The organism is Neorhizobium huautlense (assembly GCF_030811685.1).
Classification (GTDB): domain Bacteria; phylum Pseudomonadota; class Alphaproteobacteria; order Rhizobiales; family Rhizobiaceae; genus Neorhizobium; species Neorhizobium huautlense_A.
The window spans coordinates 57,672-108,201 of the sequence record NZ_JAUSRF010000016.1 but is presented as its reverse complement, the minus strand read 5'-3'; the positions used below and the strand labels follow the sequence as shown (position 1 = coordinate 108,201).

53 protein-coding genes (1 of these 53 running past the window's edge) are annotated in these 50,530 nt (G+C 60.3%); 31 read left to right on the top strand and 22 right to left on the bottom strand.

From position 1 onward, the window contains the following. Window positions 1-221: 221 nt before the first annotated feature. Window positions 222-1,265, top strand: coding sequence for an IS30 family transposase (locus J2T09_RS21100; RefSeq protein ID WP_306838144.1), 1,044 nt, complete (start codon window positions 222-224; stop codon window positions 1,263-1,265). 82 nt (window positions 1,266-1,347) lie between these two features. Here J2T09_RS21100 and J2T09_RS21095 read toward each other — a convergent pair whose 3' ends face one another. Then, window positions 1,348-1,713, bottom strand: a complete 366-nt coding sequence (locus J2T09_RS21095; RefSeq protein WP_306838142.1) for a hypothetical protein — start codon at window positions 1,711-1,713, stop codon at window positions 1,348-1,350. Window positions 1,714-2,142: 429 nt separating this feature from the next. Here J2T09_RS21095 and J2T09_RS21090 point away from each other — a divergent pair, with 429 nt between their 5' ends. The 6 genes from J2T09_RS21090 (at window position 2,143) to J2T09_RS21065 (ending at window position 9,121) form a co-directional block, all read left to right on the top strand. After that, a complete protein-coding gene (locus J2T09_RS21090) occupies window positions 2,143-4,038 on the top strand; it encodes a peptidylprolyl isomerase (protein WP_306838140.1) in 1,896 nt (631 codons plus the stop codon). Window positions 4,039-4,063: 25 nt separating this feature from the next. Next, window positions 4,064-5,101: an anthranilate phosphoribosyltransferase gene (gene trpD / locus J2T09_RS21085; protein WP_306838138.1), complete on the top strand. Its 1,038-nt coding sequence runs from the start codon at window positions 4,064-4,066 to the stop codon at window positions 5,099-5,101. Further along, window positions 5,098-5,913: an indole-3-glycerol phosphate synthase TrpC gene (gene trpC / locus J2T09_RS21080; RefSeq protein WP_306838136.1), complete on the top strand. Its 816-nt coding sequence runs from the start codon at window positions 5,098-5,100 to the stop codon at window positions 5,911-5,913. The genes trpD and trpC overlap by 4 nt, the downstream gene beginning before the upstream one ends. Beyond that, window positions 5,913-6,401, top strand: a complete 489-nt coding sequence (gene moaC, locus J2T09_RS21075; protein ID WP_373458550.1) for a cyclic pyranopterin monophosphate synthase MoaC — start codon at window positions 5,913-5,915, stop codon at window positions 6,399-6,401. Before trpC ends, moaC begins: the two co-directional genes overlap by 1 nt. Continuing rightward, window positions 6,398-7,621: a molybdopterin molybdotransferase MoeA gene (locus J2T09_RS21070; protein ID WP_306838131.1), complete on the top strand. Its 1,224-nt coding sequence runs from the start codon at window positions 6,398-6,400 to the stop codon at window positions 7,619-7,621. Before moaC ends, J2T09_RS21070 begins: the two co-directional genes overlap by 4 nt. 66 nt (window positions 7,622-7,687) lie before the next feature. Beyond that, window positions 7,688-9,121 (top strand): cryptochrome/photolyase family protein, encoded by a 1,434-nt coding sequence (locus J2T09_RS21065; protein WP_306838129.1) that lies wholly within the window; start codon window positions 7,688-7,690, stop codon window positions 9,119-9,121. 47 nt (window positions 9,122-9,168) lie between these two features. Here J2T09_RS21065 and J2T09_RS21060 read toward each other — a convergent pair whose 3' ends face one another. From J2T09_RS21060 to J2T09_RS21040, 5 genes are all read right to left on the bottom strand, one after another. After that, window positions 9,169-10,569: a hypothetical protein gene (locus J2T09_RS21060; RefSeq protein ID WP_306838127.1), complete on the bottom strand. Its 1,401-nt coding sequence runs from the start codon at window positions 10,567-10,569 to the stop codon at window positions 9,169-9,171. 169 nt (window positions 10,570-10,738) lie between these two features. Further along, a complete protein-coding gene (locus J2T09_RS21055; RefSeq protein WP_373458549.1) occupies window positions 10,739-12,376 on the bottom strand; it encodes a CTP synthase in 1,638 nt (545 codons plus the stop codon). A 132-nt stretch (window positions 12,377-12,508) separates the two neighbouring features. Then, on the bottom strand, window positions 12,509-12,943 hold the full coding sequence (secG, locus tag J2T09_RS21050) for a preprotein translocase subunit SecG (RefSeq protein ID WP_306838122.1): 435 nt from the start codon (window positions 12,941-12,943) through the stop codon (window positions 12,509-12,511). A 108-nt stretch (window positions 12,944-13,051) separates the two neighbouring features. Further along, window positions 13,052-13,831 (bottom strand): triose-phosphate isomerase, encoded by a 780-nt coding sequence (gene tpiA / locus J2T09_RS21045; RefSeq protein WP_306838121.1) that lies wholly within the window; start codon window positions 13,829-13,831, stop codon window positions 13,052-13,054. Window positions 13,832-13,961: 130 nt separating this feature from the next. Next, entirely contained in the window at window positions 13,962-14,852 is an 891-nt protein-coding gene (locus tag J2T09_RS21040; RefSeq protein ID WP_306838119.1) for an alpha/beta hydrolase family protein, read from the bottom strand. Window positions 14,853-15,097: 245 nt separating this feature from the next. Between J2T09_RS21040 and parE the strand changes: the two genes are divergently transcribed. Continuing rightward, window positions 15,098-17,143 carry a DNA topoisomerase IV subunit B gene (gene parE, locus J2T09_RS21035; RefSeq protein ID WP_306838117.1) on the top strand — a complete coding sequence of 682 codons (2,046 nt, stop codon included), beginning with the start codon at window positions 15,098-15,100 and terminating at the stop codon, window positions 17,141-17,143. A gap of 33 nt (window positions 17,144-17,176) precedes the next feature. On the opposite strand, the gene J2T09_RS21030 is transcribed toward parE, so the two are convergent. Beyond that, window positions 17,177-19,741 carry an HWE histidine kinase domain-containing protein gene (locus tag J2T09_RS21030; protein WP_306838116.1) on the bottom strand — a complete coding sequence of 855 codons (2,565 nt, stop codon included), beginning with the start codon at window positions 19,739-19,741 and terminating at the stop codon, window positions 17,177-17,179. A 444-nt stretch (window positions 19,742-20,185) separates the two neighbouring features. Between J2T09_RS21030 and J2T09_RS21025 the strand changes: the two genes are divergently transcribed. Together J2T09_RS21025 and J2T09_RS21020 are read left to right on the top strand one after the other, a co-directional pair. After that, on the top strand, window positions 20,186-21,382 hold the full coding sequence (locus tag J2T09_RS21025) for an AI-2E family transporter (RefSeq protein WP_306838114.1): 1,197 nt from the start codon (window positions 20,186-20,188) through the stop codon (window positions 21,380-21,382). Between the two features lie 83 nt (window positions 21,383-21,465). Beyond that, a complete protein-coding gene (locus J2T09_RS21020; RefSeq protein ID WP_306838112.1) occupies window positions 21,466-21,894 on the top strand; it encodes a hypothetical protein in 429 nt (142 codons plus the stop codon). Window positions 21,895-21,897: 3 nt separating this feature from the next. On the opposite strand, the gene J2T09_RS21015 is transcribed toward J2T09_RS21020, so the two are convergent. Then, a complete protein-coding gene (locus J2T09_RS21015; protein WP_306838110.1) occupies window positions 21,898-23,070 on the bottom strand; it encodes a DUF2336 domain-containing protein in 1,173 nt (390 codons plus the stop codon). A gap of 113 nt (window positions 23,071-23,183) precedes the next feature. Here J2T09_RS21015 and J2T09_RS21010 point away from each other — a divergent pair, with 113 nt between their 5' ends. Next, a complete protein-coding gene (locus J2T09_RS21010; protein WP_306838107.1) occupies window positions 23,184-23,828 on the top strand; it encodes an aldolase/citrate lyase family protein in 645 nt (214 codons plus the stop codon). Between the two features lie 4 nt (window positions 23,829-23,832). Here the strand turns inward: J2T09_RS21010 and J2T09_RS21005 are convergent, their stop codons facing one another. Beyond that, on the bottom strand, window positions 23,833-24,447 hold the full coding sequence (locus tag J2T09_RS21005; RefSeq protein WP_306838105.1) for a flavin reductase family protein: 615 nt from the start codon (window positions 24,445-24,447) through the stop codon (window positions 23,833-23,835). Between the two features lie 2 nt (window positions 24,448-24,449). Then, complete coding sequence (locus J2T09_RS21000) at window positions 24,450-25,025, bottom strand: nitroreductase family protein (protein WP_306838103.1); 576 nt, start codon at window positions 25,023-25,025, stop codon at window positions 24,450-24,452. A 165-nt stretch (window positions 25,026-25,190) separates the two neighbouring features. On the opposite strand from J2T09_RS21000, the gene J2T09_RS20995 reads away from it, so the two are divergent. Further along, window positions 25,191-26,135 (top strand): hypothetical protein, encoded by a 945-nt coding sequence (locus J2T09_RS20995; RefSeq protein WP_306838159.1) that lies wholly within the window; start codon window positions 25,191-25,193, stop codon window positions 26,133-26,135. Here J2T09_RS20995 and J2T09_RS20990 read toward each other — a convergent pair whose 3' ends face one another. The 4 genes from J2T09_RS20990 to J2T09_RS20975 form a co-directional block, all read right to left on the bottom strand. Continuing rightward, window positions 26,136-26,993 (bottom strand): lysophospholipid acyltransferase family protein, encoded by an 858-nt coding sequence (locus J2T09_RS20990; protein WP_306838157.1) that lies wholly within the window; start codon window positions 26,991-26,993, stop codon window positions 26,136-26,138. Between the two features lie 112 nt (window positions 26,994-27,105). Then, window positions 27,106-29,130, bottom strand: a complete 2,025-nt coding sequence (gene thrS, locus J2T09_RS20985; RefSeq protein ID WP_306838101.1) for a threonine--tRNA ligase — start codon at window positions 29,128-29,130, stop codon at window positions 27,106-27,108. Window positions 29,131-29,249: 119 nt separating this feature from the next. Further along, on the bottom strand, window positions 29,250-29,627 hold the full coding sequence (gene yidD / locus J2T09_RS20980) for a membrane protein insertion efficiency factor YidD (protein ID WP_306838099.1): 378 nt from the start codon (window positions 29,625-29,627) through the stop codon (window positions 29,250-29,252). A 3-nt stretch (window positions 29,628-29,630) separates the two neighbouring features. Then, window positions 29,631-30,080, bottom strand: coding sequence for an iron-sulfur cluster assembly scaffold protein (locus J2T09_RS20975; RefSeq protein ID WP_306838097.1), 450 nt, complete (start codon window positions 30,078-30,080; stop codon window positions 29,631-29,633). On the opposite strand from J2T09_RS20975, the gene J2T09_RS20970 reads away from it, so the two are divergent. From J2T09_RS20970 to J2T09_RS20950, 5 genes are all read left to right on the top strand, one after another. Next, window positions 30,079-30,294 carry a hypothetical protein gene (locus J2T09_RS20970; RefSeq protein ID WP_306838095.1) on the top strand — a complete coding sequence of 72 codons (216 nt, stop codon included), beginning with the start codon at window positions 30,079-30,081 and terminating at the stop codon, window positions 30,292-30,294. The two genes, J2T09_RS20975 and J2T09_RS20970, sit on opposite strands and share 2 nt — an antisense overlap. 80 nt (window positions 30,295-30,374) lie before the next feature. After that, window positions 30,375-30,986 carry a GTP cyclohydrolase I FolE gene (gene folE, locus J2T09_RS20965; protein WP_306838093.1) on the top strand — a complete coding sequence of 204 codons (612 nt, stop codon included), beginning with the start codon at window positions 30,375-30,377 and terminating at the stop codon, window positions 30,984-30,986. Window positions 30,987-31,010: 24 nt separating this feature from the next. Further along, entirely contained in the window at window positions 31,011-31,460 is a 450-nt protein-coding gene (hisI, locus tag J2T09_RS20960) for a phosphoribosyl-AMP cyclohydrolase (RefSeq protein ID WP_306838090.1), read from the top strand. 92 nt (window positions 31,461-31,552) lie between these two features. Next, entirely contained in the window at window positions 31,553-32,083 is a 531-nt protein-coding gene (locus J2T09_RS20955; protein WP_306838088.1) for a DUF4262 domain-containing protein, read from the top strand. 172 nt (window positions 32,084-32,255) lie between these two features. Beyond that, complete coding sequence (locus tag J2T09_RS20950; RefSeq protein WP_306838086.1) at window positions 32,256-33,233, top strand: patatin-like phospholipase family protein; 978 nt, start codon at window positions 32,256-32,258, stop codon at window positions 33,231-33,233. On the opposite strand, the gene J2T09_RS20945 is transcribed toward J2T09_RS20950, so the two are convergent. Together J2T09_RS20945 and J2T09_RS20940 are read right to left on the bottom strand one after the other, a co-directional pair. Further along, window positions 33,234-33,668, bottom strand: coding sequence for a CBS domain-containing protein (locus J2T09_RS20945; protein WP_306838084.1), 435 nt, complete (start codon window positions 33,666-33,668; stop codon window positions 33,234-33,236). Window positions 33,669-33,802: 134 nt separating this feature from the next. After that, window positions 33,803-34,495 carry a rhomboid family intramembrane serine protease gene (locus J2T09_RS20940; RefSeq protein WP_373458552.1) on the bottom strand — a complete coding sequence of 231 codons (693 nt, stop codon included), beginning with the start codon at window positions 34,493-34,495 and terminating at the stop codon, window positions 33,803-33,805. A 220-nt stretch (window positions 34,496-34,715) separates the two neighbouring features. Between J2T09_RS20940 and J2T09_RS20935 the strand changes: the two genes are divergently transcribed. The 6 genes from J2T09_RS20935 (at window position 34,716) to J2T09_RS20910 (ending at window position 40,065) form a co-directional block, all read left to right on the top strand. Beyond that, window positions 34,716-35,303, top strand: a complete 588-nt coding sequence (locus J2T09_RS20935; protein WP_306838081.1) for a PAS domain-containing protein — start codon at window positions 34,716-34,718, stop codon at window positions 35,301-35,303. A 123-nt stretch (window positions 35,304-35,426) separates the two neighbouring features. Then, window positions 35,427-36,038 carry a PilZ domain-containing protein gene (locus J2T09_RS20930; protein ID WP_306838079.1) on the top strand — a complete coding sequence of 204 codons (612 nt, stop codon included), beginning with the start codon at window positions 35,427-35,429 and terminating at the stop codon, window positions 36,036-36,038. A gap of 516 nt (window positions 36,039-36,554) precedes the next feature. Next, entirely contained in the window at window positions 36,555-37,163 is a 609-nt protein-coding gene (locus J2T09_RS20925) for a transglutaminase-like cysteine peptidase (RefSeq protein WP_306838077.1), read from the top strand. A 127-nt stretch (window positions 37,164-37,290) separates the two neighbouring features. After that, on the top strand, window positions 37,291-38,061 hold the full coding sequence (locus J2T09_RS20920; protein WP_306838075.1) for a hypothetical protein: 771 nt from the start codon (window positions 37,291-37,293) through the stop codon (window positions 38,059-38,061). A gap of 220 nt (window positions 38,062-38,281) precedes the next feature. Next, window positions 38,282-39,688 (top strand): D-alanyl-D-alanine carboxypeptidase, encoded by a 1,407-nt coding sequence (locus J2T09_RS20915; protein ID WP_306838073.1) that lies wholly within the window; start codon window positions 38,282-38,284, stop codon window positions 39,686-39,688. Window positions 39,689-39,795: 107 nt separating this feature from the next. Continuing rightward, on the top strand, window positions 39,796-40,065 hold the full coding sequence (locus J2T09_RS20910; RefSeq protein ID WP_306838071.1) for a hypothetical protein: 270 nt from the start codon (window positions 39,796-39,798) through the stop codon (window positions 40,063-40,065). Window positions 40,066-40,123: 58 nt separating this feature from the next. Here J2T09_RS20910 and J2T09_RS20905 read toward each other — a convergent pair whose 3' ends face one another. Together J2T09_RS20905 and J2T09_RS20900 are read right to left on the bottom strand one after the other, a co-directional pair. Then, window positions 40,124-40,561, bottom strand: coding sequence for a DUF1489 family protein (locus tag J2T09_RS20905; RefSeq protein ID WP_306838068.1), 438 nt, complete (start codon window positions 40,559-40,561; stop codon window positions 40,124-40,126). An 86-nt stretch (window positions 40,562-40,647) separates the two neighbouring features. Beyond that, window positions 40,648-42,045, bottom strand: a complete 1,398-nt coding sequence (locus J2T09_RS20900; protein ID WP_306838066.1) for an L-serine ammonia-lyase — start codon at window positions 42,043-42,045, stop codon at window positions 40,648-40,650. Between the two features lie 227 nt (window positions 42,046-42,272). On the opposite strand from J2T09_RS20900, the gene J2T09_RS20895 reads away from it, so the two are divergent. Further along, complete coding sequence (locus tag J2T09_RS20895; protein WP_306838065.1) at window positions 42,273-42,968, top strand: DUF599 domain-containing protein; 696 nt, start codon at window positions 42,273-42,275, stop codon at window positions 42,966-42,968. A gap of 48 nt (window positions 42,969-43,016) precedes the next feature. Continuing rightward, window positions 43,017-44,006, top strand: coding sequence for a heparan-alpha-glucosaminide N-acetyltransferase (locus tag J2T09_RS20890; RefSeq protein WP_306838064.1), 990 nt, complete (start codon window positions 43,017-43,019; stop codon window positions 44,004-44,006). 15 nt (window positions 44,007-44,021) lie between these two features. Here the strand turns inward: J2T09_RS20890 and J2T09_RS20885 are convergent, their stop codons facing one another. Then, the gene (locus tag J2T09_RS20885) at window positions 44,022-44,408 is read right to left on the bottom strand and encodes a MerR family transcriptional regulator (protein ID WP_306838062.1); all 387 of its coding nucleotides are present in this window, start codon (window positions 44,406-44,408) and stop codon (window positions 44,022-44,024) included. Window positions 44,409-44,471: 63 nt separating this feature from the next. Continuing rightward, window positions 44,472-45,887 carry a magnesium transporter gene (gene mgtE, locus J2T09_RS20880; RefSeq protein ID WP_306838058.1) on the bottom strand — a complete coding sequence of 472 codons (1,416 nt, stop codon included), beginning with the start codon at window positions 45,885-45,887 and terminating at the stop codon, window positions 44,472-44,474. 207 nt (window positions 45,888-46,094) lie between these two features. On the opposite strand from mgtE, the gene J2T09_RS20875 reads away from it, so the two are divergent. Then, the gene (locus J2T09_RS20875) at window positions 46,095-46,592 is read left to right on the top strand and encodes a peptide deformylase (RefSeq protein ID WP_306838056.1); all 498 of its coding nucleotides are present in this window, start codon (window positions 46,095-46,097) and stop codon (window positions 46,590-46,592) included. Window positions 46,593-46,657: 65 nt separating this feature from the next. Next, window positions 46,658-47,155, top strand: a complete 498-nt coding sequence (locus J2T09_RS20870) for a BON domain-containing protein (RefSeq protein WP_306838054.1) — start codon at window positions 46,658-46,660, stop codon at window positions 47,153-47,155. Between the two features lie 3 nt (window positions 47,156-47,158). Here the strand turns inward: J2T09_RS20870 and J2T09_RS20865 are convergent, their stop codons facing one another. Together J2T09_RS20865 and J2T09_RS20860 are read right to left on the bottom strand one after the other, a co-directional pair. Continuing rightward, window positions 47,159-47,575, bottom strand: coding sequence for an OsmC family protein (locus tag J2T09_RS20865; protein WP_306838052.1), 417 nt, complete (start codon window positions 47,573-47,575; stop codon window positions 47,159-47,161). A gap of 13 nt (window positions 47,576-47,588) precedes the next feature. Beyond that, on the bottom strand, window positions 47,589-47,912 hold the full coding sequence (locus tag J2T09_RS20860; RefSeq protein ID WP_306838050.1) for a TfoX/Sxy family protein: 324 nt from the start codon (window positions 47,910-47,912) through the stop codon (window positions 47,589-47,591). Window positions 47,913-48,034: 122 nt separating this feature from the next. Here J2T09_RS20860 and J2T09_RS20855 point away from each other — a divergent pair, with 122 nt between their 5' ends. The 4 genes from J2T09_RS20855 to purB all read left to right on the top strand — a co-directional run. Then, window positions 48,035-49,105, top strand: a complete 1,071-nt coding sequence (locus J2T09_RS20855; protein ID WP_306838155.1) for a branched-chain amino acid ABC transporter substrate-binding protein — start codon at window positions 48,035-48,037, stop codon at window positions 49,103-49,105. A gap of 79 nt (window positions 49,106-49,184) precedes the next feature. Continuing rightward, window positions 49,185-49,862, top strand: coding sequence for a ribulose-phosphate 3-epimerase (gene rpe / locus J2T09_RS20850; protein ID WP_306838048.1), 678 nt, complete (start codon window positions 49,185-49,187; stop codon window positions 49,860-49,862). A 71-nt stretch (window positions 49,863-49,933) separates the two neighbouring features. Then, window positions 49,934-50,350, top strand: a complete 417-nt coding sequence (locus J2T09_RS20845; protein ID WP_306838046.1) for a hypothetical protein — start codon at window positions 49,934-49,936, stop codon at window positions 50,348-50,350. A gap of 61 nt (window positions 50,351-50,411) precedes the next feature. Beyond that, window positions 50,412-50,530 carry the beginning of an adenylosuccinate lyase gene (gene purB / locus J2T09_RS20840; protein WP_306838044.1) on the top strand. Its footprint extends 1,189 nt past the window's final position, so the window shows 119 of its 1,308 coding nt (coding positions 1-119); it begins with the start codon at window positions 50,412-50,414; its stop codon lies off the right edge, out of view.

Genomic DNA, 50,530 nt, shown 5'->3' with positions numbered 1-50,530 from the left:
GAGCATCGTCACCCGCCCCCGCTCCTCCCTTGCAACCCGGCCCAGCCGGTCGGATCGGGGGCTGATCGTCGGAGAAAGACGACATCGGTGTCGCGTTTCTAACTGGCTGGCGACGTCGCAGCCCTATTCAGCTTTGACATAACTTGTAGTGGGGGTGGGTTCAAGGATGAAGTGCGACTTGCGAATGATACCAATGGGTTGTCACTCGCAAGGAAGCTGCAATGAATCGCACCTACTCCCATATCGACATGGACGAACGACGCAAGATTGCACGTTGGAGAACGGCCGGACTGAGTGTTGAGCTGATCGCCGAGAAACTGGGCAGGCATCGCTCAACGATATTTCGCGAGATCAAACGCAACACTTTCACCGATGCCGAGTTTGTGGACCTGAACGGCTATTACTGCGTCACCGCGCATGACATGGCGTGTGAGCGCCGCGCCAAGCTGAGGAAGCTGTCGCGGTTCTCGAATGTCAGGCAGTCGGTCATCGACCGGATCATGCACGGTTGGTCACCGCAGCAGATCGCCGGCCGAATGCGGCTCGAGCGCCATCCTGTCTCGGTGAGCCACGAGACGATCTACAAATTCGCGTATTCGGCCGATGGTCAGGCGATCAAGCTGTGGCGACATTTGCCCGAGCATCGGGCCCGCCGTAGACCGCGTCATGCCAGACGCAAGCATGGTCAACGGTTTAGCCCGGAACTCAACATTCTGCGCCGTCCCGATACTGTCGCTGACAGAAAGCAGTTCGGGCATTGGGAATGCGATCTCATTCAGTTTCGCAAGAAGTTCGGAAAAGCCAATGTGACGTCGCTCGTCGAACGCGTGAGCCGCTTTGCCATCTTCCTACGCAATAATGATCGGCAATCCCGACCCGTCATGGATGGCCTCGTCCAGGCGCTGCAAGCCCTGCCCCATCTCGCGCGTCGCTCCATCACCTTCGATCGCGGCACGGAGTTTACCGACTGGCCGTATCTGCAGGCCAGCATCGGCACGCAGACCTGGTTCTGCGACCCGCAATCGCCCTGGCAAAAAGGCACTGTCGAAAACACCAATAGACGAGCACGGAAATGGCTGTCGAGAGAGGTCGATCCGCTGTCGGTGACGGATACCGATCTGATCGAAATCTGCAACAGACTGAACGGCACGCCACGCAAATGCCTCGGCTATCGAACGGCAGATTCTATTTCCAAGTGCGACATGTCCCGATGCCATACGCAGATCACCCTCGCCGACCGTCTTATCGGAGGTGATCTTTTCTGATGCCCAATTTAGACGCCAGGAACCGCTGAAACGAAAACAGCCGGCACTCAAGCCGGCTGCCCTCAAAACCATTGTCATCCGCTCAGTTGCAGACGCGAACATTCTCGTAATGCCAGCCGCCGTCATAGGCGTTCGGCACGCGGCGGTCTTCGAACCAGCAGCGCGGCGGTGGCGGCTCTTCCACGTAATAACGCGGGCCATTATTGCTGTTGGCGATGGCGCCACCGATCAGGCCGCCTATGACACCGGCAGCAAGGCCGCCGGCGATGACGCGGCCGTTGTCGCGGTCGCGATGGTGATGACGGCGCGGCGGTGGTGGCGGCGGGCCTCGGCGATCGTCCCAGCGCGGCGGGCCATCGCGCCACTGGGCGCTGGCCGGCGCGGTATGCGCGAGAATGCTGCCGGCCGAAACGGCCAGGATCATTGCGACGCGAATTGTCTTGTTCATTGCACACGTCCTGTTTCCGTCGCGATTTCCTGCCCGGAAATCCTGCGATCTTTGGGTAAGATGCACATGGTCCGATTAACACACGCTGAACGATGTTCTTGCAGCCGGACCTGACACATCTCGGCCGCCAGCTTTATGCGCCAATCATGGAACAAAAACGGCAGGATGTTTTGTCTCATCCGGTGGCGTCGCGGCCCTCTTTCGAAATCACGGCAAGCCTGCGTGCAGTGGGTAAAGAGGCCGGTGAAAGACAGGCATGGGGTTGATGGCAGCCACGCGATTTTCTGCGGCTCGGCGGCATAACACACCTGTGCATTGCTTTTGCACGCAATGCCTTCATTTCCGCGACGGTTTGCTCTAGAGACAATCTCTCAACGACGACCGCCAGCATGAAGGCGGCGCACATTAATTCGCAAGGTGATGTAGTCCATGCTCGATTCCCTCAGAACAGCCTCCCGCTCCTGGGTTGCCAAGGCGCTTCTTATCCTGCTCGGCGTTTCATTCGCCATCTGGGGTGTTTCGGCCTCGATCATGGCACCGGCCGGCGGCAATACGGTGATGACAGTGGGCGACCAAAGCGTCACTCCACAGGAATACCGCCTTGCCATGCAGCGCCAGCTTTCGCAGCTGAGCCGCCAGTTCGGCACGCACCTGACCGCCGAACAGGCTCGAGCCTTCGGCCTCGATCAGCAGGTCTTCAGCCAGCTCGCCGCCGGTGCCGCTCTCGATCAGCTCGCCGCCGACATGCGCCTTGGCCTGTCGGATGATCGCCTCGCCCTTCTCGTTGCAGACGATCCGGCCTTCAAGAACAGCAATGGCCAGTTCGACCGCCAGCTGTTTTCGTCGCGCCTGCAGGCCGTCGGTTTCGACGAGAACGAATATATCAAGGAGCGCAAGAAGATCGCCGTGCGCAGCCAGATCGTCGATGCGATTTCCGATGGCTTTACGCCGCCAGCCGTCATGACCGACGCGCTGCGCCAGTATGCGGACGAGACGCGCACGCTGGATTACCTGATCCTCTCCTACGCCAACATTCCGCCGGTCAAGGCGCCGGCTGACGATGCGCTGGCCGCATGGTTCGAGGGCGCAAAGGCCCGTTACCGCGCCCCTGAATATCGCAAGGTCACCTATGTGACGCTGCAGCCTTCCGACGTTGCCGACCCGGGTTCGATCACCGATGACGAGGTTCAGGCGGATTACGACCGTCGCAAGGACACGTTCGGTACGCCGGAAACCCGCACGATCGAGCAGCTCACCTTCCCGAGCAAGGAAATGGCAGATGCCGCTGCCGCCCAGTTGAGTGCGCGCGAGGCGACCTTCGACCAGCTGGTCACCGACCAGGGCAAGACAGCCGGCGACGTTCTGCTGGGCGAATTCACCAAGGAACAGGTTCCGGACCCGAAGGTTGGCGCTGCCGCCTTCGCGCTGCCGGCAACCGGTGGCACCAGCCCTGCCATTCAGGGCACATTTGGCGCGGTCATCCTGCGCGTGACCAATGTGAAGCCGGCCACCACCAAGACCTTTGACGAGGTCAAGGAAGAAATCCGCAACCAGCTGGCCCTCGCCGCCGCCTCGCGCAGCCTGAGCGAAACCCATGATCGTTTCGACGACATGCGTGGCTCCGGTGCGCCGCTGCAGGAAGTGGCCAACGAACTGAAGCTGAAAGCCACCACGATTACCCTCGACCAGAGCGGCAATGACGAGGCCGGCAACCGTATCCCCACCCTGCCCCAGTCCGATAACTTTCTCACCGAAGCATTCCGCGCCGAAGTGGGTGCTGACAACCTGCCGGTCAATCTCGGCAATACCGGTTACGTCTGGTTCAGCGTCGATGACGTGATCGACGAGCGCGACCGCCCGCTGGCGGAAGTGCGCGACAGGGCCGTTGCCGACTGGACAAGCGAACAGCAGAAAGCAGCACTTGCCGCCAAGGCCGAGGAATACAAGAAGCGCATCGACAGCGGCGAACAGCTTGCCACCATTGCCGGCGAAATCGGCATCACGGTTGAAAATAAGCAGGGCCTGCGCCGCTCCAGCAATGACGCTATCTTCGGCCAGCCGACCGTGCAGGCAGCCTTCGCCGGCCCGGTCGATTCGACCGCAAGCGCTCTTGCCGCCGATGGCGAAAGCCGTGTGCTGATGAAGGTGACGGCAGTCGATCATCAGCCGGCAGCCGGCGGCGGTGCGGAAGACCAGCAGACGCAGCAGATCGCCCGTGCCGCCGGCGACGACATGCTGGACCAGATGGTAACCCGCCTGCAGCAGGATTTTGGCGTACAGATCAACCAGACCGCAGCCGAGCAGGCTCTGGCCACGATGCGTTGAACGCGGACCTCAAGGGAGAAATCGCATGCCGGTCCTGAAACCGTTCATCGCCAAGGTCGCCAACGGCGAGAGCCTCAGCCGGCCGGAAGCACTGCAGGCCTTCGACATCCTGATGTCGGGTGAAGCCACGCCATCGCAGATCGGCGGTTTCCTGATGGCGCTTCGGGTGCGTGGCGAAACCGTCGACGAGATCGCCGGCGCCGTTTCCACCATGCGGGCCAAGATGGTGCCGGTTTCGGCGCCATCCGACGCCGTCGATATTGTCGGAACCGGTGGTGACGGCATCGGCACCTACAACATCTCCACGCTTGCCTCGATCATCACGGCGGGCGCCGGCGTTTCGGTCGCCAAGCACGGCAACCGCGCCCAGAGCTCGAAATCCGGCACGGCGGATGCGCTCAGCACGCTCGGCGTCAATCTGGAGATCGGACCGGAACAGATCGGCCGCTGCATTTCGCAGGCCGGTATCGGCTTCATGTTCGCGCAGAAACACCACGCCGCCATGCGGCATGTGACGGCGAGCCGCGTCGAACTCGGCACACGTACGATCTTCAACCTGCTGGGTCCCCTCTCCAACCCGGCCGGTGCCAAGCGCCAGTTGCTCGGCGTGTTTGCGCCGCAATGGCTGCAACCGATTGCCGAAGTGCTGCGTGATCTCGGTTCCGAGCGTGTCTGGGTCGTTTATGGCGACGGCATGGACGAGATCACCACGACTGGTACCACGCAGGTCGTGGCGCTGGAAAATGGCGCGTTCCGCAGCTTTGAACTGACACCCGAAGATTTTGGCGTGGCGCGCGCCGTCATCGATGACCTTAAGGGTGGTGATGGCATTGTGAATGCCGCAGCCCTGCGTGACGTGCTGGCCGGCGCCCGCAATGCCTATCGCGACATCGCGCTCTGCAATGCGGCGGCCGCGCTCGTCATCGCCGGCAAGGCGGAAAATGTCATGGACGGCATGGCGATCGCTACCGAATCGCTCGACAGCGGCAAGGCGACCGCCGTGCTCGACAGGCTGATCGCCGTTTCCAACGAGAATGCAGACAAGGAAGGAGCCGGCGCATGACCGACATCCTGCGCAAGATCGAAGCCTACAAGCGCGAGGAAATCGCCGCTGCAAAGGCGAAAACCTCGCTCGAAGACCTGAAGGCGATGGCGAAGGACGTGTCCGCGCCGCGCGGTTTCTACTCGTCTCTGGTCGCCAAGCGTGACGCCGGTGATTTCGGCCTGATCGCCGAAATCAAGAAGGCCAGCCCCTCGAAAGGTCTCATTCGCCCGGATTTCGATCCGCCGGCACTGGCCAAGGCCTATGAGGCCGGCGGTGCAGCCTGCCTCTCCGTGCTGACCGATGGCCCGAGCTTTCAGGGCGCACCGGAGTTCCTGACCGCCGCCCGCGACGCCTGCTCGCTGCCGGCGCTGCGCAAGGATTTCCTGTTCGAACCCTATCAGGTGTTTGAGGCCCGCGCCTGGGGCGGCGATTGCATCCTGATCATCATGGCCTCGCTTTCCGACGACGAAGCGCGCGCACTGGAAGATACCGCCTTTGAGCTCGGCATGGATGTTCTTCTCGAGGTGCATGACGAAGCCGAGATGGAGCGGGCACTCAAGCTCGCCTCCCCCATGATCGGCGTCAACAATCGCAATCTGCGCACGTTCGAAGTCAGCCTCGATGTCAGCGAGCGTCTGGCCTCGATGGTGTCGGATGATCGCCTGCTCGTCGGCGAAAGCGGCATTTTCACCCATGACGATTGCCTGCGCCTGCAGAAGTCGAAAATCTCCACCTTCCTCGTCGGCGAAAGTCTTATGCGGAAGGACGATGTGGCCGCTGCCACCCGTCTGCTTCTGAAAGGTGAAGCCTTCACCGCGGCTGCACAGTGATGAGCGACAAGCCTAACCTCACCCATATCGATGCCAGCGGCGAGGCGCATATGGTCGATGTCGGCGACAAGGCCGAAACGACCCGTATCGCCACGGCGGAAGGTTTCGTGCGCATGCTCCCGGAGACTCTGGCGCTGATCCGCGAGGGCAATGCCAAGAAGGGTGACGTGATCGGCACGGCACGTCTGGCCGGCATCATGGCCGCCAAGAAGACATCGGATCTCATTCCGCTCTGCCATCCACTGATGCTGACCAAGGTGTCGGTGGAGATCGAGGAAGACGCCGCCCTGCCCGGCCTGCGCGTGACAGCCACGGCAAAGCTTTCGGGCAAGACCGGCGTCGAGATGGAAGCGCTGACCGCCGTCTCCGTCGCCTGCCTGACGATCTACGACATGGCCAAAGCAGCCGACAAGGGCATGGAAATCGGCGGCATCCAGCTTTTGACCAAGAGCGGTGGCAAATCCGGCGACTGGCGGCGTGACGCATGAACAAGCCGGCGCTTCTCCCCGTCGCTGACGCGAAGGCGCGGCTTGCGGCATTGACCAGGCCTGTCACCCAGATCGAGATGGTGCCACTGATCGAGGCTGCCGGACGTGTTCTGGGGCGCCCTGTAGCGGCACATCTGACCCAGCCGCCCTTCAATGCCTCTGCCATGGATGGATACGCGATCCGTGCCGCTGACACGCCGGAGATAGGCAGTGAATTGACGGTCATTGGTACCGCCTCCGCAGGTCACGCCTTCGACGGCAAGATCGGCCCCGGCGAAGCAGTTCGGATTTTCACCGGAGCTCCGGTGCCGGAAGGCGCCGATACGATCCTCATTCAGGAGGATGCGGAAAAGCTCGACGGTAACCGTATTCGCACCACCTTCGCCGTCAGCCCCGGCCGCCATATACGGCCGCGCGGACAGGATTTTGCCGAGGGAGAAGCCGTGCTGCCGGTTGGTACCCAGCTGGATTTTTCGACGCTGACGCTCGCCGCCGCCACGAATAACGCCAAACTTCCGGTTTACCGCAAGCCGGTTGTCGCCATCCTTGCGACCGGTGACGAACTGGTTCAGCCCGGTTCCGTGCTAGGACCGGCACAGATCGTCGCCTCCAATACGTTTGGCGTGGCGGCACTCGCGCGCGACAACGGTGCCGAAGTGCTCGATCTCGGCATCGTGCCGGACGATAAGGCGCAGATCGAAAAGGCCATCTCGATGGCCCGTCTGGCCGGTGCCGACGTGCTGGTGACGATCGGCGGTGCTTCTGTCGGCGATCATGATCTCGTGCAGGGCGTGTTGAAATCCGTCGGCATGGAGCTGGATTTCTGGCGCATCGCCATGCGCCCCGGCAAGCCGCTGATGGTCGGCTCGCTCGGCGACATGCAGGTGCTCGGCCTGCCCGGCAATCCGGTCGCAAGCCTCGTCTGCAGCCTGCTTTTCCTCGAGCCGACATTGCGGAAACTCGCGCATCTGCCGGAACGCAGGCGCGAGGCCGAGGCGGTTACTACAAAGACGCTGGCGGCCAACGATCTCCGTCAGGATTTTTTGCGGGCACAACTGTCGCGTGATGACAGCGGCAGACTGGTGGCCGATACCTATGGCAAACAGGATTCCTCGATGATGAAGATCCTCGCGCAATCCGATTGCCTCGTCATCCGCCCGCCTTATGCACCGGAACTGCCGGCCGGCAGCCCCTGCCCGGTCATTCTGCTGCGCCCCTGAACATAAGTGTGAGCCTTTGCCGGGCTCACGCGTTTAGCCCCGGACATCCAATCCAAGGAGGCCCGTGTGGCTGAAGACAAAAAACCGGTCATTCTCTGGTTCCGCCGCGACCTGCGGCTCGACGACAATCACGCGCTGACCGCTGCCGTGGAAACCGACCGACCGATGATCTGCGTCTACATCCGCGAGCCGGAAAATCCCGATATCGGGCCTCTGGGCGGCGCGCAGGCGTGGTGGCTACATCATTCGCTGGTGGCCTTACGCGAAAGCCTGAGGACGCATGGCAACGATCTGTGCCTGCGCACAGGCCCAGCCGAAGACGTGCTGCAGGATATCGCCCGCACATCCGGCGCCGACATCGTTTTCGTCAACCGCGCTTATGAGCGCAATTCCATGGATCGCGACATTGCCCTTGCCCTGAAGGATGCCGGCATCGCCATCCGTGCCTTCCATGGCCAGTTGCTGCATGATCCCAAAACCATCCGCACCGGCTCGGGCAATGCCTTCAAGGTCTATACGCCGTTCTGGAACGCCATGCAGAAGCTTGGAGAGCCGGGCGAGCCGACTGACGCGCCAGACACCGTGATGGCGCCTGAGACGCATCCTCGCTCCGAATCGCTGGATGGCTGGGACCTGCTGCCAACCAAACCCAACTGGGCCGCTGGCTTTTCAGAATTCTGGACGCCGGGTGAAGCTGGTGCAAAGGAAAAGCTCGAAGACCTGATTGACGCCGACCTGCACGACTACAAGCAGGGCCGCGATTTCCCCGGCACGGATGCCACATCAAAACTGTCGCCACATCTGGCGCTCGGCGAAATCTCCCCTGCCCGCATCTGGCATGCCACAAACGGACTGGCTGCGCGCCACAAGGACGACCTCGTGCATTTCCGCAAGGAACTGGCATGGAGAGATTTCTGCTACAATCTCCTGGTCGAATTTCCCGAACTGCGCACGAAAAACTGGGACGACAAATTCGACGCGTTCGAGTGGGAATTCGATACCAGGGATTTTACCGCCTGGACCAAGGGGCTGACCGGCTACCCGATCGTCGATGCCGGCATGCGCGAACTCTGGCAGACCGGTTACATGCACAACCGCGTGCGCATGATCACCGCCTCCTTCCTGATCAAGGACCTGCTGATCGACTGGCGGCGCGGTGAAGAATGGTTCCGCGATACGTTGCTGGATGCCGATCCGGCCAGCAACACCGCCAACTGGCAATGGGTGGCCGGTTCAGGTGCCGATGCCTCGCCCTTCTTCCGCATTTTCAACCCGATCCTGCAGGGCGAAAAATTCGATCCCGATGGCGATTACGTGCGCCACTGGGTACCGGAACTGCAAAAGCTTCCGAAGAAGTATATTCACAAGCCGTTCGATGCACCCGATCATGTTCTGGCCGATGCCGGTGTCGAGCCTGGCAAGACGTATCCCAAGCCGATCGTCAACCACGGTTTGGCCCGCGACCGGGCGCTGGCGGCGTATAAGGGTTTGAAAGGTTAAGAGCCCGCCGAGGGCCAGAATGATCGCTGTTCTCCTGCCGACCCGTCTCAACCGATGATGAGTTTGCGGAATTCCTGATCGGATTTGAAGACTTCGAGATCGTTGTCCTGCGGATTTCCGCCGTAGGTGACCGGATCCAGCAACTGGCGCAGCAAAAGACGATGCGGATCGTTCTCGTCGGGCACGAGGGCGACAGAGTCTGCGACTGATCTCAGTGCCTCCTTCCGCGCAGCGTCTGCTGCAAGGTGATCGGAAGACTGCACGGACGCATACTTGAGGCCGAAGGCAGAGGCTCGGCGGATCAAGGTCAAAGAATTTTTGTAGGCCGGGTCGGCTAATAAATAATCCGCGAGAATGATTGCATTCGAAAACCCGCTCGGTGGTGGCAAATAGAGGGCCTTGAGGAGCGCGTCCTCGAACAGTTCCACCGTGCTCGCATTCCGCTCTATCGGTTTTCTGGTGAGTTCAACGCAGCTATCAACGAAGTTGGCCGAATTGCTGCCAAAGCGGCGGACCTCCGCCAAGCGCAGTGAAATGACAACACTGTTTGGATCGAGTTTCAAGGCATCGCGAAGTGTGTCTTCGGCTATCTGCCGCTGTCCCGCCCGGGCCCACGCCATGGCCCACCCAGCAATCTCCACCGGCGTTTTCAATGAAGACAGCGGCACTTTGAGCAATTCGTCGTCTTTCGGCATAGGCTTGGGTATCTCCTCCACGCTTGCCGGGCCGGATTGAAAAGATGCAGATGAGGGTGCGAACGACGCCTCCAGTGATTTCTCGGAGGCTTCCCGGCGCGCACCGCCAACGTTCTCAACCTCGACATCGCGGAAAATGAGTGTCAGCCGGGTACGGGTCTCGAGGTAAACGAACATGCAGGCGCCCAGCAAGCAGGTAATGATGATCCCGAAAAAGAAGGCGACGGATAAAGCCGGATCGATAACCTCTGACTGATTTTGAGCCGGAAACTTGACTGGCTGCGACATCGCATAGGACGCTGCAAACAGAGAACAGACATAGATGTAATGGATGATCGTATCGAACTGCACCAAACCTATTCCGATAATGATCTTCGTCAGCCAGTCGGAAATATCTTCAAGACTGGTGTTGGTGGCAAACAGTTGCTCGGCTTTGGAGGAGAGCTGTGGCTCGCCCGCTTTCGGCGTTTCCGGGGCCTTCTGTAGCACTCGAGGGATGCCGAACAGGAAACCCAGCATGCCTCCGACCGCCGTTGCTGCCGCCGCGGTGGATATCCCCACTGAAATTCCCCGGAAAAGAGCGGCCCATGCGGACCTCTCGGCATGCAGACTGTTGCTGATCGAAAGCAGAACGACGAAAAACAACACCGCTGCGGCGATGATCCAGGCACCGATCTCCACGGGGTAAAGGCTGGCCTTCCGTTCGCTGATGGTTTTAACGACGCCCGCGCTCGCCGCTGTGGTGAATGCCATTAAACTCTCCCGCCAGACAAACGATTAGCCCCACGCCGAATTCGAATGTGGCCAGCCGCTTGAGTTCGGATTGCGTCGCCGACAATAGTAACCCTTGGTTGTATTTGCAAATACAAAAAACCGCCGATCTGAAACCGACGGTGATTTTTATTCTGTCTCTGGACGCGGATCAAACCAGCCGGTTCTGTTCCAGCGCCGCTTCGATAAAGCTCTTGAACAGCGGATGCGGATCGAGCGGACGGCTCTTCAGTTCCGGGTGGTACTGAACGCCGATGAACCACGGGTGATCCGGGTATTCCACGGTTTCCGGCAGAACGCCGTCCGGTGACATGCCGGAGAAGACCAGGCCGCAGCTTTCCAGCTTATCCTTGTAATCCACGTTCACTTCGTAACGATGGCGGTGACGCTCGGAAATGTCGGTCGATCCGTAGATCTGCGCAATCCGCGTGTCCTTTTTCAGGCTGGCATTGTAGGCGCCGAGGCGCATCGTGCCGCCGAGATCGCCGGCTGCCGCGCGCTTTTCCAGCGCATTGCCCTTCACCCATTCCGTCATCAGGCCGACGACCGGCTCGCTGGTCGGGCCGAATTCGGTCGAGGACGCGTCTTCGATGCCTGCGAGGTTACGCGCCGCTTCGACAACCGCCATCTGCATGCCGAAGCAGATGCCGAAATAAGGAACATTACGCTCGCGGGCGAACTGCGCCGCCTTGATCTTGCCTTCCGAACCGCGCTCGCCAAAACCGCCCGGCACGAGAATCCCGTTGACCTTTTCGAGGTAAGGCGCCGGGTCTTCCTTTTCGAAAACTTCGGACTCGATCCACTCGAGCTTGACCTTGACCTGATTGGCGATGCCGCCGTGATGAAGGGCCTCGATCAGCGACTTGTAGGCATCTTTCAGGCCGGTGTACTTGCCGACGATCGCGATCGTGACTTCGCCTTCCGGCTGACGGATACGGCTCGAAACGTCTTCCCACGCATCCAGACGCGGCTTCGGCGCCGGTTCGATACCGAAGGCGGCCAGAACTTCGTTGTCGAGGCCTTCCTTGTGGTAGGCGATCGGAACGTCATAGATGTTGGCGACGTCGAGTGCCTGGATGACGGCCGACGGACGGACGTTGCAGAACAAGGAGAGCTTGCGACGCTCGGCCTCCGGGATTTCCCGGTCTGCACGCACCAGCAGGATGTCGGGGTGAATGCCCAGCGCCTGCAGTTCCTTGACGGAATGCTGGGTCGGCTTGGTCTTCAATTCCCCAGCTGCTGCAATATACGGCATCAGAGTCAGATGCAGATATATCGCGGTTCCGCGCGGCAGGTCGTTCTTGACCTGGCGGATCGCCTCCATGAACGGCATCGCCTCGATATCGCCGACCGTGCCGCCGACTTCGCACAGAACGAAATCGTAGTCGTCATTGCCCTCGGTGACGAAATCCTTGATCTCGTTCGTCACGTGCGGAATGACCTGAACGGTTGCGCCGAGATAATCGCCGCGACGTTCCTTGTCGATGATGTTCTTGTAGATGCGACCGGTGGTGATGTTGTCGGTCTTGGTCGCCGAACGGCCGGTAAAGCGTTCGTAATGACCGAGATCGAGATCCGTCTCAGCGCCGTCGTCGGTGACAAACACCTCGCCGTGCTGGGTCGGGCTCATCGTGCCCGGATCAACGTTGAGATAAGGATCGAGCTTGCGAAGCCGAACCCGGTAACCCCTCGCCTGAAGCAATGCTCCGAGGGCCGCGGCCGCAATTCCCTTCCCGAGGGAAGAAACCACGCCGCCTGTGATGAATACATATCGCGCCATGGGATTCACCGGTTACCTTTTTCAGAATGATTCCGCCAGCCCCAATCGTCCGTTCTTCTGTTGAAAAGCGAGCGGGAGAATCAGCACAAAACAAAACCGGCAGGCTTTTGGCCTGCCGGAGGTTCAAATTTTCGACCGGTATTACTGTCCGGTCGGGACAGCCGACGGATCGGCAGGAGCCGGTGCCGGCGTGGCCGGAGCAGCCGGGGCGCTCGCACCGTTCGCAGGAGCGGCATCGGACGGTACGCCATTATTGGCCGGCGGAGTTGCCGGTGCGGGGCCAAGCGAGTCGAGAATACCGCTGCCGGTGCCGCGCTGCTGCTCCGGAATACGATCGAGAATATCGGTCGGACGGGATTCGTAACGGGCAAGAATGCCGAGGCCGAGCGAGGTGATGAAGAACAGCGTCGCAAGGATGGCGGTGGTGCGGGTCAGCGCATTGGCCGTGCCGCGTGCCGACATGAAGCCGGAGCCGCCGCCGACGCCAAGGCCGCCGCCTTCGGAACGCTGAATCAGCACGACGCCGACAAGCGCGAGCACGATCAGGAGATGGATGACGATCAATACGGTCTGCATAACAATCCAGTCCGCCCCGGATGCCGAGGCCCAGTCAAATCTTTGCGGCTCTTTAGCCGAGGCGCGCGCGCTTTAAAAGCCCTTACGGCACGTTTTACGCGCTTTAACTCAGGCAATCTCGGCAACGAGCGGTTCACATGAGGCGTAAATGGCAAGAAAGTCGTCCGCTTTCAAGCTCGCACCGCCAACAAGTACGCCGTCGACGTTTTCGATCGCCATGATTTCACCGGCATTGCCCGGCTTGACCGAACCACCATAAAGAATACGCATGGCAGCACCTTCCCCGCCCAGACGCGCAACCAGTTCGGCACGCATGAAGGCATGGGCAACCTCGATATCGCTGTTGGTCGGCGTAAGCCCCGTGCCGATCGCCCAGACGGGCTCATAGGCAATCACGGTGTTTTCCGCCGTCGCACCTTCCGGCACGGAATTGAAGATCTGGCGCTTCAGCACGTCGAGCGTCTGATAGGCATCGCGCTCGGCCAGTGTTTCGCCGATGCAGATGATGGCAACCAGGTCGGCCTCGTGGGCGGCTTCCGCCTTGGCGCGCACCAGATGATCGGTCTCGGCGTGGTCACCACGACGCTCGGAATGGCCGACGATGACATGGGTACCAAAGCAGTCGGCGATCATCTGCGCGGAAATATCGCCCGTATGGGCGCCGGACACTTTTTGATGGCAATCCTGCGCGCCGATCAGAAGCGGGCTGTCGTCGCAAAGCGCGGTTGCCACATAAAGCAGGGTCGCGGGCGGGCAGAGAAGCGTTTCCACCTTTTCCGACAGAGGCGTTTTCACGCCTTCCGCCATGGCCTTGATCTGATCGAGCTCGGCACGCGTGCCGTTCATTTTCCAGTTTCCGGCGATCAGCGGGCGAATGTCTGGCGTCATGAAAATCCTGTCCTCATCCCTGTCGTTTCAGTTTGCCGATGCAAAAGCTGTCCTGCGTCGTACTTAGCCAAGTCGGTACAAAATTGGTATTCGAAAACGTCAATACAGTTCAAAACCGTGGTTACCGGCGTCAGGTCCTGGCGTTTGTCAGAAGAAAATTCAAAATTTCGCGCCAGTCGCTCATGCGCACCGGCGTGCCGTGGCCGCCGGTATTGAACAGCGTGAAACGGGTCGGATATTTTTTGGCCAGCAGCGAGCGATAGATGCCGATCTGGTCATCGGCCTTGTAGACCTTGTCGACGCTGCCATGGGTGAAGAACACCGGGATGCGGGCCTTGGCAGCGAGCGAAGCCGGGAAATCCGGATCCGGCGGGCCACCGAGCACGGCCATGCCGGCCAGATGCGAAACCGCCAGCTTGTCGCGCGTGATGCCGGCGCAGATGAAACCGCCCATCGAGGCACAAGTGAGGATGACCGGACGGCCGCCGGATTTTTCGGAGGAGTAGCGGATCAGCGCGGCGATATCTGCGACGCCCTTGTCATCGAAGCTTCGAACGCTCGGCGAATAATAGGTGCCGCCATTCTCCACCGCGAGGTTCTTCAGCCGGTTGAAATTGCCGCCGAAGGAATAGTCGTTGGCACCGAGGCGTCGATCCCCTCCCCGGCCGTGAATGAAGATTACCGTGAAGGCCGCGCCATCGCTTTTGCCGATACGGGTGACGTCGAGGCCACGGCTGCCGATGGCGAGCGTTTCGTTCTCCTGCGCTCGTCGCACGCCCAGCGAGACATAGGACGATTTCACCCGCCGTTCCGGCTCGCTGTCACGGCCGTTGATGTCGCGCATTTCCTGATAGTCGATGACCTTGAAAGCACCGCCGTCCTTCGTTTCCAGCACCGTCTGCTTTGAAAACAGCTCGTCCTTGAAGGGTTTCAGCGGTCCATCCGCAGCGGCAACAGGTGCGGCTATTCCCAATGAAACCGCCAGAACCAGCGAGACACGCGACAAAAGAGCTGTGGACATGCGGCGTTTCATGGTGAGTGTGACCCTTTCAATCTTGCCTTCGAACCAGTGGCAAAGCATCACTTCGCCAAAAGCCGCTTTTGTGACCGCTCTTTGTTACCGTTTTCGGGCGGCATCGCGAAAAGGCCCGCTTTCTGGCAGAATTGCGGGCGATTCGAAACAGCACGAGTCGAAACAGCACAAGACCGGGACGGCCGCGCATCGCGCCTCCCATCTCACGCAGACAGGTAGTAACGACGCCACCCATGGATGACAACGACCTCTTCGCCGCAATGCCCGCGCAACCCAAGTCAGAGGCCAAGCCCGAGGCCAAGGACCCAGCACCGGAACCCGTGCGCGCTCAGCCCGTGACGCCGCCGACAGGTGGTGAATACGGCGCGTCGTCGATCCGCGTTCTCGAAGGTCTGGAGCCGGTGCGCATGCGTCCCGGCATGTATATCGGCGGCACCGATGCCAAGGCGCTGCACCATCTGTTCGCTGAAGTCATCGATAACTCGATGGACGAAGCCGTTGCCGGCCATGCCAATTTCATCGAAGTGCATCTCGATGCCGAAGGGTTTCTGACCGTCAGCGATAACGGCCGTGGCATCCCGGTGGAAAACCACCCGCAGGTTCCCGGAAAATCCACGCTCGAAGTGATCATGACCAAGCTGCATGCCGGCGGCAAGTTCGACGGCGATGCCTATGAGACCTCCGGTGGTCTTCACGGCGTCGGCGTGTCGGTCGTCAACGCGCTGTCGGATGTTCTCGAGGTCGAGGTTGCCCGCAACCGCAAGCTCTACAAGCAGGTCTTTTCCCGCGGCGTGCCGCAGGGCGGCCTGCAGGAACTCGGCGATGTGCATAACCGCCGCGGTACCCGCGTGCGTTTCCATCCCGATGCGCAGATTTTTGGCGAGCACGCCAAGTTCGAGGCCGGCCGCATCTTTCGCATGGCGCGTTCGAAGGCCTACCTGTTCGGCGGCGTCGAAATCCGCTGGAGCTGCGATCCCGGCATGGTGCCGGAAGGCGGAGAAATCCCTGAAAAGGCTGTCTTCCATTTTCCGGGTGGCCTGAAGGATTATCTGGCGGCCACGCTCGGCAAGGACTTTACCGTTACCCGCGAGATTTTTGCCGGCCGCACCGAAAAGACCGGCGGCCATGGCGCGATGGAATGGGCGATCACCTGGTATGGCGGTGATCCGCAGGTTCATTCCTATTGCAACACCATTCCCACCCAGGAAGGTGGCACGCATGAGGCAGGTCTGCGCATCGCGCTGACCAAGGGTCTGAAAAACTACGCCGAACTGACGCAGAACAAGCGCGCCAAAGACATCACCACCGACGACGTGATGATCTCCGCCGTCGGCATGTTGTCGGTGTTCATTCGCGAGCCGGAATTCGTCGGCCAGACCAAGGACAAGCTGGCCACCGTCGAAGCGCAGCGTATCGTCGAAAACACCTTGCGCGACCCCTTTGATCATTACCTTGCCGGCAACCCGGCCGAAGCTGCAAAGCTGCTGGAATGGGTGATCGAGCGTGCCGAAGAGCGCCTGCGCCGCCGCAAGGAAAAGGAAGTCAACCGCAAGACGGCGGTTCGCAAACTGCGCCTGCCCGGCAAGCTGGCGGACTGCTCGCAGAACACTGCCGAAGGCGCCGAACTGTTCATCGTCGAGGGCGATTCGGCTGGCGGCTCGGCGAAACAGGGGCGCAACCGAGCCAACCAGGCCATACTTCCCCTGCGCGGAAAAATCCTAAACGTCGGCTCGGCCAGCCGTGAAAAGCTGTCGGCCAACCAGCAGATCGCCGATCTCATTCAGGCGCTCGGCTGCGGCACGCGCACAAAATACCGCGAGGAAGATCTTCGTTACGAGCGCGTCATCATCATGACCGATGCCGACGTCGACGGCGCGCATATCGCTTCGCTGCTGATCACCTTCTTTTATCAGGAAATGCCGGAACTGATCCGTGGCAACCACCTCTATCTGGCCGTGCCGCCGCTCTATGTCATTCGTCAGGGTGCCAAGAGCGCTTACGCACGCGACGATGCCCACCGCGCGGAACTGATGGAGACGATGTTCAAGGGCAAGAAGGTCGAAATCGGCCGCTTCAAAGGCCTCGGTGAAATGATGCCGGCGCAGTTGAAGGAAACCACGATGGACCCGAAGAAGCGCACGCTTCTGCGCGTTCTCATCGATGAGGTCGATTTCGAAGGCACGCGTGAAGCGGTCGACAACCTGATGGGCACGAAACCGGAAGCGCGTTTCCGCTTCATTCAGGAACGTTCCGCCTTCGCGGAAAACCTCGACATCTGATCGAACCAGAGATCGTAGATTTTTTACGCCGCCTCAGTTCTGCCGGGGCGGCGTTTTGCGTTCTTCGACCACCTTCATGACCGCAGAGATCAGCGCTGCCGCCTCATAAGGCTTGCGCACCACCGGCGCATCAAAGCTGGCCGGGATGATCGAGCGGTCGCTGTAACCGGTGGCAAAGACGAAAGGCACGTTACGCCTCGTCAGTTCCTCGGCGATCGGCAGCGAGGTTTCCGCACCCAGATTGACGTCGAGAATGGCAACGTCGGGCGTGAAATCGCGCAGGCGGCGCAATGCTTCCGATGCGGACGGTGCAGTGGTGACCTTGGCGATCCCGTGATCGGCGAGCATGGTTTCGACATCGGCGGCGACCAGCATCTGGTCCTCGACCAGCAGAAGGTCGAGTTCCGACATCAGCGACACCGTGTCGTCCTGCCGCTCTCCTGCCTGTTCCACCAGTTCCGGCAGGATTTCGGTTTCGGCAATGTGGATATGCTGCGCCGGGATGAGGAACCGCCCCTGCACGCCGTCAGCCGCGTATTCGACCTTGCTCTTGCCACCGAGCTCGAACGGTACGCTGCGATCTATCAACACGGTGCCGAAACCGGCACGCGACGGCGGCGTGACGGACGGGCCGTTGTTTTCGCTCCACGTCAGTTCGCAGTCACCATTGTCGAGCCGCTGCCATTTGATCTCCAGCAGTCCGCCTGTTACCGACAGCGCGCCGTATTTGGCGGCGTTGGTGGCCAGTTCGTGCAGGACCAGCGCCATGACGGAATAGGCGCGGCTGTCGAGCCAGACATAGGGACCGAGCAGTGTGACGGTGCGAGCGCCATCACGATAGGGCTTCAGTTCGGCTTCCAGCAGTTCATGCAGCGCACCGCCATCACCGCCACGCACGACCTGATCATGCGCAAAGGCCAGCGCCTGGATGCGGCCTTTCAAGGTGGCGATGTAATCCTGCAGATTGCGGCCTTCCTGCACCGGATGGCCGATCAGCGCCTTGATGACCGCAAGGATGTTCTTGACGCGGTGGTTGAGTTCCTCGTTTAGCATGCGCTGGCGCACATCCGCCTTGCCGCGCTCGTCTTCTAGCAACTCGTTATGGTGCAGGACGATTTCCACCAGCACGGAACGGATTGCCTCGGCGATCTCTTCCTCGCCCACCGTCCATGGCTGCGATTGCAGATGCACGGTTTCCTTCCAGATAGCAAAACTCTTGCGCGGCGTCAGGCGGTCGCCCAGCGGGCCGGTCTCATAGGATTTTTCCGGATTGCCCGCCCAGTTCAGCGTCTGCACCACTTCACGGCGGAAGAAGAACAGGTAATCGCGTGGGCGCTGCGACAGCGGTATCGCCAGCACGCCGCAGACGTCACCGGCATAGGTCATCGCCTCTGGCAGGTCGCCGACGAGATTATGGCTCGACCATGTGCGGCTGTTGGCGACGGAACCGACAAAATCAGCAAGCGCTGCAACCGAATCGACCGGTGGCGTCATGCCCGATGGCGTCCATTCGCCATCCAGCCACAGGCCGATGCCGTCGCTTGGGATCATCGCCCGGAATTCGGCAATCGACGTGCGCAAGAGGCCGCCGAGATCGGTGTGATGCGACGCCGTCTGCAAAAACTGGTCGAGGAAACGGCGCGCGTCGTTGGTGGTGTCGAGGATCTGTTTCTGCTGCAGCGCAGACAGATGCATGGACAGGAACTCGCCGAACATTTCGGCGGCGACACGCTGCGTCAGCGTCAGCGTTTTCGGGCTGTAATGGTGGCAGGCAATCAGCCCCCAAAGCTCGCCGTCGATGACGATCGAGATCGACATGGAAGCGCCGACACCCATGTTGCGCAAATATTCACAATGGATCGGCGAGACGCTGCGCAGATGCGCGAAGGAGAGATCGAGCGGCAGGCCGGCCTCGTCCAGCGCCGGCACGATCGGCACACGATGACCTTCGGCATCGGAAATGATGCGGATCGTATTGCGCAGGTAAAGGGTTCGCGCCTGTTTCGGGATGTCGCTTGCCGGAAAATACTGGCCCTTGAAGCTTTCGAGGTCGCGGCGCTTGTATTCGCTGACCACCTGGCCGGCGCCATCCTGCTCGAAACGATAGACCATGACGCGGTCGTATCCGAGCATGGCATACATCAGCCGCGTCGATTTCTCGATCAACTGGCTGATGCTGGAAATGCTGCGCACGCGGCTGATCAGCATACGCGCGGTTTCAAGCGGCTGGTCGGAATGGGCGGCGGCCGGCTGGAATTCGATGATGACCGAGGTTTCGACACGATGCACGGAGACATCAAAGGCGCCGGCCTCGTTGACGTTAACGCTCATGCGCAGCGCCGCCCGGCTCGGGTCGTCCGACGTGGCGAGTGCATTGCGCAATGTATGCGCAGCTTCACCGCCGATCACTTCATCGAGACGAAGACCGTTGATGTCACCGGAAACGCCCAGCATGTCGGCCGCATTGCCGGAATGACGATTGACCACGGCACCGGTGGCATCGCATGCCAGAAGGCAGCCATGCGGCTGGATGCTGCCTGGGATATGGATCGGCTCGCGGTCGCAATTCGTCAGATCGACCGTCATCTTGTCAGGCATATACACTTTCCCTGAAGACGGCGTTCAGAACCGCCTCCGATGCGGCCACCCCATCGATAATCGAGGGGGCTTGATCGCCACCAAATCCCAAAAACTCCGAAAGTCATCCGATCGCCGCCGGTTGTCCGGCTTTTGCGTCGCAATTCCCTCCCGAAGGCATCGCCGCTGAATATCCGTCAATGTCCAGAGGATATCAGCGATTTAGCAAATGAGCAGATAGAGCACAGTCTTCGGATTTTCCAGATTGCGCCGAAGCTTTCATTTGCCCATCGGCGAAATAGCTATCCGATAATCCGGCCTGTTTGTCACGATCTTCATATTTCTATCGTAAACATGATCAATCGCAAGTGACCGGGTTGCGATCCCGTCGATGAAGGGTTCCCTTGCGCCGAGGGGTCATATGGCCCATATGCTGATCAACATTTCAGGGAAGAGCAGCCGGCTGTGAGTGCATTTGACAAAAAGACACCATCCAAGGAGCCGCGCTGGCTTGGTCCCGTCGCGTCTTCGAGCGTTGCATTGATTCCCTCCATTTCCGCGGCGCGCTGGCTTCTTGTCCTCATTGTCTTCGCAGGCATCTATTTTTTCCACGGCTTCATCGTTCCGGTCCTTGCCGCTCTCGTGATCGGCTTTGCCAGCTGGCCGCTCTACCGCCGGCTTCTGGCTCATGTCGGCGGCAGCACCACGCTCGCCGCCACCATCGCCATTCTCTTCATCGTCACCTTCCTGCTGGTGCCGATCGGCATTGCCATATCCTATACGGCCGGCGAAGTGCGCGAGTGGGTTGGCTGGGCGCTGGAAGTCAACCGTGTCGGTGCACCGACGCCGGAATGGATCGCCACCCTGCCCTATGCCGGCGCATGGCTGGACAACCAGTGGACCAGCCATATCGGCATGCCCGGCGCGATCGGCGAATATATCCAGATCGTCAGCGGCGCCAATATCGGCAACATTTATCGCGCCGTCGTCGCGGCCGGTGGCGGGGCCTTCCATCTCGTCCTGACGCTGCTCTTCATGCTGATCGCGCTGTTTTTCGTCTATCGCGACGGCGCCTCCTTCTCCCGCCAGATCGATCTTGTCGGCGAGCGCATCCTGCCATCCCGCTGGGAGCGCATTTCACGTGTCGTACCGGCCACGATCAGCTCGACCGTTACCGGCATGACGCTGATCGCCATCGGCGAAGGCATCGTGCTCGGCATCGCCTACTGGATCGCCGGCGTTCCCTCGCCCGTCACGCTCGGCGTCATCACCGGCGTCATGGCCCTCATCCCCGGCGGCGCGCCGCTGTCGTTCACACTGGTGTCGATCTATCTCGTTGCCAGCGGCTCACCGTTTGCCGGTATCGCGCTTCTCGTCTGGGGCAGTGTCGAGCTCTTCATCGTCGACAAGACAGTGCGCCCGCGTCTCGTTGGGGGCCCGATCAAGCTGCCTTTCCTGCCGACTTTCTTCGGCCTGGTCGGCGGCGTAAAGACCATGGGCTTCCTCGGCCTGTTCATCGGCCCGGTGCTGATGGCGCTGCTGGTCGCAGTCTGGCGCGAATGGGTGCGCGAAGTCGAACTGTCGGAACCGCGCGAAGCGGAAGCCGCCAACACGCCGGCGACCGAGACGCCGGCCGCGCGTCGCGAAATCGCCTCTTCCTGATCCGACATGACGCTCGCAGGCTTGCCTTGCTGGCGTCACGATCCTTGTCATAAGCTTGTTTCGGAAACAGGACCGGGACGCTTATGAACGCCGCAATCATCGCCATGACCATTCTCGGCTGCGACGACGCAGTCAAGGATTGCCAGTATATCGCCACGCTGCAGCAGCGCTGGCCGTCGATCGAGATGTGCAACGCCGTCTCGGAACAGCAGCTGGCCTCCTTCGCCAATGTCTCCTACCCGGTCGTCATCGCCGTCTGCCAGGATCCGACTGCGCCGGAGACAGCAGACAATCTCGTACCGCAGGCCAAGCCGCCGGTATCGGAAACAGCCGCCAAGCCAGCTGAAACGGAAGAACAGAAACGTGAGGAAGAACGCGGCATGGCGGCACGCGCCATTGGCCGCGTGACATCCGTCCTGCCGAGCAGCGACGGTATCCGCACACTGTTCGGCAAGCCGGTTCGTCTGGTGGAAAACAGCTATTCCTGGGTCGCCAAGAAATTCAGGGACTGAGGTTTATGCCGCAAAAGCCAGATCGCTGGCATAGGAGCGCGCCAAGAGGCGTTCTTCCATCAATTGCAGCTTTTCGATCATGTCGAGAAGCTCGGCGAGCGGCGACATCGGCTGCGCCTCGGGCCTGAACCGGTCGATCAGCGGCCGGCAGATGCTTTGCAGCGAAAAACCGATCGGCGAACGTGCCGCCTCGCGCCACAAAAGCACGGCCTCCACAAAGACCATGGCGATGGTGCGATCAAGACCTGCCGCTTCGAACAGGGCCCGCACGGCATGCATGCGACCGGTGGCGAGGATGGAGCGAACGCGCTGATCCTCGAGGCCGGAGAGGTTACAAATGGCGCCGGAGAAGAAGTCCACCTTGCCGCCGCACAGGATATGGATCAGGAAGGCCGGCGTCAGGCGACCCAGTTGGCGCAGGTGTTCGACCAGACCGGCAATATCATGGTGCCGCACGGTGCCGGCAATGGCGACAGTCGCCGCGTCGCTCGCCTCACGGGTCACGTAATCGATGCGGGAAGCGGTCAGCGTCGTGCGCATCAGGCCGCTGGCTGCCAGCGCCTCGCTGATATGGCTGACGAGGAGATGGCGCGCGTCTGCGCTCAGATCCTCGCGATCGAGCAGCATGTTGCGCACATCGGCATTGTGTCCGTGACGCTCGGCGATACGGCGCAAGGTAAAACGTGTGATCGATGCCGTTTCGTTTTCGAGAAGCAACAACGCTTCTTCCCCGCCGGCCACTTCGGCGATGGCGGCCGCAACGCCGCGTGAAAGATTGGGCCGGGAAGCGACAAGGGCTCGGGTCATGACGCTGCCACGTCCCACCAGATCGACGAGATCGATATCGGTCAGCACGGGCGAACGGGTAATGACGGAGGAGGCAATCAAAGGCTGATCTTCGGCCAGCGACATGATCATGCCGCGTGGAGCATCGGGCGAATCAGCAACGGCTTCAGCCAGCGCCGTGCGCACGACTGGTGATGGATCGTCCAGCAGATGCATCAGCGCCAGAACGGCCGCCTGTCGCTTTTCGTCCTGCACGGACGAGGCAAGATAGCCGCGCGCCAGTGCATGGGCAGCTTTTGCCCGGTCTGCTGGTCTGGCGGTTTCCGCCCAACGAAGAAAAGCCTGTACGATCACCCCGAAACCCCAATACAAAAGGAGCGTTACCCGCATTCACCTTACGAAATGCAGCTTAGGCAAAAATCGTTTAAGATTGGTTCACCATAAGATTTAACCACACCGGGAGAGTATTTCTGTCCGCTTTACTGCCGAAATCATGGCTGATCGTGCCGCCCGCGACCGATCTTTCCGCGACACTGGATGGCGGTGCGCATGCCCTCGTTGTCGATCTGCGGGAGAGTTTTGATCGCGTAGCATCGTTGCATGCCGCAGTCTTTTCCACCGCAAAGGCAGCCTATCTGCCGCCTGTCTCTTCGCCCGAAATGGCGGCACTTCTCGACATCTGCATGACGTCTCGAATCGCCACCGTTTTCCTCTCCGGAGCCCGCAATGGCGCCGACCTCCAACACCTCGACGTTCTGCTGCAGGTGAGCGAGGCACGTGCGGGCATTACCACCGGCACCACGCGCATCGTCGCGATGGCCGGTGACAATCCGCATGGGTTGCTGGCGGCAGCAAGCTTTGCCGGCAAGAGCAAACGTCTGATCGGCCTCGGCTGGGATGCCGGTGCACTAGCAAGCGCAATGGGAATGAAAAGCGGCCTCGGGTCGGATGTCGCAGCCAGTGCCCGCGCGACATTGCTGCTGGCCGCCGCAGCGTCAGGGGTCGCGGCGATCGATACGACCGAAATGGAGCCGGATGAGGAAATCTTTCGCGCTGCCTGCCTTCACGTCAGGGCGCAAGGTTTTTCCGGCAAAATGACCGGCACGCCATCACAGGTGCCGGTCATCCAGTCGGTGTTCACGGACTAAGCACTCAACCTTTGGGTGTCGAAGGCCGCGTCATTTCGAAAACATCGGCGCCGCCATCGGCATAATCGCGATATCCCATACGGCCGAGCGGGCGGGCAATGCCCATATCCACCCTGCCCTCGCGCAAAATGTCTTCGCTCAGATGGATGCCGACGACCTGGCCGAAAACGACGATGGCTTCAGCCTTGCCGCCATCGATCGTCTTTGGTTCGACGATCTCGGTCACCCTGCATTCCAGCGCCGCATAGGCCTCGCCCACGAAAGGCGCATCCACCAACGTTCCCGCTTTGGCCATCAGTCCGGCAATGGCGAATTCATCGACGCCGTATCCGACGCTGATGGAAGACGCGTTCATCTGCTCGGCAAGATGCCGGCTGGCGAGACTGGCGGTAAACACGCCGGTCTCGCGGGCATTGCGAAAACTGTCCTTCGGTCCGCTCGATGCGAACATGACGAGTTTCGGGTTGTCGCAGATGGCGTTGAAGAACGAATAGGGCGACAGGTTCAGCGAACCATCCCGCCCCTTCGTGCCGATCCAGCCAATCGGCCGCGGCGACACGATCGCCTTGAACGGATCATGCGCCAGACCATGCCGGTTTTCATCGGTCGAATAGAACATCGTCATTCCACCCAGGAGACGATATCGGCGAGTTCCGGACGCGGACGATCCGGCGTGTTGAAATCGCTGGAGCCGATATGGATGAAGCCGGCCGCCTTCTCGCCTTCCCTGATGCCGAGAGCCGACTGCACGCGCGCGTCATAGGTGATCCATTCGGTGCGCCAGTTGGCGACATAACCATGTGCCTCGCAGGCCATCACCATGTTGAGGCACAAGGCGCCGGCTGACAGTACCTGCTCCCATTCGGGGATCTTTGCATGCGGGGCAGCGGTGCTGACAACGGCAACGACCAGAGGCGCACGGGTAAAGCGGCCAAGTTCCGCCTGCTGCGCGGCTTCGGTCATGTCCGGGGTCTTTTCCAGCGACAGGCGCAAAAATTCTTCACCGAGTTTGACGCGCGAATCGCCGCGATAAACGATGAAGCGCCAGGGCGCGATCTTGCCGTGATCGGGCACGCGCGAGGCAAAACGCAGGATTTCCGTCAATTCATCCTGCGAGGGGCCGGGCTCCCTGTATTGCGCCACCGGCGTGGAATGGCGTTGGCGCAGGTAGTCGATCAGCTTGATATCATTGCCCATGGTCACACTCGCATGTTTGACAGTTCGATGACGGACGCGTTCGGCATTTCGGCCTCTTTTTGACTGAGGCCTTGAATTTGCCTTGGCGTTGGTTTTCAAGTGAAGTCTGCAACATCAAGAGTCAATCCGGGCGAAATGACCAGAACCACCATTGCCGTATATGTGATGCTCGGCGCAGCTTTTGCTGCCGTGCCGACAGCACCGTCTTTTGCCCAGGAAGCGTTCCAGGAATTCAAGCAGCTTGGCGGATCGACCAAGATGCCAAAACTCAATGCCTTTTCGGCAACGCCGGGTGCGCCTGCCGGCATCATGGCCCGCAATGTCGCGTTCGAAGCCAAGCTGACCAAGGATGGCGAATCGATGAAGGACGGCCTGGCATGGCGCGTTTTCGGCCCCATTCCGGGTGCTGACGGCAAGCTGCCTCTGCTGGCCAGTTCCGATGGCGGCACCGCCGATTTCCAGCTCGCTCCCGGCGATTATTTTGTCAACGTCGCCTTCGGCCGCGCCGGTGTGACGCGCAAACTGACCGTGCCCGAACAGGGGCGGGTCGACACGCAAACCGTTGTTCTCGATGCCGGTGGTTTCGTTCTCAATGCCGTCACCGGATCAGAGGTGCGTATCCCGCCGAACCAGCTCAGCTTCTCGGTCTATTCCTCCGAAGTGCGTGAGGATGGCGAGCGCGGCCTCGTGATCGCCGACGTCAAGCCGAACAGCATCGTGCGCCTCAATGCCGGCACCTATCACGTCGTGTCGGAATACGGCAGCATCAACGCCATCGCGCGCGCCGATATTCAGGTGGAGGCTGGCCGCCTGACAACGGCGACATTGCAGCACCGTGCCGCCCAGATCACGCTCAAGCTGGTTTCCCAGCCCGGTGGCGAGGCAATCGCCGACACGGCATGGTCGGTGCTGACGGCATCGGGCGACGTCGTCAACGAAAGCGTCAGCGCGTTTTCCACCATGGTCCTGTCCGAAGGCGATTACCTTGCGGTCGCCCGCAACAAGGACAAGATCTACCAGCGCGATTTCAGCGTGAAGGCCGGCCAGAACGCCGATATCGACGTGCTGCTTTCCTCTCACGCACAAACGGCCAACGCCGACGTCGAATAATCAGGCGGCTTCGCTGCGATTGGCCGCCTTGCGTGCCTCGCGCCGGCTCAGCGGACGCATGACGAATACGGAATCGTAGAGCCTTGCCAGAAGCAGCTTGCGATCCGTCATCGTCTCCATCTCCTCGTAAGGAATGACGGCACCGATGCGGGCGCGAATGGTCGTGCCGGAAAGACGCTTGAACTCGCGGATCAGCAGAGACAGGCGCAGCACGAGCGAAATCTTGCTGGCGAAATGGAAAAGTGGCCCGTTCTGGCCCTCGAAATAGATCGGCAGCACATTGGCCTTCGCCGACTGGATGAGCTTTGCGGGAAACATTTTCCACGGCAGGTCTTCGGCACGGCCAAAGCCGCGCCTTGCCGTCGCAACGCCGCCCGCCGGAAAGATGATGATGGTGACGCCTTGCTTCAGCAGTTTCAGCGCCTCGTGACGCATGGCCATGTTCTGGGCCAGCGCTTCCCTTGTTTCCTCGAAGGAAACGGGCAGCGAATAGGGCGCCATTTCCGGCACTTTCAGAAGCTCGTTATTGATCATCACCCGGAACGGCCGACCAAGCTGCTCCGCCAGTGCCAGACTGGCAATGCCGTCACCGATGCCGAAAGGATGATTGGCGACGATCACCAGCGGTCCGTCCGGCAGATTGCGCGGCGGCCATTCGCCGGCCACATCCAAGCCGACATCGATCAGGTCCAGCATCTTGCCGAACACCCGGTCGCTCTTGCCGACGATATCGCCGCGCCAGATGTCATAAAGCCGGGCATAACGATTGCGGCCGGACATGCCTTCGATCGAGCGGATGATCCAGCGTTTCAGCCGCGTATCGCGCTCGTTGGCGTATGAAAGTTCCTTGAACTGCAATGCGGCCTCCACCCGGACCATCAGGCATTTTCGCCGCGCATCATTGCAGTTCCATGACAGAATCAAAACGGCGCCTGTGGATTTCTCCGCAGGCGCCGTCTTGTGTGTCAGATCAGGCGGAAAGCTTGGCCTTGCGGGCACCAAGCTTGCGCTTGACGTCCGGCGGCGTCGCCTCTTCCGTCAGCGAGGCAATCGCCTCTTCCAGCGACATCGGCGTCTGCGCCTGCGAGCCGAGACGGCGGATGTTGACCGACCGGTTTTCGGCTTCCTGGCGACCGCAGACGATGATCACCGGCACCTTGGTCACCGAGTGTTCGCGGACCTTGTAGTTGATCTTCTCGTTGCGGAAGTCGGTCTCGACCTGCAGACCGGCATCACGCAGCGCTTCGGCAACTTCACGACCGTAATCATCGGCATCCGAGGTGATCGTGGCAACCACGACCTGCGTCGGCGCAAACCACAGCGGCATGTGACCGGCAAAGTTTTCGATCAGGATGCCGAGGAAACGTTCCATCGAACCGCAGATGGCGCGGTGGATCATGACCGGCTGGGTCTTTTCCGAATTCTGGTCGATATAGAAGGCGCCAAACCGTTCCGGCAGGTTGAAGTCGACCTGCGTCGTGCCGCACTGCCATTCACGGCCGATGGCGTCCTTCAGCGTGTATTCGAATTTCGGACCGTAGAATGCGCCCTCGCCCGGCAGGATACCGGTCTTGATGCGACCTTCCGACTGTTCCTCGATCATCTTCAACACGTCGGTCATGACGCTTTCGGCCCGATCCCACAGGTCATCGGTGCCGACGCGCTTTTCAGGACGCGTGGACAGTTTGACGACGACTTCCTGGAAACCGAAATCTTCGTAGACCGACAAGATCAGTTCGTTGATACGCAGGCATTCTGCCGCCAGCTGCTCGTCGGTGCAGAACACGTGGGCATCGTCCTGCGTGAAGCCACGCACGCGCATGAGGCCGTGCAGAGCGCCCGAGGCTTCGTAACGGTGGACGTTGCCGAATTCCGCGAGACGGATCGGCAATTCGCGATAGGATTTCAGGCCATGCTTGAAGATCTGCACGTGCCCCGGGCAGTTCATCGGCTTCAGCGCGAAAACGCGGTTGTCGGCTTCCTCGTCGTCGGGATGCGTGAACGCATAGGCAGACTTCACGGCGAACATGTTGTCCTGATACCAGCCCCAGTGCCCCGAGGTTTCCCAGAGCGAGCTGTCGAGAACCTGCGGCGCGTTGACTTCCTCATAGGTGCCGGCCAGACGGCGGCGCATATAGGAGGTCAGGGTCTGGAACATGCGCCAGCCCTTGCCATGCCAGAACACCACGCCCGGACCTTCTTCCTGAAAATGGAACAGATCCATTTCACGGCCGAGCTTGCGGTGATCGCGTTTCTCGGCTTCGGCGAGAATGTGCAGGTACTGGTCCAGCTCTTCCTGGCTCGCCCATGCCGTGCCGTAGATACGCGTCAGCATCGGCTTCGTGGAATCACCACGCCAATAGGCGCCGGCAACCTTCATCAGCTTGAAGGCGGTGCCGATCTGGCCCGTCGAGGCCATGTGGGGACCACGGCAGAGGTCGAACCAGCCACCCTGATTGTAGATCTTCAGGTCCTGACCTTCCGGGATCATATCGACCAGCTCGACCTTGTAGGTCTCGCCCTTGTCGCCGAAAACCTGCTTGGCTTTTTCGCGCGTCCAGATTTCCTTGGTGAAGGCGGCATTCTTCTGGATGATCTCCTTCATCTTCTTTTCGATCTTCGGCAGATCTTCGGGCGTGAAGGGCCAGTCTTCCTTGCTGTCCGGATGGACGCGCTTGAAGTCGTAATAGAAGCCGTTTTCGATGACCGGGCCGATCGTCACCTGCGTGCCGGGCCACAGATCCTGCACGGCTTCCGCCATGACGTGGGCGGCATCGTGACGGATCAGTTCCAGCGCACGCGGATCGATGCGGGTGACGATCTCGATCTTGCCGTCGGTGACGGCATCCGAGAGGTCGCGCAACTCGCCATCGAGCGCGATCGCCACGGCCTTCTTGGCCAGCGACTTGGAGATGGATTCGGCGACGGCAAAGCCGGTCGTGCCCGCGTCATAGGCGCGAACGGAACCATCGGGAAATATAAGGGAAACGGACATCTAAATTCTCCTGTCCAGTCCCGCCAACGAATGCGGGTGGTCAAAAATGGGCCGCGAGATTTTTGCACGCAGCAACGAACGGCGCGGTGATAGTCAAAAAACGCTGAAGAGTAAAGGTTTCAGGCCTTCTTGCCGAACTTCCAGAATGCCCATGGCATGAATCTTTGATAGCCACTGCCAAGCACTTCCGGCACCGGATCGAGCCCGGACGTGCCGCCCGGTCCGCAGCGCCCGACCCGAAACAGGGTCAACCAGAAACCGGACCAGAAACCGTGCCGCGCGAAGGCCTCATAACCGTATTCGGAACAGGTCGGGATATGGCGGCAGCCATTGCCGATGAAGCCGGAAAGCGTCAGCTGGTAGAGACGAATGAAGCCCATGCCGATGAGGCGTCCCGGCGTCTTGCGGAACGGGCCTGCCCAGTTGCGGCCAACGGGCTTCGAACGCTCGCGCGGCTCGTCCTCGTCGTCATGCCACTGGCCGCAGGCGCCACACATCGGTCAGGCCGTCGCAGCCGTGGAACCGCTCTTCGCTTCCGCCTGGTCGATCGCATCGACCACGGCATCGAAGGTGAGCATGGTGGAGGCGTGGCGGGCCTTGTAATCCTTGACGGGTTTCAGCACCCGCATTTCCTCGAAACGCCCGACCGGCCCCTCGCCGTCCTCCTTCAGCATGGCCAGCATATCGGCCCGTGCCTGCCGCAATTCTTCAACACCAGCACCGACCACATGTTTCGCCATGGCGGCAGACGATGCCTGGCCCAAAGCACAGGCGCGCACCTTGTGGCGAAAGTCGGCGACCACACCGCCCTCGAGCTTCACAAAAACCTTCACCTTCGACCCGCACAGTTTCGAATGTTTTTCCGAAACGCCGTCGGCATCCTCCAGTTCGCCGGAAAGGCCGATATTGCCGGCAAGTTCGAGAATGCGGCTGTTATAGATGTCGTCCATGGTCACCAGTTTCCGGATCGTCGGTTCGCGGCCATTATTTGCCGTCTTCGAACACTGCGTCTTCGGCAATGATCTGTCATGCCGCTTGCTTTACCACTATATGCTATCGGTGAAAGCCCGCATCAAGACGCAAGGTTTTAGCGCCACACGCGCCGAAATCGAAATGCAATGTCTTGTAAAATGGGCCGCGCGGCGTCAGATAGCGCCAAAATGACGTTCGACAGCCGAGACTGACGCGTCAATCGACTAGGATCGGATGCGACCTTGAACCGCATCAGGATCAGGAGACCTTAGATGGATGCCATTGTGAAGAACTTTCCGGCCGCAGGCCAAACCGATGCTCGCCCGACCCAGCAGGAGGCCGAGGACGCGGTTCGTGTGCTGTTGCGCTGGACCGGCGACGATCCGTCGCGCGAAGGCCTGCTCGATACGCCCAAGCGCGTCGCCGCTGCCTATCGCGAACTGTTTTCCGGTTATGAAAAGTCTCCGGAAGAGATCCTTGGCCGCACCTTCGAGGAAGTGGCCGGTTACAAGGACATGGTTCTGGTCCGCGACATTCCGTTCTATTCGCACTGTGAGCACCACATGGTGCCGATCATCGGCAAGGCGCATGTCGCCTACCTGCCGAAGGGCCGCGTGCTCGGTCTTTCCAAGGTTGCCCGTCTCGTCGAGATCTATGGCCGCCGCCTGCAGACGCAGGAAGCGCTGACGGCACAGATCGCCAATGCCATTCAGGATGTTCTCGATCCGCGCGGCGTTGCCGTGATGATCGATGCCGAACATCTGTGCATGGCCATGCGCGGCGTGCAGAAGCAGGGTTCGACCACGCTGACGACCACTTTCACCGCCGAGTTCGAAAACAACGCTGCCGAACAGGCGCGTTTCCTGACCCTCATCCGCACCTGAAAACTGCCGATCCGCAGGTATACTATGACGCTGACATTTGCCGCACCGTCCGCCGACAAGCACGCGCTCGAAGCGGACGGCGATTTCACCCCCCGTTTCGATGCCCATGGTCTCGTCACCGCCGTCGTGACCGACGTGCGTGATGGTGAATTGCTGATGGTCGCGCACATGAATGCGGAAGCGCTCGCTTTGACGATCGAGACCGGCATCGCCCATTATTACAGCCGTTCGCGTGCAAAAATCTGGAAGAAGGGCGAGACCTCCGGCAATCTGCAGACGGTCGAGGAACTTCGCACCGATTGCGATCAGGATGCCGTCTGGCTGAAGGTGCGCGTCGCCGGCCATGATGCCAGCTGCCACACCGGCCGCCGCTCCTGCTTCTATCGCACGGTGAAGGAAGCCGACGGCAAGGCCATCGTCGAAATCGCCGATGACGACCGCCATTTCGATCCCGATAGCGTGTACGCCAGCTGAGGAACGAACAGGAACCAATGCCTTTGCGCCATTCCCGTCGGCGCCGTAACGTAGCGATCGTGGAAGGCCATCTATAGCGATAGGGGTCCAGCATGCCTGTTTTAAAGACCGTCATCAGCGATCCGCCCATAGACCCGACGACCTACGAGGTCGACCTGATCGAAAGCGTAAAGAAGCATGGATGGCAGACCACATCCGTTGGCGCGGACGATAACGGCGATCCCGCATTCAGCTACACAACCGGATTTTGGCTGACATTGGAACAGCCCGAAGTGGTTGTGTTCGATTTCCCACCCCAACTATCCCATGACGTCTTTGGGCAGATGTTCAGAAGGGCGCGAGCGGGAGATCATTTCGCGGTCGGAGAGCCTGTTGAGGGTATTCTCGCAGGTGAAGTCGTCTATCTCCTCCCCGTGCCGCGGCATACGGCGACACAATATCTTCAATCAAGTGACTGGTTTTATAAAAGCGCCGAGTTTCCGGTTCTCCAGCTTGTGTGGGCGGATCGCAGCGGGCGGTTCCCATGGGATAGCGGTTGCGAAACATCATTGATGAGGCTCCAACCCAATCTCTGGGGAAACAGTTGGACCGAAAGATTGAAAGGACGCCTCAAGGGCAGTTAGGCAATCCCGGCTTGGGGCCGATCGGGCCTGCCGGCCAACGGTTCTCAAGGAACGAATCTTCGCTCCGTCCCGTTTCCTGTCACATTTGCCATTGATCAATACTTTCGAAACGCATTCGGGAGCCTAATGGTCATCTGGGTCGATGATCTGGCGTGGAGGAGACGCGAAAGACATGAACTGGTCCTGGAACAGAAACACACCGCCCCCCGCACCAGCATCGGATAGCGGAGGTGTTGCTGTTCTCGATGCTCCTCCCAGACCTCCTGAAAATCAGCAGCACCGCAAGGCCAAGATCGCGCTTGCCCTTGGCGGCGGCGCCGCGCGTGGCTGGGCGCATATCGGCGTGCTGCGCGCTCTGGACGAAGAAGGCATCGAGGTCGGCATGATTGCCGGCACCTCGATCGGTGCTCTGGTCGGCGGCTGTTATCTGGCCGGCAAGCTGGATGAACTGGAAAGTTTTGCCCGTTCGCTCACCATGCGCCGCATTGCCGGCCTGCTGGATCTGACGATCGGCGGCGGCGGTCTGTTCGGCGGCATGCGGCTCACCAAGCGCATGCAGGAACATATGGAAGGCATCGCCATCGAGGACCTGAGCCGTCCGTTCGTTGCCGTCGCCACCGAATTGCAGAGCGGTCACGAAGTCTGGATCGCCAGCGGCTCGCTGATCACGGGCCTGCGCGCCTCTTACGCCCTGCCCGGCATTTTCGAACCGGTCAAATGCAACAACCGCACGCTGGTCGATGGCGCGCTGGTCAATCCGGTACCGACCTCCGTCTGCCGTGCCTACGAGCAGCCGCTCGTCGTCGGCGTCAATCTCAATTACGATATCTTTGGCCGCGCCGCCGTGGTGCGCCACAATGCCAGCATTCAGGAAATCGAGCAGCGCCAGCGCATGGATGATGCCGGCGGTCGCGCCGCCAGCCGCATCAGCATGACCGGCACGATGGTCCAGGCCTTCAACATCATCCAGGAGCGCATTTCTCGCGCCCGTCTCGCCGGTGATCCGCCGGATCTGGCGCTGCATCCGCGCCTCAGCGATATCGGTCTGTCGGAATTTCACCGCGCCGGTGAAGCCATCCGGCGCGGTTACGAAGAAACCAAGGCGCAGATCGGCGCATTGAAGCGCATGCAGGAAATCTGCGCCCGCTAATTACCCAGCGATATAGGCCTTGATCTGTTCGGCCTCGTGTTCGATCTCGCTGATGCGCGATTTCACCACGTCACCGATCGAGATGATGCCGACCAGTGTGCCATCGGCCTCCACCGGCACGTGACGAAAACGACCGGCGGTCATGATTTCCATGAGCTCGTCGTCCGTATTGTCCTCGCGACAGTGGGTGACACTCGTCGTCATCGAGGACGATACCGGCTTTTCCAGCACGGCCGCACCTTCGCGCGCTATCGCCCGCACCAGATCACGTTCCGTAAAAATGCCGGCGATACGGCCTTCGAGGCTTGTCACCACGACGGCACCGATCTGCTTTTCATTGAGGATGGTGGCGACCTCGCTCAGGGTCTGGTCGCGGCTGACCGCAACAACGTTGCGACCCTTGGCATCCAGCATGCTCTTGACTGTCTGGGGCATGGTTCTCTCCTCACGTTTCTTTTGCGTCTCACCACATCGTCACAGCGCCAAAAGCCCTCCCCGGCAGGCGCCGCAACCATAGGGATGGTGCCCGTTCGCAGGTTCAAAAGCAAGATTTCGTGAAAAGGCCGCGTCTATCGCACGCGATCGAACAGGCCGAACAGCAGGTAACCAAACAGAAAACCACCGATATGCGCATCCCAGGCGATCGCATCGGACCCGGCATCGATCAATGGCAACCCGACTGCGACCAGGATGTTGCCGGCAAACCACAGGCCCACAAAGACGGCGACCGTGCGGTTCCGAAGAGAACCGATGATCGATTGGCGCGGATAAAGATGGCCGAACGTGCGGTCGTAACCACCATGACGCGGAAAGGCAAAGCGGCAGGCAGCGCCCATCAATGCCGAAATCATGCCTGATGCGCCGATCAGAACCGTCGGCTCACCCCAGTTGAGACCCGCATGGAAAAAGGCCGCAGCAGCAGCGGAAAGCACCCAGAAGACGAGATAACGCATGGCGCCGATGCGGCGGACAACCGGAGCGCCGAATGCGACAAGCCAGAGCCCGTTGAACAGCAGATGCTGCATGCTGCCATGCATCAGCGAATAGGTGAACGGCGTCCAGATCTGCCGCATGCCTTCATCTGCAAAGGGATAGAGGTAACGAAGCGGAATGAATGCGAAATTCACCAGAACCCATTCGCGCCAGTCGTCCGAAAGAAGATAGGCATCGACCAGATAGATGCCGGCCAGCAGCAGCACGGTCGCAGTGAGAACGCCCGGCAGATTAAAGACAGGCTGCCGGCCTTCGTCTTCCTGCACCATCTCGACGTCTCTCAGGTCATCATCTGCCGCTGACGGGGCTGGCACATCCGGTCTGTCGCTCATCAATCACCTGCTCGTTTTCCTCACCAGCCTTACAGGACAGAGAGGTTGAACGGAAGCAGCCACTCGGCTGACGCGGACTTGGCATGGTTTTCGCTACGGTAACCACAAGGGCTCGGGAAAGAATGAATCTTGTTCCGTAATAAGACACATGAGTACGATGCAGACTGAAGCAGGAAACGAATTATTCAGCTATTGGCTTGAACTGAAACGCGATGGCACGATCCCGCAACAGCGGGAATTCGAACCCGCACGCGTTCGCCACATGCTGCCCGATCTTTTTATTCTCGGAAAAAACGACGCCGGCGTGATGTCTTTCCGCCTTGCCGGCACGCGCCTTTGCGGGCTTTTCGGCCATGAGCTTCGCGGCCGGCCTTTCACCTGCCTCTGGCACCGGTCGCAGCGCCGCCAGGCGGGGCTTGGCATAGATGCCATGCTGGCCCGCAGCAAACCGATGGTGACCGACATCAGCGGTGTCGGCGCCGAGTGCAACCATGACTACCAGATGATTCTCCTGCCGATGCGCTCCGGCGCAGCCCAGGCAGACCGCATACTCGGTGCGATATTGCCCCGCCGCCCTCGCAACAGTGCCGCACTTGAGACGATATCCTGCCTTTATGCAGGTGAGTCGCGCAGTATCGCAGAGGAAACGGCGGAAATTCCCGCCGATGGACAGGGTTTTACCCGCTTCATGCGACGTCTTCTTTCGATAGAAATAGTAGATGACGGGCTTTCCGGAAGAAGCTGACAACGCAATCAGAACGTTCTATTAACCGCGATGCGATATCCATTACAGCGCCCTGCACCACTCGGCGCATAATGGGCATCATGACATTTTATAAACTGCGCATCGCGACTTGAGAGAACGAGCATGTACTCTTTCCAGCCAGCTCAACCATCGACACCACCCCAGGGCGCACAGGAGCGCGCCTTCCAGCGGGTGACCGTCGGAATGAGCGGCCGACTCATGCTCGAGAGCCATGAAGAATTTCCCTGCACTGCAGTGGAAATGTCTCCGGGCGATGTGGTCTTTTCCTGCGAAGCGCGCCCGTCGGCGAACGAGCGGGTGATTGCCTATATCGAAAACCTCGGCCGCATCGAAGGCAATGTCATCGGCGTCACCGCCGATGGCTTCTACATGTCCATCAACGCCACCGACCGCAAACGTGAAAAGCTGGCGGCACAGCTGACCTGGCTTGCCAACAAGCATGAACTCGGCCTGCCGGAAGATCGTCGCCACGATCGTCTGACACCGCGCATTACCCGCACCGAGATCGTGCTGGACGACGGCCGCAAGTATCCGTGCAAGATCGTTGACCTTTCGCTGTCGGGCGCCGCCATCGATATCGAGATCCGCCCGGCACTCGGCACGCCGGTCATGCTTGGCAACATGCGCGGCCGCATCGTGCGCCACTTCATCGAAGGTGTGGCGATCGAATTCGCTTCCGTCCAGTCGCGCGAGTCGCTGCGGGCCTTCCTGTAAGCGCCGCAATCGCGCCTTGAAGCCTTAACAACCTACCCCGCCGGCGGCTCAAACCGCCGGCTTTTTCGTGCCGTTTCGGCAGCGCGCCGGATCAAATTCGAGAAAAATGCAGGCATCTGAGAAAAAAATCTCGTTTCGGAACGATTTTTTTGCGTCCGAAATCGGGGCGTACCAGCCTGAAACAGTGACCAAGCTCCTGCCAAACAAGGTTTACGAGCGATTTAGCATGACAGCACGCTCGGCCTCCAACCACTCAGGCAAGACTTGCTCCGATACCGTCGAAACCGACAAAAGCACAAATAAATCAGAAAGATAGAGCCTCACCAAATTTACGACACGACAATGATTGTTCAAATTTGAACTAAATTTAGCGCAAAATCGCTTCGAATTTTCGTCTAATTCTCTGCGTGTTTTATCTGCATTGAATTCAAATAAGCATTTGTTTTTACGACGGTATTTTCCGCCGGATCAAAACCTTGCTGCGATTGTCTCCTCACCAACGGGGAGACAAGAAAAATGACGAAGAGCACAGCCCTGGTGATCGCCGCTATCGCCACCTTCATCGCCCTCTTTCAGGCGCAGTCCACATTCGCAGCCAATGGCGCAATGAAGGTCATCGGTCAGGCCAATCCGCCGATCGGGCATTACGAATTCTGCAAGATCTATCGCAGCGAATGCGTTCGCACCAATGGCGACCGCGGTGCGATTGCACTGACTGAAGACAAGTGGCGCACGCTGCTCGACGTCAACTACACCGTCAACACCGCCATCCAGCCGATGACCGACATGGAAATCTACGGCGTCGAGGAAAAGTGGGCCTATCCGACCACGGTCGGCGACTGCGAGGACTTTGTTCTCTTCAAGCGCAAGATGCTCATGCAGAAGGGTTTTGATGCCTCTTCCCTGCTGATCACCGTCGTGCTGCAGCCGAATGGCGAAGGCCACGCCGTGCTGACCGTGCGCACCGATCGTGGTGATTTCATCCTCGACAACATGCGCAACAAGGTCATGCTCTGGGCCGATACCGAATACACCTACCTGAAGCGCCAGTCGAACGAAGATCCGGGCCGCTGGGTCAAGCTGCAGGATGGCCGCGCCATCGCAGTCGGCAGCGTCAGCCAGTAAGTTTTGCAACACCCTCACTGAAAGCTTGTCCGGCCCATGGAAACATGGTGCCGGACTTTTTTCGTTCTCCCGGCCTGCTTCGCGCAAGCCTGTTCTGCCATGGATCAACAACAGCAGGCAGGTCACCATGGCGCAGCAGGACGATTATCAGGAACCGTTGATCAGCAATCGCATGGCGCTCGGCATAACCGCAGCGCTTGCGCTGATGGCGGCCGCCACCTTCGCCATCAGCCTCGGCGCCAGCTGGATCGGCCCCAGACTGGCGCTGGGCAGCCACAGCGACAGCAGGGAGCAAATCATCGTCCGTATCGGTCAGGACGAATTGCGCCTGCCGGCCAATACGATCCGATTCGCCGAACAACGCCATGCGGGTGACAGCAAACGCATCGATCTCTATCTCACCTGGCCGGAAATGCAGGGCTATAGCGTCGGCCAGAAAAGGCGCTTCGACGATTCGGGCAGCGCCGACGGGTTGATCTTCCTGCAACTGTCGCAAAGCACCATGTCGCGCGACATGTCCGGTCGGGTCGAGCCGATCTATTCGCGCCTGTTCGATGGCGATTCCCTGCCCGGCCCCTTTGGCCTGACCGCCCACCACCTGCGCGCTGACAGCGGTTATGGCGACGAGGTCATCCTCACGGCGCAGCAGCCCGGCGCAGACGCCTACGCAGTGCGCTGCCTGATGCCGCGCCAAACGGCAGCCGGCCAAACAACCTCTCAGACAACATCGCTTGCAGCCACGAACAGCGCCAGTTGCCAGCGGGACATCCGCGCCGGCCAGGACCTGACCGTGCTTTATCGCTTCTCGCCGACACTTTTGCGCGACTGGGCTCATATTGATGCCGCGATTGCCCGGTTTGTACAGGAACGGGTCTCACCCCGAAAAGCAGCGCAATAAACCGCTAAAATTCGACGAAATGCCGCAAGGGCAGCTTCATCATAAACGAGTTGGTAACGCTGCTGACCTAATGTGATCGGCAACGGCACGCTGCGGGGGCGCGACCGGACCTTTTACCATCGAGTTGCAAGCAGCGAGTGCAGGCGTGTTGAAAACCTTCTTCAGTTCATCTCTCCCCAAGGATGGCGCATCGAAAACCGCCCGGGTCGCTGGTCGGTTTGTGGCAGCGATCGTAGCGTCGACGATTTTCGTCAGTCCCGCTCTCGCCGCCAAATACGCCGGCATCGTCGTTGACGCAAAAACCGGCAAGGTCCTTTACAACGACGACGCCGACAGCCTTCGTTATCCGGCATCGCTCACCAAGATGATGACGCTTTACCTCGCCTTCGAGGCGCTGGAAGCCGGCAAGATTTCGCTGAGCGACAAGGTTCCGGTTTCGGCGCATGCGGCTTCCGAGCCTCCGTCGAAGCTTGGTGTACGCCCGGGCGGGTCCATCACGGTCGAACAGGTCATCCTGTCGCTCGTCACCCGCTCCGCCAACGACATGTCGACGGCCATGGGTGAATTCCTCGGCGGCTCCGAGGCCCGTTTCGCGCAGATGATGACCAACAAGGCCCGTGCGCTCGGCATGACGCGCACCACCTATCGCAATGCCCACGGCCTGCCGAACACCGCGCAGATGACGACGGCCCGCGATCAGGCTCGCCTCGGCATCGCGCTGCGTCAGCATTTTCCGCAGTATTACGGTTACTTCAACACCCGCAGCTTCCGCTTCGGCAAGCAGGTCATCGGCAATCACAACCGCCTCGTCGGCAATGTGAAGGGCGTTGACGGCATCAAGACCGGTTATACGCGCGCTGCCGGCAGCAACCTTGCCACCTCGGCACAGCTCGATGGCCGCTCGATCGTCGCCGTCATTCTCGGTGCCAAGGGCAGCGCCGCTCGTGACGCCCAGATGCGCAAGCTCGTCGCCACCTACCTTCCGCAGGCTTCGCGCGGCGGCAACAGCAACCTGATCGCCCAGACGGCGCCGGCCCCTTCGCTTCCTGTCAGGGATGTGCCGAAGCCGAGCGCACCGTCGGTCGATGTCCGTCAGCTGGCCTCCATGGACCTGCCGAATGCCGGCCCTACGCCTGAAACTCGTTATGAGCAGAAGGTTCCGGGTGCATCGGCCTATGCAGCCGAGCCGAAATCGCGTGGCGCACGTGATGCCGTTTCCTCGGTCATCGCCAATAACGCACCGGTTCCGCCGCGCGGTCTGGCGCCCGCTGCCGGTTACCTGCGCGAGCCGACCGGCGAACAGCAGGTCGCAACCGTAACCGATTCCGTCACTACCGCATCGACCCGCAACGACCGTCAGGCCGCGACGGCACAAGAGATTGCCGGCTGGGTCGTACAGATCGGCGTCTCACCGAACCGCGACATGGCGATGGACCTTCTTTCCAGCGCACAGGACAAGGGCGGCAGCGCGCTGCGGGGCGCAAAACCCTTCACGGTCGCGGTCAACAGCAATGGCAGCCAGCTTTATCGCGCCCGTTTCGGCGGTTTCGATGACCAGAAGAAGGCCGTCAACGCCTGCAACGCCCTGAAAAAGAAGGGCATCAAATGCTGGGCTTCGCTCCAGTAAATCCTCTGGGTGACGTTGCCGTCGGGTAACCGACGGCGGCAGCCGGGCTGCGTTTTTTGTCCCGGTATCGTTTCAGCCCTCGAAGAGTAAAGCGTACGAGGTCAGACATGGCAGTGAACGAAAACAACATCGAACGTGAATTTCCGACGACGTTGAAAAGCCCCTTTCGCGGGCCGTCGCTCCACCCGCTCCACGAAGCCGCCATGCGGATCGCCGGAATGGGCATGAACCGGCCGCGTGAAAAGACACGTGATCTGGTCGGTCTGCTTCTGACCCATGCGGCGCGCGCCTGGCGTTATACCCAGCCGGAAGCAAAAATCCACCTGCACATCTCCGCACAGTCAGGCAGGGCGCCTATCCATATGCGCCTGCGCTGAGCGAAAAATTCAGTCGTAAAAATCTTGAAGCGCGTCCCTATGGCGCGCTTTTGTCGTTTCAGAGAAGACCGAGTTCGGCGAGTTCACGCCGCAGATATTCCGGCAGCGCCATGACATCCTCGCCAAGACTGCCGAGATCGGCAGGCGCATCTTCAGGCGTAAGATACCGCCAGCCCTGGAACGGACGACGCGGCTGCGGCATGGTTTCGATCACTTCGGGCCCAAGAATCAGATGGCAGCGACCGATGCCGTCACCGCCCGTAAACGTCTCTATACCCAGCAGCTTCTGGCGGGCCATGACCTGGCCCTTGATCACCCAGTAGAGCGAACCGCCATCGAGAAGTTCGTCAACCCGTTTGGGAACCATCCGGGTGGTATGGACCGAATGCGGTTCAAGACCGGCAGCAATTGCGCTCAGGCAGCGCTCGGCGACCCAGTCTCTCTGGTCCTGAATGGATTCCGCGCCGACGCAGAGTTTGACGATATGAAGTGTCATGTCCCGCTTCAAGACCCATATGCGGCCCACGTCAAGCCGCGGTCGCGGCATGGCAGGCCTGCATCCACAGGCGCGCCATCAGCCGATCAGCATTCCACGACGTTGACGGCGAGGCCGCCCGTCGAGGTTTCCTTGTATTTTTCGCTCATGTCGTTGCCGGTCTGGCGCATGGTCTCGATACAGGCGTCGAGCGGTACGAAATGCGTGCCATCGCCCTTGATCGCCAGCGACGCCGCCGTCACCGCCTTCACGGCACCCAGCGCATTGCGCTCGATGCAGGGCACCTGCACGAGGCCGGCAACCGGATCGCAGGTCATGCCGAGATGATGTTCCAGCGCGATTTCGGCCGCGTTCTCGATCTGCTCCGGCGAACCATCCATCACCGCTGCCAGCCCCGCAGCCGCCATCGCGGCCGCCGAGCCGACTTCGCCCTGACAGCCGACTTCGGCACCGGAAATCGAGGCATTATGCTTGATGATGCCACCGACAGCCGCTGCCGTCAGCAGGAAGGTGTGAACATCCTCGCGCGTCGCATCCTCATGGAAATGCAGGAAATACCGCACCGTCGCGGGAATGACGCCGGCCGCACCATTGGTCGGCGCCGTCACCACGCGTCCACCGCCGGCATTTTCCTCGTTTACGGCCATGGCGTAAACGGACAGCCAGTCATTGGCGAGCAGCGGGTTCAGGCGATTGGAGCGCCATTCGGCCTCCAGCTTTTCGTGGATGGCGCGGGCGCGGCGGCGCACTTTCAGGCCACCGGGCATGATGCCGTCCACCTGCAGGCCGCGATCGATACAGCGACTCATCGCGTCCCAGATACGGTCGAGCCCTTCGTCGAGCTCGGTGCGACTCATCTTCGTTTCTTCATTGGCGCGCTTCATGGCGGCGATGCTCAGGCCCGCACCACGCGCCATGTCGAGCATTTCCTTGGCCGAGGAGAAGGGATAGGGCACACGATCGGAACTGACCTTCTTCTGGCCACGCATGGCTTCCAGTTCCGTATCCGTCACCACGAAACCGCCGCCAATCGAATAATAGATGCGCTTCAGCAGCAGGCGACCATCCTTGTCGAGCGCCTCGAAAGCCATGCCGTTGGCATGGCCCGGCAGCGGCACTTTCTTGTCGTAGATCAGGTCCGTCTTGGGCTGGAACTCATAGGCCGGATGGCCGGGCGGCGTGACGCGGCCGGTGCGCTCCACCTCGGCGATGATCGCATCCATCGCATCGGGATCGACGCTTTGCGGCGCCTCGCCCATCAGGCCGAGGATCACCGCCCTGCCCGTGCCATGGCCGATGCCGGTAAAGGCAAGCGAGCCGTGCAGGCTGACCTTCAGTGCCGCCACATGGGCGCCCGCCGGTCGCGGCCAGTCATCCGAGAGAATCAGATCCAGAAAGCGGTTTGCGGCCGACATCGGACCCATCGTGTGGGAACTCGAAGGACCGATACCGATCTTGAAGACGTCGAAGACGGAGAGAAACATGGCAGTCCACATCGCGAGAAAGATGACATCAGGCTACGCTTGACGAAAGACAAGCTAAGGCGATTGCCCGACATCCGGTTTTGTCGCAGCGACATAGGATCAAAATTAAGTCCGCGCAATGTGGATAGGACGATCGTGATCACAGCAACGCCTTGCCGGACATGCCGATTCTGGCGCATTACAGATGCGAACGTCGAAATTCGGTTCTTTCCAACCCGGTCATGCCCATGTCGAATGCGGACTATATCGCACTTGCGCTCTTCATCGTCCTCTGGGCGCTCTACAGCTGGTTCTCCGCCGGTTCCGGCGGCAAATACCTGCCGCGCCAGAGCCTCAACCGGGTGATGGCTGAGCGCCGCAAGAACTGGATCTACAATTCGCTGAGCCGCGACCTGAAGATGATCGACACGCAAATTCTTGCCGGCCTGCAGAACGGCACGGCATTTTTTGCATCGACATCCATCCTCGCCATCGGCGGCTGCTTTGCGCTGCTCGGTGCCACCGATCAGGTCGAGGCAGTGTTTCGCGATCTTGCCATCGCCTCCTATGGCGGCCGCACCTCGTTCGAACTGAAGGTCGCCGGCCTCACCGTCATCTTCGGTTATGCCTTCTTCAAGTTCGGCTGGTCCTACAGGCTGTTCAACTACTGCACCATCCTGTTCGGCGCACTGCCGATGATGCATGAGACCAACGGCAACCGCGAGGCGGCCGAACGCGCCGCCGATCAGGTCGTCCGCATGAACACGATCGCCGCCAGCCACTTCAATTCCGGCCTTCGCGCATTTTTTCTGTCGATCGGCTATCTCGGTTGGTTCGCCGGGCCCTATATGTTCATGGCAATGACGGTCGTCGTCATCGTTGCGCTGACCCGTCGCCAGTATTTTTCCGAGGCACGCCAGGCTGTCATGGAAGATATGCGGTGATGGAAAACAGACGGCCCTGAACGCCAAATCCAGCCGGAAAGAATTTTCGTGGCCATTGCTGAAACAGTTTCGAGCGCGCCCAAAAGGCCGCGTATTCTCCTGATCGATACCTTGCGCGGCCTGGCGCTGATTGCCATGGCCTCCTACCACTTCACCTGGGACCTCGGCTTTTTCGGTTATATCCCGCTGGAAACGGCGACACAGGGCGGATGGAAGCTTTATGCCCGCTGCATCGCCAGCTCCTTCCTGTTCCTGGCCGGTTTCAGCCTCGTTCTGGCCCATGTTTCGGGCATCCGCTGGCAGTCATTCGCAAAACGATTCGGCATGGTGGCCGGCGCCGCTTTTGTCATCAGCGTCGGGACGTTTTTCGCCACGCCGGGCGAATGGATCCATTTCGGCATCCTGCACAGTATCGCCCTGACGGGACTGATCGGCCTCGCATTCCTGCGCCTGCCGGCGCTGGTCACGGCACTGATCGCCATCGCCATTGCCGCAGCGGGTTATGTCAACGGATACGTCTATCCCGGCATCTTCAGCAGCGATTTTTTCGATCCGCGTTACCTCAACTGGACCGGTTTCGCCGCCACACCACCGCGCTCCAACGATTTTGTGCCGCTGTTTCCTTGGTTGGCTGCACCGCTGATGGGCGTCGCGATCGGCAAACTCGCCCTCACCCGCGGATGGCTGACACGCCTCGCCGCCTTGCAAACGAAGCCCAACATTCTCGGGAAAGCAGGACAGCACAGCCTCGCCTTCTACCTGATCCACCAGCCGGTTCTGATCGGCCTGCTCTACCTGTTTTCGCTGGTTTACCCCGCCCCTGCACCCGATCCGATCGAAAGCTACATACGCAGCTGCGAGACGGGCTGCACGGCCAGTGGCCAGGATGCCGGCATGTGCCAGCGCTTCTGTTCCTGCACGGCCGAGCGCCTGTCTCAGCAATCGCTGCTGGTGCCGATGAACGAGGGGCAGATCAATCCGCAGACGGATGAGCGCGTGCAATCGCTCGCGCAGGAATGCTCGATGATCGCCCAATAAGCGTCTGGGATCAGGTCACGTCCCGACGCCGATTTCGGCCAGACGTGTGAGGCAGGCTTCCTCGACATTGTCGAGTTCGATCAATGTCTCGTCGATGTCCTTGCGTTTCTGGCGCAGGTCCTCGCGTTTTTCGTCGATGCGCTTCATCAGCAGTTTCAGTTGCCCCATTTCGCCCGGCGGTTCCTTGTAGACCTGAACGATCTCGCGGATCTCGGCGATGGTGAAACCGATGCGGCGGCCCCGCAGAATTTCCTGAATGAGGCGGCGGTCGGCGGCACGGAACAGGCGGGTTCGGCCCCGTCGCTCGGGATGGATCAGGCCCTCGTCCTCGTAGAAGCGAAGGGTCCGCGTCGATACGCCGAATTCGCGGGTCAGTTCCGTTATGCTGTAATATTTGTGCACGTGCTTGCCCTTTTCAGAGGGCCAAAACTAATTGACCTTTACGTACAAGTCAATTTTGACCCGTCAACCGATGGCGAACCACCATGTCGCAAGTCCGAGAAATGCAAAAAATCCGGTTATATCGGTAATGGTGGTGACGAAGACCGCCGAGGCGACCGCCGGGTCGGCACCGAACTTGTCCAGAAGAAGCGGCACCATGATGCCTGCCAGCGCGGCAGCCATCATGTTTATCAACATTGCCGTTGCAATGATCCCGCCGATATTGGGATCCTGAAACCACAGCCCGGCAACAAGGCCGATCAGCACGCCGAACAACACGCCGTTCAACAGCCCGACACCCGCTTCACGGCGAATGATACGCCAGGAATTGTGGATGTCGAGATCGCGGGTGGCGAGCGCGCGCACCGTCACCGTCATCGTCTGCGATGCGGCATTGCCGCCCATGCCGGCGACGATCGGCATCAGCACGGCAAGCGCGACGATCTGCTGGATGGTGGCGTCGAACAGGCCGATGACAGAAGCCGCCATGAAGGCCGTGAAAAGATTGACCAGCAGCCACGGCACACGCGACCTCGACGTATCCTTGATCGAGTCGGACAGTTCTTCATCACCAACGCCGCCGAGGCGCATGATGTCCTCTTCCGCCTCTTCCTGCATGACGTCGACGATATCATCGATGGTCAGCACACCGACCAGACGGCCATTGTCATCGACGACGGCAGCGGAGAGAAGGTCATACTGTTCGAAAAGCTGCGCGGCCTCTTCCTGGTCCATATCCGCCGGGACCGGGTAATTGGTTTCGCGCATGATGGTTTCGATCTTCACCTGACGCTTGGTGCGCAGGATGCGATCGAGATCGATGACGCCGAGCAGCTTGAAGGTGGGATCGATGACAAAGATCTGCGTGAAACTTTCCGGCAGATCCTCCTCTTCGCGCATGTAGTCGATGGTCTGGCCGATGGTCCAGAATGGTGGCACAGCGACGAACTCGGTCTGCATGCGGCGACCGGCCGAGCTTTCCGGGTAATCCAGCGCACGGCTGAGGCGCACACGCTCGGTGAACGGCAATTGCGCAAGGATTTCCTCGCGGTCTTCCTTGTCGAGGTCTTCGAGAATGTAGACGGCATCGTCCGAATCGAGATCGCCGATCGCAGCAGCGATCTGCTCGTTCGGCATCTGGTCGACGATTTCCATACGGATCGTCTCATCGACCTCGGTCAGCGCCGTCAGGTCAAAGTCGTCGCCGAGCAGTTTGACGAGAGCCAGACGCTGATCCGGCTGGATCGCTTCGAGAAGGTCGCCGAGTTCGGATTCGTGCAACTTTGCCACGTTCTGGCGCAGGAACAGCACGTCGCGATCGGCAATCGCGGCACCGACCATGGCAAGGAAATCGGCGCGGATGGCGCCCTCTTCCGAATAGATGTCGTCGGAAATGTCTTCCGCTGTCGGGCGAAGGCGATCTTCGTCGATATTCGTCATAAGGCCGCCCTCACGCTTAGGGAATCGCACCGCCATCCGTCAGTTCAGACGAATATGCAGCGAAAAACCGATTTTCAACAACTGGATAGCGCAGATAACCGGGTTTGGTTCCCGCGCTGCGCGGTTATCTGCTAGAACAATTCCAAAGCAGGGTCCAGAGACGTTTTGACCGATGCAAAAACCGATAACCTCTCGCCAAGGTGCCGCGTGACTCGCCTGAAAATCCTGACCTATCCCGATCCTCTTCTGAACCAGCCCTGCCGACCCGTCACCACCTTCGACGATGACCTGCGCACGCTCGCCGACGACCTGTTGGAAACGATGCGCGCCGCCCCCGGCGTCGGCATAACGGCGGCCCATGTCGGCACACTTCTGCGCCTCGCCGTGATCGAGCTTTCGCCGGAAGACGGCGTGCGCATCTATGCCAATCCGGAGGTGCTCGTTTCTTCCGAGGAGACGATGCGGCACATGGAGGGCAGCGTTTCCATGCCCGGTTTCACCGACGAGGTGGAGCGGCCGCAACAGATCCGTTTCCGTTATCAGGATCTCGACGGCGTGCCCCATGAGGAGGATGCCGAGGGTTTTCTCTCCATCTGCATCCAGCACGAGATCGACCAGCTCGACGGCATATTCTGGCTGAAGCGCCTGTCGCGGCTGAAAAGGGAACGGCTGGTCAGGAAATGGGAAAAATCGGCGAGAAGCTGACGACCGAACGAACAATCCGCCGACCTGAACGTTATGCCTCCCGAGACCATTATCAGGAGGCTGTCATGGCATTGAAGAAAAGCGAAAACGACCTGTCGCGCGAAGAGGATTTTCGCGATTACGAAGAGCGCAATCTCGATGACGGCTGGCCTTATGCCGACAAGCCGGGCGCGACCTCGAAACCGGCCGGCAATGGTGAATATGGCGCATCCGGCAATTTCGACCGCGAGCGCAATGGCGGTTTCCGCATCGATGGCATCGAGGCCGATGGTCAGGAGAACCGCCTGCGGGACCGTGGCCTGCCGGAAACCGTCGGGCGCGAGAATGACGACGATCTCGAGGAACGCATCAGTGATGCGCTGGAAAACCTCGAAGACCTGCAGATGGAAATGATCGACCTGCATGTGGACGGCACGACCGTCGTCCTGGAAGGCATGGTCGATGACGACGCCTTGATCCGCCGGATCGTTGCCACCGTGCAGCGCGTGCCGGGCGTCGGCCGCGTCATCAACCGCATTACATCAGGTGGCGTCGACAGTCACATTCCGGATGACGACGAATAGGCGTCAAACGATGCGGATGGTGGGTGTCGCCAGCAGCGTATTGCTGACGGTGCAGATTTCCTCCGCCATATGAATAATTTCGGCGCGCTCAGCCGCGTCGAAATCACCGGAGAGTTCGAATTTCACGTCGAAATTCTCCACCCGCGCCGGTTCGCCGACGCTTTTCTGTCCCGTCACATGCACCGAAACCTCTTCGAGCTTATCGAGAATACCAAGCCGGCTTGCGGCGATACGCGCGCTCAGCACGAGACAGGCGGCGAGCGACGAATAAAGCAGATCCAGCGGATTGAAACCCGGCATGGAGGCGCTGGTGATCACGTCGAGCCCGCCACCGGTTTCGCTCACGAGATGTGGATGACCATGGCGCCCCACTTTGGCCAGCGCACCGACCGGCCGCGATTTCACCTTCACATCGACCATTTCAAAACCCTCGTCATTCCGCCTGTGACCGAACAGCCGCCTCATAGGCCAGCCGCGCCCATTTCGTCATCTCGTCGGGATCGTCCAGCGCCTCTTCCGGCACGGTCCAATAAGGCATTAGCACCGGTTTGCCCTTCTTGCCCTCATAACTCCACTGTTCAGCACCGGCAGCGGCAAACTGCGGGCCACTGACCGCATCGGCCTTCAGCATCAGCGTGTCGCGCAGTTCCAGCGCAAAGATCAGGCCGCGATGATAGATGCCCTTGCCTCCGAACATGCGCTTGACGGTGACAGGTCCAAGCCCTTCGAACAGTTCTTCTATCGCGACAATATCCATGGCGAGCTCCGATTAATCCGCCTATCGATAGGATTTCATCACTGCCATTGTCCATGGCAAACATCTTCGTGTTATAGGCGAATATCCTTGATGCAACCGGCAGACCGAAACAGTTGAACACCATGAGCGCGACGCTGAAAGCCCCGATCCTTGCCGTTGCCGGCCTGCTGCTGGTGAGCGCCGGTACGACCATGGCAGCAACCATCGGTGTCGTGGCGCCCCAAAGCGGCCCTTATGCCGGCCTCGGCGCACAGGTTCTGGAAGGCGCGCGGGCCGCTGCTGCCAAGTCCGGCGATAGGCTGGTGGAAATCAACGAAAGCTGCGAACAGGGCGCCGGCAAGGCCATCACAGAGCGCTTGCGAGCAGAAAAGGCCATCGCCGCCATCGGTTTCCTCTGCGTCGAAACACTGTCGGAAGCGCTGCCGGACCTGAAGGATGCCCGCATAGCCGCGATCACGCTTTCGGTGCGCTCGAAAATCCTGATGGAGGATGCGCAGCGTTACCAATGGCCGTTTTTCCGCATGGCTCCGGCTGATGGCGATGAAGGGGAAAAACTTGCCGAGGTGATGCTGACGCAATGGCAGAACCGCCCCATCGCGCTTGTCGAAGACGGCACGATCTATGGCCGCGATCTTGCCAGCGTCATCCGCCAGAAACTGGAGGCAGGCGGCATCAAGCCCGTCTTTACCGATACCTACCGCCCCGGCCAGGAACAGCAGCTGGCGCTGGTGCGCCGTCTTGCCAAGGCCGGCGCCACACATGTCTTTGTCGGCGGTGACCGCAACGACACCGCCACCATCGCCCGCGATGCGGCAGCCGACAGCATCAACCTCACCGTCATCGGTGGCGACGCGCTGAAATCCGCCAACCGTCCGATCCCGCTGTTGGACGGCGTGCTGGCGGTTACGCTGCCGGATTATGCCACGTTGCCCGAAGCCCAGACGGTTGTCGGTGAATTCCGGGAGCGTGGTGCGGAACCGGACGGTTACGCCCTGCCCGCTTATGCGGCGGTCGAAATCGTCCGTCAGGGTGCGGCAGAGGGCGCTGTCATTGACCACCTCGCCGGCCAATCCTTCTCGACCGTCATCGGCCCTATCGGTTTCGGCACGGACCATGAATTGCAGGCCAATCCGCTCGAACTTCTGGAATGGCGTGACAACAATTTTCTCGACCCGCGCATGCGAACCGATTGATACGGTTTGCGGTCATTGTCTAGGGTCTGGCACGGTGCTAAGGCCCGAGAAAATTCAGTCCCTGCCGGAGATTTTTCGCATGACGCTGCCGATCCGTATCGCCCCTTCCGTTCTTGCCGCCGATTTCTCCCGTCTGGGCGAGGAAGTGCGTGACGTCGTCGAAGCCGGCGCCGACTGGATCCATCTCGACATCATGGATGGCCATTTCGTGCCGAACATTTCTTTTGGTCCTGATGTCATCAAAGCGCTGCGCCCGCATACCAAGGCCTTCTTCGATTGCCACCTGATGATCGCGCCGGTCGATCCTTATCTCGAAGCCTTCGCCAAGGCCGGCTGCGACAGCATCACCGTGCATGCCGAAGCCGGCCCGCATCTGCATCGCTCGCTGCAGACCATCCGCGCACTCGGCAAGAAGGTTGGCGTCACGCTGAACCCGGCCACGCCGCTCTCCGTGTTCGAAAACGTGCTGGACGATATCGACCTGATCCTGATCATGAGCGTCAATCCCGGTTTCGGCGGCCAGAAATTCATTCCCGCCATGCTCGACAAGATTGCCGCAGCCAAGGCCATGATCGGTGATCGCCCGATCGAAATCCAGGTCGATGGCGGCATCACGACCGACACGATCGGCGCGGCCGCCAAGGCCGGTGCCAACGTCTTCGTGGCCGGCTCGGCGATTTTCGGCAAGGGCGATAAGGCCGCCTATCGCACCGAGATCGAGACGCTGCGCCGCAACGCCGAAACCGCTCGGGCCTGATGCCCTCCGCCCTGCCCCGGATGAAGGCGATAAGCTGCATAGCGGCAGCGGCTTTCACCTGGGGCGTGGCGATGACGATCACGGCGGCCGCCGGGCTTTTCCTGCGTGACCGCCTAGAAACCTTTCATCTGCCGACGATCCTTTTCATCTTTTTCCTCGGCGGTTTCTTCGGTTGGTGGGTGGCGAAACTCGTCAGCCACATTCTCAAGCGGTTTATCCAGGCTAGATGGCTGTTCATCACCGTCGCCATCATCGGGCTCGCCGCCGGAACCGTCTTCGTCACAGCGGGCCTGTTCGCACTGGAATACCGCTCCTTTTACGCCCAGTGGCACGCGGAACCGCTCAGCCGCATCTGGCTCCTGCAATTCCTCTTCACATCCGCCTCCGCCTATTATCAGTTCGCCGTGATGGCGCTGCGGCTCTATCTGCCGCTCGGTCCGCTTTTCCTGATCCCCGGCACATGGGTCATGATTCGTCGCATGCGTTGAGATTCCGGGAACACTTTGCTACAGGGACGCCAACTCTCGAAAATCAGGAAGGCCCCTGCCCATGATCCCTCGTTATTCGCGCCCCGAAATGGTCGCCATCTGGTCGCCGGAAACCAAGTTTCGCATCTGGTTTGAAATCGAGGCACATGCCTGTACCGCGCTTGCCACACTCGGCGTCAT

What these genes read in the sequence shown, in the direction of transcription:
- J2T09_RS21005 (WP_306838105.1), bottom strand. Translation starts at nt 24,447, where the DNA reads ATGTTCTATTCGACCGATGAAAACCGGCATGGTCTGGCGCATGATCCG.
- mgtE (WP_306838058.1), bottom strand. Translation starts at nt 45,887, where the DNA reads ATGACGAATATCGACGAAGATCGCCTTCGCCCGACAGCGGAAGACATT.
- hisI (WP_306838090.1), top strand. Translation starts at nt 31,011, where the DNA reads ATGACGCTGACATTTGCCGCACCGTCCGCCGACAAGCACGCGCTCGAA.
- J2T09_RS21060 (WP_306838127.1), bottom strand. Translation starts at nt 10,569, where the DNA reads ATGGCATTCACCACAGCGGCGAGCGCGGGCGTCGTTAAAACCATCAGC.
- J2T09_RS20945 (WP_306838084.1), bottom strand. Translation starts at nt 33,668, where the DNA reads ATGCCCCAGACAGTCAAGAGCATGCTGGATGCCAAGGGTCGCAACGTT.
- J2T09_RS20860 (WP_306838050.1), bottom strand. Translation starts at nt 47,912, where the DNA reads ATGGATATTGTCGCGATAGAAGAACTGTTCGAAGGGCTTGGACCTGTC.
- J2T09_RS21015 (WP_306838110.1), bottom strand. Translation starts at nt 23,070, where the DNA reads ATGCGGGTAACGCTCCTTTTGTATTGGGGTTTCGGGGTGATCGTACAG.
- folE (WP_306838093.1), top strand. Translation starts at nt 30,375, where the DNA reads ATGGATGCCATTGTGAAGAACTTTCCGGCCGCAGGCCAAACCGATGCT.
- J2T09_RS20940 (WP_373458552.1), bottom strand. Translation starts at nt 34,495, where the DNA reads ATGGTGCAGGAAGACGAAGGCCGGCAGCCTGTCTTTAATCTGCCGGGC.
- J2T09_RS21000 (WP_306838103.1), bottom strand. Translation starts at nt 25,025, where the DNA reads ATGGGCAATGATATCAAGCTGATCGACTACCTGCGCCAACGCCATTCC.
- J2T09_RS20920 (WP_306838075.1), top strand. Translation starts at nt 37,291, where the DNA reads ATGGCGCAGCAGGACGATTATCAGGAACCGTTGATCAGCAATCGCATG.
- trpC (WP_306838136.1), top strand. Translation starts at nt 5,098, where the DNA reads ATGACCGACATCCTGCGCAAGATCGAAGCCTACAAGCGCGAGGAAATC.
- J2T09_RS21070 (WP_306838131.1), top strand. Translation starts at nt 6,398, where the DNA reads ATGAACAAGCCGGCGCTTCTCCCCGTCGCTGACGCGAAGGCGCGGCTT.
- J2T09_RS20910 (WP_306838071.1), top strand. Translation starts at nt 39,796, where the DNA reads ATGGCAGTGAACGAAAACAACATCGAACGTGAATTTCCGACGACGTTG.
- J2T09_RS21095 (WP_306838142.1), bottom strand. Translation starts at nt 1,713, where the DNA reads ATGAACAAGACAATTCGCGTCGCAATGATCCTGGCCGTTTCGGCCGGC.
- J2T09_RS20925 (WP_306838077.1), top strand. Translation starts at nt 36,555, where the DNA reads ATGACGAAGAGCACAGCCCTGGTGATCGCCGCTATCGCCACCTTCATC.
- J2T09_RS20905 (WP_306838068.1), bottom strand. Translation starts at nt 40,561, where the DNA reads ATGACACTTCATATCGTCAAACTCTGCGTCGGCGCGGAATCCATTCAG.
- J2T09_RS20970 (WP_306838095.1), top strand. Translation starts at nt 30,079, where the DNA reads ATGGTCACCAGTTTCCGGATCGTCGGTTCGCGGCCATTATTTGCCGTC.
- yidD (WP_306838099.1), bottom strand. Translation starts at nt 29,627, where the DNA reads ATGTGTGGCGCCTGCGGCCAGTGGCATGACGACGAGGACGAGCCGCGC.
- secG (WP_306838122.1), bottom strand. Translation starts at nt 12,943, where the DNA reads ATGCAGACCGTATTGATCGTCATCCATCTCCTGATCGTGCTCGCGCTT.
- parE (WP_306838117.1), top strand. Translation starts at nt 15,098, where the DNA reads ATGGATGACAACGACCTCTTCGCCGCAATGCCCGCGCAACCCAAGTCA.
- rpe (WP_306838048.1), top strand. Translation starts at nt 49,185, where the DNA reads ATGACGCTGCCGATCCGTATCGCCCCTTCCGTTCTTGCCGCCGATTTC.
- J2T09_RS20900 (WP_306838066.1), bottom strand. Translation starts at nt 42,045, where the DNA reads ATGTTTCTCTCCGTCTTCGACGTCTTCAAGATCGGTATCGGTCCTTCG.
- J2T09_RS20865 (WP_306838052.1), bottom strand. Translation starts at nt 47,575, where the DNA reads ATGGTCGATGTGAAGGTGAAATCGCGGCCGGTCGGTGCGCTGGCCAAA.
- J2T09_RS20955 (WP_306838088.1), top strand. Translation starts at nt 31,553, where the DNA reads ATGCCTGTTTTAAAGACCGTCATCAGCGATCCGCCCATAGACCCGACG.
- J2T09_RS20935 (WP_306838081.1), top strand. Translation starts at nt 34,716, where the DNA reads ATGCAGACTGAAGCAGGAAACGAATTATTCAGCTATTGGCTTGAACTG.
- J2T09_RS20930 (WP_306838079.1), top strand. Translation starts at nt 35,427, where the DNA reads ATGTACTCTTTCCAGCCAGCTCAACCATCGACACCACCCCAGGGCGCA.
- trpD (WP_306838138.1), top strand. Translation starts at nt 4,064, where the DNA reads ATGCCGGTCCTGAAACCGTTCATCGCCAAGGTCGCCAACGGCGAGAGC.
- J2T09_RS20845 (WP_306838046.1), top strand. Translation starts at nt 49,934, where the DNA reads ATGACGATCACGGCGGCCGCCGGGCTTTTCCTGCGTGACCGCCTAGAA.
- J2T09_RS20870 (WP_306838054.1), top strand. Translation starts at nt 46,658, where the DNA reads ATGGCATTGAAGAAAAGCGAAAACGACCTGTCGCGCGAAGAGGATTTT.
- J2T09_RS20950 (WP_306838086.1), top strand. Translation starts at nt 32,256, where the DNA reads ATGAACTGGTCCTGGAACAGAAACACACCGCCCCCCGCACCAGCATCG.
- J2T09_RS20895 (WP_306838065.1), top strand. Translation starts at nt 42,273, where the DNA reads ATGTCGAATGCGGACTATATCGCACTTGCGCTCTTCATCGTCCTCTGG.
- J2T09_RS20855 (WP_306838155.1), top strand. Translation starts at nt 48,035, where the DNA reads ATGAGCGCGACGCTGAAAGCCCCGATCCTTGCCGTTGCCGGCCTGCTG.
- J2T09_RS20995 (WP_306838159.1), top strand. Translation starts at nt 25,191, where the DNA reads ATGCTCGGCGCAGCTTTTGCTGCCGTGCCGACAGCACCGTCTTTTGCC.
- J2T09_RS21040 (WP_306838119.1), bottom strand. Translation starts at nt 14,852, where the DNA reads ATGTCCACAGCTCTTTTGTCGCGTGTCTCGCTGGTTCTGGCGGTTTCA.
- moaC (WP_373458550.1), top strand. Translation starts at nt 5,913, where the DNA reads ATGAGCGACAAGCCTAACCTCACCCATATCGATGCCAGCGGCGAGGCG.
- J2T09_RS21090 (WP_306838140.1), top strand. Translation starts at nt 2,143, where the DNA reads ATGCTCGATTCCCTCAGAACAGCCTCCCGCTCCTGGGTTGCCAAGGCG.
- thrS (WP_306838101.1), bottom strand. Translation starts at nt 29,130, where the DNA reads ATGTCCGTTTCCCTTATATTTCCCGATGGTTCCGTTCGCGCCTATGAC.
- J2T09_RS21030 (WP_306838116.1), bottom strand. Translation starts at nt 19,741, where the DNA reads ATGCCTGACAAGATGACGGTCGATCTGACGAATTGCGACCGCGAGCCG.
- J2T09_RS20975 (WP_306838097.1), bottom strand. Translation starts at nt 30,080, where the DNA reads ATGGACGACATCTATAACAGCCGCATTCTCGAACTTGCCGGCAATATC.
- J2T09_RS21020 (WP_306838112.1), top strand. Translation starts at nt 21,466, where the DNA reads ATGAACGCCGCAATCATCGCCATGACCATTCTCGGCTGCGACGACGCA.
- tpiA (WP_306838121.1), bottom strand. Translation starts at nt 13,831, where the DNA reads ATGACGCCAGACATTCGCCCGCTGATCGCCGGAAACTGGAAAATGAAC.
- J2T09_RS21100 (WP_306838144.1), top strand. Translation starts at nt 222, where the DNA reads ATGAATCGCACCTACTCCCATATCGACATGGACGAACGACGCAAGATT.